We start from the raw sequence: 55216 nt of genomic DNA on the forward strand, positions 1-55216 counted from the left end.
AAAACGGGAGCCATAAGGCTCCCGTTGCTTTTACGTTTTTACTGATTAGCTTTGCCAATATGGCTGAGCTTCAATACAAATGACTCGAGTCTGCTCCATCGCATGAAGTATCGAGCTTTCTTGTCGTGCTAACCAACGCTCGAGTTGTTCGCGCTCTTCGCCTTCTAGCTTGTCCACTAATTGCTCTAACGTTTTTAGCTTTTGCAGGTCATCGGTACCATGCAATAAATCGCTCCAAGGCAAACGGAAACCGTTGCGCTCTTCAACATCAAACAAGCTAGCAAAGCTAACACCCGTATATAGATTACGCATCAAACGGTATTGCTGCTCAATATAGTCTTGGCTAGTTAGGTTGCGTTCTGGTGGGAAAGCTTCCATCAACTCAGCCCATGTGCGATCCAGTTGCTGTATTGAGAAATGCTCAATATTAAGTGCCATTTTTTCGCGAGACTTATCATCAAGGAAAGGCTGCCAACCGCGAGTCAGGATCCAGCGACTTAAATCTAACAACAAGCCGGTATAACGTGCTGAATTCAGTAACTCCAAAACTTGTTCACGATTCGGTAGCTGTTCCTGAAGCAGTTTCAATTCACTGACAAGGAATTTACGCGCATCGAGTTTACGTAGTGCATGACCTTTGTCATCAAGCAGATCTTCGAGGTAGTCGTAATCATGTAACCACTCAAGTTCTTGCTCAAGCCATTTAAGCTCTTGGCGCAAAATAGCACTTGCACGACGAGGAACCACACCACCGTAAACCGTTAAAATCTGGCGAATGAAGCTGATCGAATTTTTTATCTCATGCACAGCTTCTATCGAATCACGCTCTGAATAAATCTGTTCATGGTAATGCCAGTGAGAAAGAGCATGTTCCAAAGAGTTGATAAAGCACGACTCAACGGTGTCATTCTTATTCGTTGCAACTAAGGTTAACGGTTTTACTTCGTCACCCGTGTAGTCCATCGCTAAACGGTAGCCTTTGGCTGCTTTGCTCAAATTGCCTAAGCGCATACCACCATCTTCAGAGAAGCTACGAGCCAATGTAAATAACGCATCGGTCTGTCCGGACTTTAGCTCGAGCTCAACTTCGCAAATCGGATCTTGCTTACCGTTGGCTTCGACCATGCCTTGGTCAAACGCAACCTCAACTTGGCTACCATCAGGCATACCAATCAACCATTGCTCTCGAGTGAAGTTAGTAGAGAAAAGTGGCTGAAGCTCAGACTGTAGCGTGGCAATATCTTTGCCTGTCGGCCAAATATCGCTCGGATGAAGGGTTAATTGCGGGTCATTGCTGTCATGTTCAGCATTGTACTCGGGTCTCTGGTGCAATCCTGCAACCACACGACCTGATGTTTTCACCGTCTGAACATAGACGTCATCAAAACGGCGAATCCTTAGACCAATATCGTGCTGACGAAGCCAGTTATCCGGCGTATCAAAGTAAGTGTTACCTAACTCTCGACAGCTGTGCTGAAGTACTTTTGTTTCAGAAATCTTGTCTCGTAAAGTGTCTGAAAAATCGGGAGATACAAAAAACTTCAGTTCTATCTCGGTTTCCATAGTTATACCTTTCAAAGCAGATAGAGACAGGATATTGCCAATTTTCTTACTCGGCAAGAAAGAAATATCGACTTAATGATGATCTAAAACAGTTTTAATGATGGATTTAATGAGTTAACATGCGCGCCTTTATAGCCATCGTTCAACATTTCGCCATGAAATGGTGTATGTTAGTTTTTAGGTTATATTAATTGGGTTGAATGACCATGCCAGTAAATACAATTATGGGGCTATTTGCAAAGTCCCCTATTAAACCTTTGCAGCGCCACGTTGTGTGTGTAAATGAATGTTGCTCACACCTAATCAACTTTTTCGAAGTAAGTTCGAAAGGGGATTGGGAGAAAGCATCTGAAATTCGTGCACAGATTTCTCATCTTGAGAAGGAAGCCGACGTACTTAAGCGCGAAATTCGTCTAAAACTTCCTCGTGGTTTGTTTATGCCAGTGGATCGTAGCGATATGCTTGAACTACTGACACAACAGGACAAACTCGCAAACCTTGCAAAAGACATTGCTGGCCGAGTTTATGGCCGTCAATTGACTATCCCTGCACCTCTTCAAGAGAATTTTATTGCGTACGTAAGACGTTGCCTAGACGCAGCTGAACAAGCGCAAAAAGTTATCAATGAGCTTGATGAGTTATTGGAAACTGGATTTAAAGGCCGCGAAGTAACGCTTGTGGCTGAAATGATCCACCAACTGGATGTGATTGAGGACGACACAGACGCGATGCAGATCCAACTGCGCCAACAACTAATGGCGATTGAGTCGGATCTAAACCCTGTTGATGTGATGTTCCTTTACAAAATTCTAGAGTGGGTAGGCGGTATTGCTGATCAGGCGCAACGTGTTGGTGCGCGTCTGGAAGTAATGTTGTCTCGCTCATAAATATAAGTTAACCAAATAACGAAGAGCATCTAACTAGTTCACACCCCTTATAGGCGATAAATACTGACGCGCTGAAGGGGTTTCGTCGTTCTTAATTTTTGCTCCGCTTGTTATCAACAACTAGGTATTACGATGGATATCCTTGCGAACTACGGCACTGTCCTGATTATTATTGCAGCAGTCTTTGGCTTTATGATGGCTATCGGTATTGGCGCAAATGACGTAGCCAATGCGATGGGCACATCTGTGGGGTCAAAAGCACTAACCGTCAAACAAGCAATCATCATTGCGATGATCTTTGAGTTTGCTGGTGCATATTTAGCAGGTGGTGAAGTAACCGACACTATCCGTAAAGGCGTAATTGAAACGTCCCTATTTGCTCACCAACCTGACGTACTTGTCTTCGGTATGATGTCAGCACTTTTAGCTGCTGGTACATGGCTACTACTCGCTTCTTACATGGGTTGGCCAGTTTCAACGACTCACTCAATCATCGGTGCAATCATCGGTTTTGCGTGTGTTTCAGTAGGTACAGAAGCGGTTGACTGGAGCAGTGTTCAAGGCATTGTAGGTAGCTGGATTATTACTCCTGTTATCTCTGGTTTCTTTGCTTACGTAATCTTCGTCAGTGCACAACGACTGATATTCGATACTGAAAAACCTCTGTTTAACGCTAAGCGCTTCGTACCTGTTTACATGTTCATTACCACTATGGTAATTGCTCTGGTTACGATTAAGAAAGGCCTTAAGCACGTTGGTCTGCACCTATCAAACGGTGAAGCTTGGATGTGGGCAGCCGTTGTATCAGCAATCGTAATGGCTGGTGGTTACTTCTACATTCAGAAGAAATTTGCTAGCCGCGAAGATGATCATGGCTTTGCTGGTGTGGAAGGCATCTTCAGCGTTCTGATGGTTATCACAGCTTGTGCGATGGCATTTGCTCACGGCTCAAACGACGTAGCTAACGCCATTGGCCCTCTATCTGCGGTTGTATCGACAGTAGAGCATATGGGTGAGATTACAACTAAGAGTGCGATCGCATGGTGGATTCTACCACTAGGTGGCTTTGGTATTGTTGTTGGTCTTGCGACTCTTGGTCACAAAGTAATGGCAACAGTTGGTACTGGTATTACAGAACTAACGCCTAGCCGTGGCTTCGCCGCTCAGCTTGCGACCGCATGTACTGTAGTACTAGCGTCAGGTACAGGTCTGCCAATCTCTACCACTCAAACACTCGTTGGTGCTGTTCTAGGTGTTGGTTTTGCTCGCGGTATCGCAGCACTTAACCTTGGTGTTGTGCGTAACATCGTCGCATCTTGGATCGTTACACTGCCAGCGGGTGCGCTATTGGCAGTAGTATTCTTCTACGCGATTCAAGCGATGTTTGTTTAATCAATGACGTCAGTGATGTGTTAACTCACTGTCATTATTGACTCAAAACCGCATAAAGGGAGGCTAAGCCTCCCTTCTTTGTTGCAGTCATCTCAGAAACTACTTACTATTTGGCTCTAGAATTATATAGATAATGGGTTTGCAGACCCTCTTAGACTGTTAAAGGATTTACCGTGAAAAAACTGGTTTGCTTCGTTTTGGCCTCGATGCTTGCTGTGCCAGCGGCATTTGCTCAAGACCGTTATATTTCTGATAAGCTTTTTACCTATATGCACTCTGGTCCAAGCAACCAATTCCGCATTATCGGCAGCATTGACGCTGGCGAAAAAGTAAAACTACTGTCGACAAACAAAGACTCTGGATATACAGAAGTTCAAGACAGCAAAGGACGTAGAGGCTGGATCGAAAGCCGATTCGTTACCAATCAAGAAAGCATGGCTTTACGACTACCTAAGCTTGAAGATGAGCTAAAAGACGTTAAAGAGAAGCTGGCGAATGCTCGCTCCAATGCTGATCAAGAAAAAGCGGGATTAGTCGATTCTCTAGAAACTCGCAACCGCCAAATCAGTGAGTTAGAACTAGGCTACAGCGAAATGAGCCAACAGCTATCCGCTTCTCAGGAAGAAGTTCGCAAACTGCGTGCGAAACTGGATACACAAAAAGACGACTTACTACTGAAATACTTTATGTATGGCGGTGGCGTTGCAGGTATTGGTCTACTGCTTGGCTTGATTCTTCCACATATCATTCCACGCAGAAAACGTTCTCCATCAGGTTGGGCGTAAGTAGAATAGAAATTAAAAAGGTCACGATGTCGTGACCTTTTTTAATCAGTTAACCTTTCCAATCATATAAGGCAGGCACTTCTATCAGCTCTCCCTTGTAGCGAATCCGGCAGGCTTGCTGCTCGATCGCCACCAATTCAACATCCGCGCTAATCCAGTCACCTTCACTGTACTCTACCCCATTTACCTTAACCCAACGCTTATCGGCTCGGCTCGAGTAGACATGCGTCTGAAAGTTCATTGCTGGCAATTTTCCATACCAACTATCAGGCTGCTGTGAAAGGTTTGACACTTGGTCATCCGAGTTCACTGGCTCAACTTGAGGGATAGTATTAACGGCGCTTGCAAACCTTTGTGCCAGCTCTGGTGACAGACCTGACAGATCGAGACCTGTCAGCAGATCAGTTTCATCTGGAGATACACTTTGAACGGTGTTTCCAGCCTTCCCGAGTATCTCATCAGGCAGAGCGTCATCGTCCATTTCACCTTCGGTAACGTTAGAGACTCTATCATCACGCTGAGAATAGGTCGCAGCCAGTGGTCCAAAGTCTGGCGCTTTTTCAATCTGGTATTCGAACGGAACTTCAATTGATACCGTCTCACTAACATTGGATTCAAGCCAAGCGTGTTTTTGTGACTGATAGGTATAAATTACGACTAGACCCGCTATCACCATAGGCGGCACTAATGCGATAGAGAGGTATCGCACAATGCCTTTAGGTTGTGGCTGCGGCGTCATGACAGGAGCCAACATTGGCTCTGGCATGCCACTTGAGCGTCGGCTTCGCTCTGAGCTTTTGAGTTGTCGCATAACCTTAGACATCGGTATTTTCCTTACCCACTGTTAGTTTGGGTCTATCTGGCTGAGATAACATCTCCAGTAAACGCAAGGTCTTTTGCCCTGCAATACCATCCACTGTCAGTCCTTTCCAACGTTGAAATAGTTCGACTTTCTCTTTTAGCTGTTGATCAAATACAAACGTCGCCGATTGTGGCTGCCCGAGCGCTTGAGATATAAACTGGTCAAGTATCACGACTTTCTCACCTCGCATACCTGGCTTGAGCGTTTCGTCCCAATAACCGCGCCAGATATGCCGATATTCACCATTCCAGATGCTTTCTAGCCATTGAGTGTCAAACGCCACCAGCTCATTATTGACCAATAACTTCGCTTTACTGTTCGAAAGCGCATAGAGAACAGCAAAACGAGCCTGACCATCAATATCCAAAGTGAGGACGACTGGTGTATTCAGTTCAATAAGCTCACCTAATGTGCCTTTCGCCAGTTCACAGCGGAACTGGGAGTTGCCATTATCCAAACATAGCTGATCCAGTACTGAAGCCCGATAGCCCCATACTCGATAAAGATCCGAAATCGCCTGCTCTTGATCACTCGCTCGCAGCAACTGTGCTTTAAGCTGTTGAGGAAATACCGTCGTTATGTGTTCAACGTTTTCAACCTTTGGATACTGTTGTTGCAATAACTCAGAGATAGTCGAGTTCACTAGATTAGGTGTCATTAAAAAGACCACCACAGAGAGCAATGCACCTACGCTCATCGCTGTCATGTGCTTAGCGATGCGTGACGATGGATGGCTGCCAATCACTGCCGAGGGTTGAACTGACGCGGTTTGAAAACTCATTACTTCATCGCAAGCCTGTTGAACCGTCGTAACCGTCGGATGATTTTCTCCATTCGCATACGCACGCTTTAAACTCGCATCACAGACGAGGTTAATTAATCTCGGTATTCCTTGCGTGTTACGCGCGATGTACTTAATTGCATTGGCTGACAATAAGTCAGGGGAGCCACCTGCAAGAGTAAGCCGGAATCGAATGTAATCTCGAGTTTCATCGCTACTTAACGGTAGCAAATGGTATCGCCCCGTAATGCGTTGAGCTAGTTGCCTCAGCTGCGGCATCTGTAACTTAAGTTGTAACTCCGGTTGTCCGATTAAAAGGACTTTGAGAAGTTTCTGACTCTCGGTTTCAAGATTAGTCAGCAACCTTAGCTGCTCAAGAACATCTGCAGATAAATGTTGTGCCTCATCAATCACCAGTAAGGTCTGAATCCCCTTAGAGTGATTATCCAGTAAGAACTTATGAATACGTTGGTTAAGCTGCTTAAGTGACGCTTGCTGCGGATAATCCAGTTCAAACTCATCACATACCGCTTCAAGTAACTCAATATCAGAAAAGGTCGGATTGAGGATCAACCCTGCCTGTGTTGTCTCTGCTAGAGTATTTAGTATTGAGCGAGCAATGGTCGTTTTACCCGTACCCACTTCACCAGTAAGCATCGCGAAGCCACCACCTTCTCCAAGCCCGGCTTGAATTTGAAAAATGGCTTCTTTATGGCGACGACTTTGAAATACAAAACGAGAGTTAGGCACAATCGAAAATGGCAGCTCTGTTAGCGCAAAATATTGTTGATACATACTTCTCGTCTCTGGGAATTTGTCGCTAAGGAAAGTACCATTGCTGGCACAAATAGCCAATGGCATTATAGATAAAAGGGAGAGCTAGGTGCAAAGATACCTTGTTGGTGGTGCAGTCCGAGATCAGTTACTCGAGATCGATGTCTATGACAAAGATTGGGTCGTGGTCGGTGCAACACCCGAACAACTACTTGAAAAAGGCTATACCGCTGTCGGTAAAGATTTCCCTGTATTCCTTCATCCTAAAACGAAAGAGGAACATGCTCTTGCCCGCACCGAACGCAAGATTGGTTCGGGATATACTGGATTTGAGTGTTACTTTGCCGCCGATGTGACTTTAGAAGAAGATCTCCTACGTCGAGATCTGACTATCAACGCGATGGCACAAGATCCTGATGGCAGCATTATCGATCCATTCAATGGTCAAGCCGATCTAAGAGATCGTCTTTTACGCCATGTCTCTAGTGCCTTTACTGAAGATCCGTTGCGCGTGTTACGTGTCGCTCGCTTTGCCGCTAAGCTTGATCATTTGGGATTCAGAGTTGCTGATGAAACTTTAGCGCTAATGCGCCAAATCGTACATTCCGGAGAATTGAATAACCTTACTCCCGAGCGAGTTTGGCTTGAATGGCAAAAGTCTCTTTCAACCCCCAACCCACAAGTATTTTTATCTGTATTAAGGCAATGCGGTGCTCTTAGCGTATTGCTTCCTGAACTTGATGCCCTATTCGGTGTACCTCAGCCAGAAAAATGGCACCCAGAGATAGATACCGGTATTCACACCTTGATGGTCGCTAAGCAAGCGGCCCTGCTCAGCAACTCGTTACCAGTGCGCTTTGCAGCGCAAGTTCATGACTTAGGCAAAGGTGTCACCCCTCCTTCTGAATGGCCTAGCCATAAAATGCACTGCCACACAGGGCTAAAGCAAATTAAGCAGCTATGCGAACGAGTGAGAGTGCCCAACGAATATCGTGACCTGGCATTGATGGTTTGTGAACAGCACTCAAATATCCATCGTGCTGCTGAGCTTCGCCCTGAAACCAAACTCAAGGTACTCAACAAGTTTGATGTTTGGCGTAGACCCGAACGCTTAGAGGATATTTTACTGTGCTGTATGGCGGATAGCCGTGGCAGAACTGGTTATGACGATATCGACTACCCACAAAAAACAATTTTTGAGCAAGCCTACCAAGCGGCATTGTCTGTCGACGTCCAATCCATCATCCAGGATGGCTTCAAAGGTGCGGATATTCGACAAGAGATGGAAAAACGCAGAGTTACGGCGATTAAAGAACTCGGAGCTAACTAGAGTATGGGCTCTTTTAGGGAATAACTTTTACCCACCCTTTCGCAGCCACAGTGGCGGTCAGTGCAACCCCTCTAAAGAGCAAAGCCCGCTCCAATAATTTTATCTCACGAGCATAAAAAAACGCCCCACCTAAGTGGGGCGCTTCGAAAGCTTTAAAGCGAATAATTCAGCAAATTGCTATGAATTATTGACCTTTAACTTCTTTTAGACCGTTGAAAGGAGCGCGCTCACCTAGAGCTTCCTCGATACGGATTAGTTGGTTGTACTTAGCAACACGGTCAGAACGGCTCATAGAACCAGTTTTGATTTGACCTGCAGCAGTACCTACCGCTAGGTCAGCGATAGTTGCATCTTCAGTTTCGCCAGAACGGTGAGAGATTACAGCTGTGTAACCTGCGTCTTTAGCCATCTTGATTGCAGCTAGAGTCTCAGTTAGAGAACCGATTTGGTTGAACTTGATTAGGATAGAGTTAGCGATGCCTTTCTCGATACCTTCAGCTAGGATCTTAGTGTTAGTTACGAATAGATCGTCACCAACTAGTTGGATCTTGTCGCCTAGAAGTTGAGTTTGGTGTGCGAAACCAGCCCAGTCAGACTCGTCTAGACCATCTTCGATAGATACGATTGGGAATTGCTCAACTAGACCAGCTAGGTAGTGGTTGAACTCTTCAGAAGTGAACGTTTTACCTTCACCTTTCATGTTGTAGATGCCAGCGTCTTTGTCGAAGAACTCAGATGCAGCACAGTCCATAGCTAGAGTAACGTCTTTACCTAGTTCGTAACCAGCAGCAGCAACAGCTTCTGCGATAACTTCTAGAGCTTCAGCGTTAGATTTTAGGTTTGGAGCGAAACCACCTTCATCACCAACAGCTGTGTTGTAGCCTTTAGACTTAAGAACTTTAGCTAGGTTGTGGAATACTTCTGCGCCGATACGTAGAGCTTCTTTAAGAGTTTTAGCACCAACTGGTTGGATCATGAACTCTTGGATGTCAACGTTGTTGTCTGCGTGCTCACCACCGTTGATGATGTTCATCATTGGTAGAGGCATAGAGAACTGACCAGCAGTACCGTTTAGCTCAGCGATGTGCTCGTATAGAGGCATGCCTTTAGCCGCTGCAGCAGCTTTAGCGTTTGCTAGAGATACAGCTAGGATTGCGTTAGCACCGAACTTAGATTTGTTTTCAGTACCGTCTAGCTCGATCATGATAGCGTCGATTGCAGCTTGGTCTTTAGCATCTTTACCAACTAGAGCTTCAGCGATTGCACCGTTTACAGCTTCAACAGCTTTAAGAACACCTTTACCTAGGAAACGAGCTTTGTCGCCGTCACGTAGCTCAAGAGCTTCGCGTGAACCAGTTGATGCGCCAGATGGAGCAGCAGCCATACCTACGAAACCGCCTTCTAGGTGTACTTCAGCTTCTACAGTTGGGTTACCACGTGAATCGATGATTTCACGACCTAGAACTTTAACGATCTTAGACATTGAATGTTTCCTTCTCGTTGAATATATAATGTCAAAATTAAAGGCAGCAGCACTACTAACGCTACTGCCTGTATCCTTTACTTCTCTAATTCGCCACGCTGGAATTCACCAGCTGCTTTAACGAAACCTGCAAATAGTGGGTGACCATCGCGAGGTGTAGAAGTGAACTCTGGGTGGAACTGAGCCGCTACAAACCATGGGTGAGCTGGGTTCTCAATAACTTCTACCAGTTTCTTGTCCGCTGATAGACCCGACACTTTCAGGCCTGCCTTTTCAATTTTTGGACGAAGATTGTTGTTCACTTCGTAACGGTGACGGTGACGTTCATGGATCGTCGCGCTACCGTAAAGTTCGTAAGCTTTAGTCCCTTTCTCTAGGTGACACAGCTGTGAACCTAGACGCATAGTACCACCAAGGTCTGACTTCTCAGTACGCTCTTCTACGTTACCTTCGCCGTCAACCCACTCAGTGATTAGACCAACAACTGGGTACTTAGTCTCTTTGTTAAATTCTGTTGAGTGTGCACCTGCCATGCCCGCTACATTACGTGCGTATTCGATAAGTGCCACTTGCATACCCAAACAAATGCCTAGGTAAGGTACTTTGTTCTCACGAGCGTATTTTGCAGCAAGAATCTTACCTTCAATACCACGATCGCCGAAACCACCAGGAACAAGAATCGCATCAAGACCGTGCAGTGCTTCTTCACCTTTAGTTTCTACATCTTGAGAATCAATGTACTTAATTTTCACGCTTAGACGGTTCTTAAGACCTGCGTGCTTTAGTGCTTCGTTCACTGACTTGTATGCATCTGGAAGTTCGATGTACTTACCAACCATACCAATAGTCACTTCAGCAGTTGGGTTCGCCTCTTCATAGATAACCTGTTCCCATTCAGAAAGGTCAGCTTCAGGTGCAGAAATACCGAAACGAGCACAAACAAGATCGTCTAGACCTTGAGACTTGATTAGTTGAGGGATCTTGTAGATTGAATCTACGTCCTTCATAGAGATAACTGCTTTCTCTGGAACATTACAGAAAAGAGCAATCTTCTTACGTTCGTTCGCAGGGATCATACGATCTGAACGACAAACGAGAATATCTGGCTGGATACCGATAGACAGTAGCTCTTTTACAGAGTGCTGAGTCGGTTTAGTTTTCACTTCGCCCGCAGCTGCTAGGTAAGGAACAAGAGTTAGGTGCATGAACATTGCGCGCTCACGGCCTAGTTCTACCGCTAGCTGACGAATAGCTTCCATAAACGGTAGTGATTCGATATCACCAACCGTACCACCCACTTCAACGATAGCAACATCATGGCCTTCAGAACCAGCGATTACGCGGTCTTTGATAGCGTTAGTGATGTGAGGGATTACCTGAATCGTTGCGCCTAGGTAGTCACCACGACGCTCTTTACGTAGAACGTCAGCGTAAACACGACCTGCAGTGAAGTTGTTGCGCTTGGTCATTTTAGTGCGGATGAAACGCTCGTAGTGACCAAGGTCAAGGTCAGTTTCAGCGCCATCTTCAGTGACGAACACCTCACCGTGCTGAGTCGGGCTCATTGTGCCTGGATCAACGTTGATGTAAGGGTCAAGCTTCATCATAGTCACTTTAAGACCACGAGCTTCTAAAATAGCCGCAAGGGATGCTGCTGCAATACCTTTACCTAGAGAGGATACAACCCCGCCAGTAACAAAAATGTAATTTGTCGTCATGTTTAACCTGAAATTGGTTGAATGAGGGAAAATGGATTTCTTCTGGACGGGATATAAATATACCAGAAGCCCTTTTCCGCTACAACGTGAAATCTATCACACTGCAATTTTTTATTTTTTGCTTCAAATCAAATTCGAGTGACGGTTTAATCAACACCGACCTCTTGCCTTTTCACTTCATCCCAGAAAGCATCCAGCTGTTCTAAAGTAAAATCAGTCAGTTGCTTGCCTTGTTCTGCGACCAAACCTTCTACACCTTTAAAGCGACGCATGAACTTGAGGTTAGCTTTGCTCAAGGCCACTTCAGGATTGGCACCTAAATGACGAGCTAAATTTACCGTCGCAAACAACAAGTCGCCAAGCTCTAGCTCAATCTTTTCATCGCTAGGTGTCACCTGCAGTGCTTCGTCCATAACCTCTTCAATTTCTTCATGAACCTTATCAACAACAGGTCCGATTGAATCCCAGTCAAAACCGAATTTCGCGCACTTTTTCTGTATTTTTGTAGCACGCGAAAGAGCCGGTAGAGAGACTGGTATTGAGTCTAGAATACTTTGCTCAGTTTTGCCTACTTGCGCTTTCTCTTTGGCTTTTTCAGCCTCCCAATTAGCATTAATTTGCTCTTCATTCTCAAATTCGATATCCGAAAACACGTGGGGATGGCGACGTGTGAGCTTCTCATTGACCGTATCAACTACCTGCGAAAAGTCGAATAAGCCCTGTTCTTTAGCCAACTGGCTATAGAAAATCACCTGAAATAATAAGTCACCCAATTCTTCTTTGAGATTTGGCCAATCACGGTTTTGAATCGCATCAACCACTTCATATGTCTCTTCTATGGTGTGAGGGACTATGGTGTCGAAGCTCTGTTTCAGATCCCATGGGCAACCCTTTTCAGGATCACGCAATTTAGCCATGATCTGTTCTAACTGTTCGATTGGATGACTCATTATTCTCTTCCTTTAAACAAAAAGGCGAGCAGCTAAGACCACTCACCTTTCCTATTTGACTTCTCTATTGACTCGTTGACTGGTTCCACCAGGTCAGCAAACTCATGCGCCCCTGAACCTCACTTCAGTCAGTTTTAAAAACTAGCCTAGTCGTTTGACCGACATAACGTCTTTGATCTGTTCTACGCGCTTTGATACACGAGACAGTACTTCAACGTTCGTTACCTCTAGGTCAAAGTCCATAATCGACAACTGCTTGCGATAGTCGACACGGCTCTTCATGCTAGTGACTTTGATTTTTTCGTTGGCAAACAAGGTGGTAATGTCTTTCAGCAGACCGCCTCGCTCCATCGCTTCGACTCTTACCGTCAGGATGTATGAACCGACAAAACCACTGCCCCATACCGTATCAATAATGCGCTCTGGAGCGTGATGACGCAGTTCTTCTAACTGCTCACAATCATAACGATGCACAGAAATACCGCGCCCCTGAGTGATATAGCCTGCAATCTCATCACCAGGAATTGGCTGACAGCAGCGCGCCAGATGAGTCATCAGGTTATCAACCCCTTCAACGACAACGGCATCTTTCTTCGGTCGGCTATGAGCCGGAGCTCGGCTTTCTGCTTCTTGCAGTTTTTCGAGGGCTTGCTTATCTTCCTCTTCTGCCGTCGGCTTGTTCACCAAAGCGTTGATATGGTTAATGATTTGGTTTATTCGCAGATCACCACTACCGACACCAACATAGAGCTCGTCTGCACTGTTGACGTTAAAACGCTTAATGGCATAGTGCTCTGCATTTTTTAGCGTCGCGCCGATTTTCGCCAGTTCCGTTTCCAGAATTTCACGTCCAGCTTCTAGGTTCTTCTCACGGCTCTGTTTGCGGAACCAAGCATTAATCTTAGCGCGAGCACGACCTGAAGTGACGAAGCCCATTGAAGGGTTTAGCCAGTCGCGTGATGGATTCGGCTCTTTGGATGTGATGATTTCGACTTGGTCACCCATCGCCAGCTTGTGAGTGAACGGAACGATACGTCCCGCGACTTTCGCACCGATACAGCGATGGCCGACTTCTGAGTGAATATGGTAAGCGAAGTCCAAAGGCGTCGCACCCATAGGCAAATCGACGACATCACCACGTGGCGTAAAGGCATAAACGCGATCATCAAACACCTGGCTGCGCAGTTCATCAAGCATCTCGCCTGAATCTGACATTTCTTCTTGCCAATCCAGCAGCTTACGAAGCCAAGTAATCTTCTCGTCGTAACCGCTACGACCACCGCCGCCTTCTTTGTATTTCCAGTGCGCGGCCACGCCTAACTCAGAATCTTCGTGCATATCTTTAGTACGAATCTGAATTTCTATCGTCTTACCTTCAGGGCCAAGTATCACGGTATGGATAGATTGGTATCCATTCGGTTTCGGGTTCGCGACGTAGTCATCAAACTCACTAGGAAGATGCTTGTATTTGGTATGGACAGCACCTAACGCGGCATAACAATCTTGCAGTTTATCAGCAATGATACGTACCGCTCGCACGTCAAATAGCTCATCAAATGCCAGACCTTTTTTCTGCATTTTTCGCCAAATACTGTAGATATGCTTAGGACGACCACTGACCTCTGCATTGATCGACGAAGCCTTCATCTCTGCCATCAGGTCATCGACAAAGTCTTGGATATATTTTTCACGCACGATACGGCGTTCAGAAAGTTGCTTAGCTATCTGTTTGTAGGTTTCTGGTTGCTGATAACGGAACGCGTAGTCTTCCATTTCCCATTTCAACTGACCAATGCCAAGGCGGTTAGCCAAAGGCGCGTAGATATTGGCACACTCTTTTGCTGCCGCTTGACGAACTTCTTCTGGCGCCTTTTTAACTTCGACTAGGTTAGCAATTCGCTCTGCAAGCTTGATCACCACACAACGGAAATCATCGACCATCGCGAGTAACATGCGACGAACATTGTCCACTTGCGTTGAGGCAGCACCGCCTTCCATTGTGACGTTCAATTGACCAAGTGCGGCCATTTCTTCAACGCCATCAATCAGCTTTATGGTCTCTTTACCAAAGTCTTCTTCAAACTGCTGTCTATCGTAAGCCCCACTGGTCACCAACGGAAATAGCAAAGCAGCGACCAAGGTCGCTTTGTCCATCGACAAAGTAATCAAGATTTCGATCATTTCCCGACCACGCCACAAAAGCAGCGGACCTTGATCGTTGCCCTCTAAGATTTCTTCGCCACGACGGTAAACTTCTTTTAAGCGCTTAGCAATTTTAGGGTCTTGCCCTAAGCTAGCAATCCACTTATCTAGCTCAAACTGTTCGTCTTGATTTAAATGTGCGCTTCTTACCGCAACCATTATCTTCGTCCTGTTATATTTTTTATCTTCGATCTCTTCAGCATTGAGACTACCAACCGCTGAGGAAGTTCGTTTAATCCTTTACAAAGAGTGCCATCGACTCTAAATGGCTGGTATGCGGAAACATGTCAAGCATACCCAATTTTTGTAATTTGTAGCCCTGACTTAGCAAGCTTTGCGAATCTCTGGCTAGGGTAGCAGGATTGCAAGAAACATAAACTACTCGGCTTGCGCCTAACGCAGAGATTTGCTCAATAATACCACTAGCCCCCGCTCTGGCTGGATCGAGCAGTATTTTATCAAATTTTTCAGCGGCCCAGAGCTGACCAGAAACGTCTTGTTCCAAATTCGCCTGATAAAATGACGCATTGTCTATTTGGTTAAACTGGGCATTGGACGCGGCTTTTTCAACCATAACGTCAACACCTTCAACCCCAACGACACTCATCACCTGCTTAGCGATAGGTAAACTGAAATTGCCCAGACCGCAGAATAGATCCAACACTCTATCTTGAGCCGTCAATTCTAACCAAGTGATAGCTTGCTGCACCATAGCTTGGTTCACCTTCTGATTTACCTGAATAAAGTTATTCGGCTCAAATGGAATCGTCACTCCCGCTTCTCGATAATGTGCCGACTCACCAACAACTCGATTTAACTGATCACTCTCTGGCATGAGGTAAAGAGCCGCGCCCTGCTGCTGCGCAAAATCTTCAAGCGCCTGCTGGTCTTGTGCTTTGAGCGGCTTTAAGTGGCGCAACACAATCACGTTGGTGTTGTCGCCTTTTACCAATTCTAAATGACCGATGTTCTCTTGATTGGAGAAACCTTGTAGCAGTGAATGTAACGGGGCAAGCAAAGCATTCAGTTCTGTATCTAGAACAGGACAGTGGGTCACGTTGACAATGTCCTGGCTGTTCTTTTTTCTGAAACCAAATTCAAGCTGACGTGTTTTTTTGTTTAGCTTGATACTCACTCGGGCACGACGGCGATAACTCTGAGAGTCCCCTAAAATTGGCGCCTCCAATTCAATACTTTGCCCAGCAAACTTACTCATCAACTGGCTCAACGTCTGTTGTTTATACTCTTGCTGCGCTTCACTCGATAGGTGCTGCATATTACAGCCCCCACACTCATGATAATAAGCACAGAAAGGTTCAATTCGTTGCTGGCTGGATTGCTGAATTTTGATGAGTTTGGCTCGTGCAAACTTACTCTTACTTTCTGTTAGCTGCGCCAACACTTGCTCACCGGGCAGAGCACCTTCAATAAAGATAGGTTTGTTATTTTGATAAGCCATGCCTGCGCCGTGATGATCGAGTTTTTCAATGGTTAGCGATTGATGCTTAGTATTGAGTTGAGTTTTCTTCTTCGGTTGGAAAAAACGCGCCATGCTGTGTGCCTATTTCTATGGTCTAACGACCTTGTGCTCGAATTGCTTAAAATACCCGTAAGACAAACCTCATCTTGAGGTTATTTAGGTATACGTCCCAAGCTTTTACGCCTGAATCATTGTCTGAGCCGACTGAGTTGATTATGCTTAAGGACTCGACGACTTCGATTAATTTTGGAAGTTATTTTCCCATATCCACACCACGATGTTTAGATAATAATGACAAGATATGGCTTGCGCGCCCGCGTTATTACACTCACGTTAGCACCTACGCTGATTATCGGCCTGCTTTTGAGCGCATTTTTCTCTTTCAATCGCTATCACGACTTAGAAAAGCAAGTGATCAATTCAGGTTTAAGTATTATCGAACCATTGGCGATCGCGAGTGAAGAGGGGTTAAAAAATAATAGCCGCGAGTCAGTTCGCCGAATCATTAGTTATGCACATCGTAAAAATTCTAAGTTTGTTCGAAGCATTGCAGTGTTCGATTACAATCATGAACTCTTTGTTACCTCAAACTTTCACCCCAATTTCGAGCTGCTTACTTTCCCTCGCACGGAACCGATTCCACTGTTAGTCAGTTCTGATTTAACAGACAACACCTTGGTGCTAAGAGCGCCAGTGATCGCTGAATCTGGCCTCGTAGCGACAATGAAAGATCAGGGAAATAACCCCGCTCTAGGTTATGTAGCGATTGAACTCGATTTATCCTCACTTCGTTTGCAGCAGTATCAGGAAATATTTTCGGCTTGCTTAGTACTATTGATCGGGTTAGGTCTGTCCGCAGTCTTCGCTTACCGATTGATGTATGACGTGACACGCCCTATCTCCCATATGAAAAACATGGTCGACCGAATTCGTCGCGGTCACCTTGATGTCCGTATCGAAGGTAAGATGCATGGCGAGTTAGACTCACTGAAAAACGGTATCAACTCGATGGCGGTGTCACTGTCGGAATATCACGTAGAAATGCAACACAGCATTGACCAAGCAACCTCCGATTTACGAGAAACTCTTGAACAGTTAGAAATTCAAAACGTCGAGCTCGACATCGCCAAAAAACGCGCTCAAGAAGCGGCTCGGGTCAAATCAGAGTTTTTGGCCAACATGTCCCACGAACTGCGTACCCCTCTCAATGGTGTCATCGGCTTTACTCGACAAATGCTCAAGACAACGCTAACCAATAGCCAAACCGACTACTTACAAACGATAGAAAAGTCGGCAAACAACTTACTCAATATCATCAATGACATTTTAGATTTTTCTAAATTGGAAGCGGGTAAACTGGCACTGGAAAACATCCCGTTTGATTTCCAAGGCTCGCTGGAAGAAGTGGTCAACCTACAGGCCACCAGCGCCCATGAGAAAGGGCTCGAATTGACACTAAAAATTGATCCTAAAATTCCAGCCGGGTTGGTGGGGGATCCTCTGCGTATTCAACAGGTTCTGACTAACTTAGTCGGTAACTCGATCAAGTTTACAGAACGTGGCAACATCGATATCAGTGTTGAGATGCGCTCTCAAAAAGATGACTTTGTTGAATTGCAATTTATGGTTCGAGATACCGGTATCGGTATTTCAGAGCGTCAGCAATCGCAACTATTCCAAGCGTTCAGCCAAGCGGATGCCAGTATCTCAAGACGTTATGGCGGTACAGGTCTAGGCTTGGTTATTACGCAAAAACTGGTTAGCCAGATGGGCGGCGAAATCAGTCTTACAAGTCGACTCCACCAAGGCTCTACTTTCTGGTTTACCTTACGCCTATCGTCAACCGATATGCCAGTCAGTGAGTTGCTAGAAACTCAAGTACTACGTCAACGCTCATTGCTACTGGTTGAGCCAAACATGCAAGCAGCATCCGTCATTCAGCAGACACTGGTTCAAGAAGGTTTAGTCGTGACTTATCGCTCCTCATTACCAGAGGAAGTTGAGAAATATGACTACGTTCTACTCAACCTATCGCCGAGCGGCGATAACGAAGTGGCGACAGTACAGAGCTGGGTGGAACAAGCGATGCGCTGTGCTCCACACGTCGTCGTTGGTACGCCAAGTACCAGCCTCGCGCTGTCAGATCACCTGATCCAGAAGTATCATATTCACTGTATCACCAAGCCACTCTCTAGACGCAAATTGCTACAGACTCTAGCGGCGAATCAAGAAAGCGAGCCGTTGCTGGAAAGTGTTACAGAGAATAGAGAAACTCTGCCTCTGACCGTCATGGCTGTCGACGACAACCCTGCCAACTTGAAACTCATCAGTGCCCTTCTGCAAGAGCGTGTTGACCAAGTCATTACCTGTACCAATGGTATCGATGCCGTCAAACAGGCAGAAGCTCAGCATTTCGATATTATCCTGATGGACATTCAAATGCCGCATATGGATGGGGTGACTGCGTGTAAGAAGATTAAACAAACAGAGTTGAATGCCAATACTCCAGTGATCGCAGTTACCGCTCACGCTATGAGTGGTGAACGTGATCGACTATTGAAAGCAGGCATGGACGACTACCTAACCAAACCAATCGAAGAACATGTGCTTCAACAGGTTCTGATGCACTGGAATCCGCATACCAACCAAGAAGAGCTCGAAAAACTCGATATCAGCACTTCAGCAGTGATTGAGGAAGCGGTGGAACAAGCTACTCATTCAGAGCACAGCAATATGATCATCGATTGGCAAGCGGCACTTAAACAGTCAGCGAATAAAGAAGATCTCGCACGAGACATGCTACAGATGCTTGTCGACTATGTGCCTGAAGTGAGTGCGATTGTTGAGGGTGCCCTTGAAGATGATCACTTTGACACTAAACAGTTGATTCATCATGTGCACAAACTGCATGGCAGTAGCTCTTATTGTGGCGTACCACGACTCAAAAATATCTGTGCAACGATTGAGAAAGAGCTTCGTTCAGGCTCAAGTATCGAGGACATTGAGCCTGAGTTATTTGAATTGCAGGATGAAATGGAAAAGGTAGTGGCGAGTGCTCAGCCCTACTTAGGCAGCTAGCTTTCTAATATCACTGTCGCCACGGCATAGTGGCGCTCATCTGAGATGGACAGGTGGATATGTTCCACCTGTTTTTTTTGTGCGATTTCTAACGCTTTGCCACTTAATGTCAGCACTGGTTTACCTAACGCATCGTTGGTAATTTCAAAGTCTTGAAAGCTAACCCCCAACGCGATGCCAGTTCCTAACGCCTTTGAAGCGGCTTCTTTAGCCGCAAAACGCTTAGCTAAAAAACGTCCTTGCTGCTTCAGTCCAGTAAACTTTGCAAGTTCATTGGCGGTGAGAATGCGTTTAGCAAATGGCTCACCGCTACGGGTGAGCGCATTCTCTACTCGTTCTATTTCCGCAATGTCCGTCCCTAAACCAACAATTGCCATAACTTAACGACGCGCTTCAACCATTAGCGCTTTCATATCAGCAACGGCTTTATGAAGACCATCAAACACCGCACGACCAATGATTGAATGGCCAATGTTAAGCTCATAAATTTCAGGGATAGCAGCAATCGGTGCGACGTTGTGGTAAGTCAGGCCATGCCCAGCATTCACTGTGATACCAAGATCGTTCGCGTAGCTTGCGCCAGCAGCGATTTTTTTCAGCTCATCTTGCTGATCTTCTTCACTCTCTGCATCAGCATAGTGACCAGTATGAAGCTCAATGAATGGCGCTCCACATGCTTTTGCTGCATCAATCTGTTCACGGTCTGCATCGATAAATAGCGATACCTTAATACCCGCTTCAGTCAGCTTTTGTGTCGCGTTTTTAACTTTCTCTAGCTGACCAACAACATCTAGACCGCCTTCAGTGGTCAATTCTTCACGTTTTTCAGGTACCAGACACACGTATTCAGGCTTAGTCTTTAGCGCGATCTCTACCATTTCGTCAGTCACAGCCATCTCTAGGTTCATACGCGTTTGAAGCGTTTCACGTAGGATACGCACATCACGATCGTTGATATGACGACGGTCTTCACGTAGGTGGATGGTAATACCATCAGCGCCAGCTCGCTCCGCGACTTCTGCAGCATGTACAGGATCTGGATACTTTGTACCTCGCGCGTTACGCAAAGTCGCAATATGATCGATATTAACACCTAGATAGATTGAGCTCATTTTCCAATACTCCGTGCTTAATACCCAGCCCATCAATCGTCTATCAATTAATGTTCTTGGTATAGGGAACCTTTGCTCTGGATAAAAACAGTTCCCGGCTTTTTAATGGTTTGCCGCCAAGATACGGCTTTAAGGCTATGCGTGTAAAGCGTTTTGCCGCTTTAAGTTGTTCTTTTGTGGTGAATCTACGCTCACTAATCGCGATAAGCTCACTGCCGTAAAACGTCAGGTTATCTTTGCGTACTGAAGCGATGAAACCTTTCTGCTCTCGGTAACGGTAAGTCATTGTCGGGTCTACGGGTTCACCCGTACCCGCGCAGTGCATAAAATCGACGCCATAGCCCATTGCTGACAACATAGCGAGTTCAAATCGTCTCAGGGCCGGTTCTGGATTTTCACACTGCGCCAATTCTGTCAGAGCATGTAAATAATCATGAAACAGCGCAGGCATTGGAACTTCCGCCATCAAAATTCGACCGACAAGCTCGTTGACATACATAGCCGAATAAAGAGTGATCCCCGACAGTGGTAATCCGAGACTAATTGGCTCAGCCTGACGTAACGTTTTCATTGAACCATTGCCTGACCACTTGAGCAATAAAGGCGTAAATGGCTGCAAAGCCCCTTTCAGGTTAGAACGTTTACTGCGTGCACCTTTAGACATCAAGGTAATACGGCCATACTCCTCACTAAAGACATCAAGAATTAAACTTGATTCGCTGTAAGGGCGACGGTGTAAAACAAAGCAACGCTGTAAGCCATCAGAAGACATAGAATCTGCCAGATTAGTGTTACATAAAAAATAAGGAGCCACTGGCTCCTTATTTCGTATTCTACGGAGCGAAGCTCAAGCCTCGCACTCGTTAAAGGTCATCGATATAGCCAAGTGAACGAAGAGCTCGCTCATCATCCGCCCAACCCGATTTCACCTTAACCCAAGTTTCAAGGTAAACCTTGCGACCAAATAACTCTTCCATATCCAGACGCGCTTCACGGCCGATCGTTTTGATCTTTTCGCCGCCTTTACCAATTACCATTTTCTTCTGGCCGCTGCGTTCAACCAAAATCAAAGCGTTAATGTGGAACCCGTCTGTTTCTGGGTTGTAGTCAAAGCGTTCAATTTCAACGGTAACAGAGTAAGGAAGCTCTTCGCCCGTAAAACGCATCAACTTTTCGCGAACAATCTCTGACGCCATAAAGCGTTGAGAACGGTCAGTGACATACTCTTCAGGAAAGTGGTGTGTCGCCTTCGGCAAGTGCTCACGAACATGTTTACGCAACACATCAATGTTTTTGCCATGCTTCGCCGAGATAGGCACCACATCAACAAAGTCCATGCGCTTAGACATTTCCATCATATGCAGCATCACGTCATTGCGGTCTTGTACATTGTCAACTTTGTTGACACACAGTACCACTGGGAAGTTAGACTTTTGCAGTTTGGTCAACACCATTTCATCGTCATTAGTCCAGTGCGTGCCATCAACCAAGAAAAAGACTAGGTTAACATCACTGAGTGAAGAGTTGGCTGCACGGTTCATCAAACGGTTAATCGCACGCTTCTCTTCAATATGCAGACCCGGAGTATCGACATAAATAGCTTGGTAGTCGCCTTCAGTATCAACACCCATAATACGGTGACGAGTCGTCTGAGGTTTACGTGAAGTAATCGAAATCTTCTGACCTAGGATACGGTTAAGAAGTGTTGATTTACCTACGTTTGGACGACCTACAATCGCCACAAAGCCACAGTGTTGATTGTCTGGCGAACTTGTCTGTTCATTGCTCGATGAGAAAAACGCATCGATATCAAATTCGTTGTTGTCTGTTGAATCAGTCATTGGTCAGTTGCTCTAGTGCTAATTCAGCAGCCGCTTGTTCTGCCTTGCGGCGGCTGGTGCCTTTACCAATAACAGGTTGTCCAATACCTGCTACATCACACGAAACCGTAAACTCTTGGTTATGTGCTTCACCTTTAATATTAGTCACTGTGTAAGCAGGTAGAGGTTTTCTTCGACCCTGAAGAAACTCTTGTAGACGAGTTTTAGGATCTTTTTGTGAAACCCCTGGCTTAATCGCATCAAGGCGAGTTTTGTACCAACTCAATATGATGCCACGCACAACTTCGATATCACTATCTAAGTAGATACCACCAATGATCGCTTCCACAGCGTCAGCAAGGATTGAATCACGACGAAAACCGCCGCTCTTTAATTCACCTGGACCTAATTTTAAGTGATCTCCTAGTTCGAATTCACGACCTAGCTCCGCGAGTGTATTTCCACGCACTAAGGTGGCACGCATGCGGCTCATGTCCCCTTCATTCACTTTAGGGAAACGATGGTAAAGATCATCAGCAATGACAAAACTTAAAATTGAATCGCCCAGAAACTCAAGACGCTCATTGTGTTTTCCATTAGCACTGCGATGTGTCAGTGCTAAGCTGATTAGCTCTGCATCATTAAATTGATAGCCGAGCTTTTTCTCTAGTTTTGCAATAGGAGAATTCATGCTCTCTCATTCATAATTTCGAATTTTCTAAATAGTTGATTTCACAGCTAGGCGACAAATAAATCCAGCCCTATGAGCATAGGGGCTCTATGAAATTAGGGTGGATTTATGCAGTCAACAACGCTGTAGTACCAACGATGACGAAAATTTAGTTAATACCACCGATGCGGTTAAACCTAACACCGGTTGGAACCCAAGAAGGCAAGAGACTATCTGCATCGCGTTCGAATTCGAAGCTAATCCAAATAGCAACTGCTTTACCCACTAGGTTAGCTTCTGGGACAAAACCCCAGTAGCGGCTATCAGCACTGTTGTCACGGTTATCACCCATCACAAAGTACTGACCTTCTGGAACCACCCACTCATTCACACCGTTGCGAGGTTGATACAATTCAACTCGGTCACGACGTAGTGGGTTAACCAAAATCTGATGACCCACTTCACCCAATTTTTCATCCAATTGAATCAATGGGATGCCATTTTGAATGAACTGGCTCTCTTCTACATTAGACAGTTTGACAGGCTGACAACTGGCCTCACCTGAAGACTGAATGCAGATTTCTTTCTTGCTGTTGTAACGAACCGTATCTCCCGGAAGACCTACAACACGCTTTATGTAATCGATATTTGGCTGAGGTGGGTACTTAAATACCACAATGTCACCACGCTCAGGCTTACCGGTTTCGACTAACTGAGTGCGCCATACTGGATCTTTCAGACCATAGGCGTATTTTTCAACCAAGATAAAATCGCCCACCAGCAGGGTTGGCATCATCGAGCCTGATGGAATTTGAAAAGGTTCATAGATAAATGAGCGCAATACAAGGACAGCAGCAATGACTGGAAAAATAGAGACGCTATTCTCTACCCACCAAGGCTGAGTCTTCACTTTTGCTAGAACGGCTGCATCCAAACCATTGGTTTGAGCTTCAACTTCAGCCAGTTTTTCTTGACGCTTTTTAGCAAAAACGAGCTTTTCCAGAACCCAGACAACGCCCGTTACTAAAGTAACGATTACTAGGATGAGTGAAAATGTATTCGCCATTGACTTCCCTTCTCTCAAAAATACGAAAGTGAAAGAGCATAACTCTTCCACTCAATTGAATGCTTTACTCGGTATCTATGACACTGGATAAATCACTGAGTTCTCTACACATTACGCGATAAGGAAATCAGCGATTATCCGATGACATGCAGTGGGTCAGAAAGTATCAGGATACTTAGTCTTTACCTACGTGTAAGATCGCTAGGAAAGCTTCTTGAGGCAACTCTACGTTACCAATCTGCTTCATACGCTTCTTACCTTCTTTCTGCTTCTTCAGTAGCTTCTTCTTACGACTCACGTCACCACCGTAACATTTTGCGATAACGTTCTTACGTAGCTGCTTCACTGTTGAACGGGCGATGATGTGGTTGCCGATCGCTGCTTGAATCGCAATATCGAACATCTGACGAGGGATAAACTCTTTCATCTTTTCAACAAGCTGACGACCGCGAGTTTGCGCCTGTTCTTTGTGTGTGATCAATGCTAAAGCATCAACCTTATCACCGTTAAGAAGTACGTCTACACGAACCATGTTAGACAATTCAAAACGCTGGAAGTTGTAATCAAGTGACGCATAGCCACGTGATGTAGACTTCAGACGGTCAAAGAAATCAAGAACAACTTCCGCCATTGGGATATCGTAAGTCACAGCAACTTGGTTACCGTGGTAAACCATATCAACCTGAATACCACGTTTTTCAACACATAGTGTGATCACGTTACCTAGGTAGTCTGCTGGAACAAGAATATTACAACGTGCGATTGGCTCACGAATTTCCTCGATATCATTTACCGCAGGCAACTTCGCAGGGCTATCTACGTATATAATCGTCCCATCAGTCTTCTCTACTTCATAAACTACGGTTGGCGCTGTAGTAATAAGGTCTAGATCGTACTCACGCTCTAGACGCTCTTGGATGATTTCCATGTGCAGCATGCCTAGGAAACCACAACGGAAACCAAAGCCAAGAGCTGCCGAGTTCTCTGGTTCATAGAACAGAGAAGCGTCGTTTAGACTTAACTTGCCTAGTGCATCACGGAAGTTTTCATAATCATCAGATGATACAGGGAATAGACCGGCATAAACCTGAGGTTTTACTTTCTTAAAGCCCGGTAGCGGTGCATCACAACCATGTTTAGCCAGTGTGAGCGTATCACCTACTGGAGCACCTAGAATATCCTTGATACCACAAACAACCCAGCCCACTTCACCCGTACTTAGTGAATTCGTATCAACCTGTTTCGGTGTGAAGATGCCTAGACGATCAACCCCCCACACTTGGCCTGTACTCATTACCTTAATTTTTTCGTTTTTCTTCAACTGGCCATTCTTAATACGAACCAGAGAAACAACACCAAGGTAGTTATCAAACCAAGAGTCAATGATTAGAGCTTGAAGTGGCCCATCTGGGTCACCTTCTGGTGCAGGAATCGCAGAGACAATGTTTTCAAGCACATCATCCACACCAAGGCCTGTTTTTGCACTACAACGCGTCGCTTCCATCGCATCAATGCCTACGATTTCTTCGATCTCTTCAGCAACACGCTCAGGATCGGCAGCAGGAAGGTCGATCTTGTTTAAGATTGGCACAACCTCAAGATCCATCTCGATCGCGGTATAACAGTTAGCAAGAGTTTGAGCTTCTACACCCTGACCCGCATCAACAACCAGTAGCGCACCTTCACAAGCGGCTAAAGAACGGGATACTTCGTAAGCGAAGTCAACGTGTCCCGGAGTATCGATGAAGTTCAACTGATACGTTTCACCATCTTTAGCGGTGTAGTTTAGCGTCACACTCTGTGATTTGATGGTGATACCACGCTCACGCTCTAGATCCATGGAGTCCAGAACCTGTGCGGCCATTTCACGGTCGCTTAAACCACCACATACTTGGATTAAACGGTCTGATAGGGTCGACTTACCATGGTCGATGTGGGCGATAATCGAAAAGTTACGAATGTGCTTCATGATTTGGGGTGACTAAACTCTTATAAATGGGGACAAGAAAGCCGTCTTGTGACGGCATTTCAATCAAGTTGGCAGATTCTACCCAATTTCTAGCCGCTTCGCACTAGCTAATTGGCTCACCTAATACCCTTAATAATATGACTTGCTGCGAAGATTGCTGCTCTAATCTGAAAGATAATCTTTTTGCTAGATAAATCCCTCCAACCGTTGCAAGAGCCGAAGTGAGGATGACGACCCCCTCTCCGAGAGAAAACGCAGGGGCAATCCACCATTGGGCTACCAAGGCACCAATGATCATCGCAAACAGTGGTAAGAGATAAACCAGCGCAGCAGACTGCAATACGCTTTTTTCAGGCAAGCCGATTTCCACGACTTGCCCTTTCTGAACTCGCTTATCTGTCACTAGATGCCAGTGAAGCGATTTTTTTCCCACGGCTTTAGATATAATGCCCGTCCCACAGCTCTTCTGAGATGAACAGCTACTGCAGCTCGTCTGTTGTTCGCAACTCAGCTCGACATCAAATCCCGATGCCAACTCTGTCACCTCAGAAACTGTTGCCAATGCGGTCATCATTGGGTCGTACTCTCACTCTTTACAAACGTCACTGACTGAGCAATACGTTTGGCAGTAGCAGGGGGAATATCACCGATAACAGAGATTTCGTGCTCACCGCGAACAAAGCTATGCAGCGTTCTGCGACCTTGTCTCACTAGCTGTCCTTTAAGTGACAAGTCATCACTATCCGAGACATAGATAGAAAAATTAAATAAGCCATCACTGTACATCTGGCTTTCGACCATGCGGTCGGTATTGTTCATTCGATAACGATTGAGCTCTTTCGGCTCGAAACCATTAGGGATCCAACCAACCGTCCAATATGAACTGCTCACCTGACCTTTAGGCAAAGAGAGAACTTCTGGCAATTTGACCTGATTCAGTCCACTCATCGCCTGTCCAATCTGATCGTTAACACTAAATGAGATGGTTCGGTACTGCTCTAACACTTCGCCGTCTCGATCAACCAGATCAGCTCGTAAAGGCAATTTGCTTTTTTCATCTACCCACAGCACATACGAGTAACGCTGCCCATCTTTAGGCACAACACGTAAAACCTGACATGCGGTACCCGCTTCGCGCGCGCGTCCAACAGGAATAAAGTCGTAAAACCCTTTCAACTTATCAACATTGGCATTGAGTAGAGGGATGGTTGGTGCAACCAAGTTACCGGATTCAATCGTAAAAGGTTCGACGCCAGGTTCGATGTAACTCACTTCATCACCACGTCGAATAACCTCTCTTACCGGGCCACTCAAGTAAAGTAGATGAGCAAGTTGCTTACCTTCTGCGCGAGCGTGTCGGTACAGCAGAGGTTCAATGCTATTTTTCTTAATTAAGATATAAGACAGTTCGTAATTTAAATGCTGACTTGCCTCGTTCATTTGATGCAACAAAGCCTCTGCAGAATCATCATCTGCAAAGGCCAATGTTGTATTCAAACTGAGCAGTGTCAGCACACTGATCAGAATTTTTTTCATTCAACTACCGTTTCAGGATTATCACTGTGCTCAAGGCCGTTGTCACTATTCAAGCGTAGCTGTAATTCGTAGTCTTGTAGCATCGCATTAATGCGACGACGTTGTTCCTGAACATTTAACTCATTGGTATTCGATTGTTCAAGCGAAGAGCGGGTTAAGCTCACTGGTTCAGCACTTCCAGAGAAAGGAATGGTTTGCAGAACAGGTAAAGTTTCCGCCTCTGGAACGCTAGCATCCGAGCCGCCATATTGTTGGACGCCAAGAATAACAACCAACGAGATACAGGCAGCCATAGCGACCTGACCAAATTGGCTTAACCAAGCAGGCATTTGACGACGAGCTTGTGACGGCGTCGGTTGAGACTCAACACGACGGTGCTGCTCTAACTGAGTTACTGTTGAGTGCGCAGGTTCATTTTCAAGTGCTAGCGCTACGCTTTCAGCAATGTTCCACTCCGGTTTTTCCGGAGCCTCACCACGCATCACGTCACCAATTAAATGATAATTGTGCCATGATTGCAGGCTTTCTTGGTCTTGCTCTAATTCACTTATCAGAGCTTTATCAACCAACTCTCCATCCATGAGTGCTGAAAGTTTCTCTTTGTCAGCCATTATTTTCACCATTAATGTTACTGGTCTAGCGTTGCAAAAGGGGTTGAATTTTCTTTTCAACCGCTTCACGAGCACGGAAGATACGTGAACGTACCGTTCCTACAGGGCAATCCATAACCGCTGCTATTTCTTCGTAGCTTAAGCCATCGAGCTCGCGCAACGTCATTGCGGTTTTTAAATCTTCAGGCAGTGCATCAATCGCACTGAAAACAACACGTTTCAATTCATTGGACAACGTTAAGTTCTCAGGGTTCGAAATTTCTTTTAATGCATTACCCGTTTCGTAATATTCAGCATCTTCAGTATCCACATCTTGTGCAGGGGGTCTTCTGCCCTGTGCGACAAGGTGGTTTTTTGCAGTATTAACGGCAATCCGATATAACCAAGTATAGAAGGCACTTTCACCACGAAAGCTTGGTATCGCTCGGTACGCCTTAATAAATGCTTCTTGTGCTACATCGGGAACATCACCAGGATTATTCACATAGCGAGAAATAAGATTGCAAACTTTGTTCTGGTACTTAGTCACCAACAAGTTGAATGCTTGCTTATCCCCATTCTGAACTCGCTCAATTAATACTTGATCGGTCAGCTGCTCGTTCATTCGAGCGGGTACTCCTATTGTTATTCGCCCCTATCTTCTCAGACATGGACATTAATTATGCAAAATGTAGTCTTGACACCACTGCTTACTTGAGCACTATTGTGACCTAGCTAATAAAGATAAGTTCAAAAATTCTTCAAACTATTTTTACGCAATGATGCACCAAGCTACCTATGTTCCAAATTGTGAGGATGTAGGTAAAGAAAAGCAATGCTATTTACGAACAATTGCATTTATGCAAAGCCATTCTTGGAGTGGTACTATAGCGCATTGACTCTTTTGTTTTGTGAGTCAAAGATGCAATTCAATGACAGATTTAAGAGCGGGATCGCTCTGTTGTCTATGCGTTTTTTCGGGAAGGAAGGCGCACAGATACAACTTAACTCGGGAATGATAAAGTTTTATGAACGCAAACTGTGAACATCAGTGTGATGTGTTGGTGGTGGGTAGTGGCGCGGCAGGTCTATCGTTAGCGTTGCGTGTCGCTGAATACGGCAAAGTCATCGTGCTGAGTAAAGGAGCTCGTAGCGAAGGAGCGACCTATTACGCGCAAGGTGGTATCGCCGCAGTTTTCGATGAGTCAGACAGTATTGAATCGCACGTTCAAGACACCCTAATCGCAGGTGCTGGCATTTGCGAAAAAGAGACGGTTGAGTTTATTGCCCGAAATGCCAAAGAGTGTGTGCAATGGCTAATCGATGGTGGCGTTCCATTTGATCGTGAAGAAAACGATAGTGATGAGGCCCCTCGTTACCACTTAACCAGAGAGGGTGGCCACAGCCATCGTCGTATTTTACATGCCGCCGACGCTACAGGCATGGCAATGCAAACATCTCTGCAAGACAATGTTCATAATCACCCAAACATTACGGTTCTAGAGCGTCATAACGCTCTAGACTTAATTACCGAAGACAAGGTCGGTGGAGACAGCAAAAAAGTTGTCGGTGCATACATCTGGAACCGTAATCAGGAACACGTTGAAACCGTACGTTCAAAGTTCGTCGTACTTGCGACAGGTGGCGCATCAAAAGTATACCAATACACGTCTAACCCTGACGTTTCATCCGGTGATGGTATCGCGATGGCTTGGCGTGCAGGCTGTCGAGTGGCAAACCTAGAGTTCAATCAATTCCATCCAACCTGTTTATATCATCCAGAAGCTCGAAACTTCCTGCTAACAGAAGCTTTGCGTGGTGAAGGCGCCTATTTGCGTCGTCCTGACGGCTCTCGCTTTATGCCTGATTTCGATCCGCGTGAAGAGCTTGCACCACGTGATGTGGTCGCTCGTGCTATCGACTTTGAAATGAAACGACTGGGTGCAGACTGTATGTACCTAGACATTAGTCATAAGCCAGCGGATTTTATTGAGAAACACTTTCCAACCATCAATACCCGCCTGCTCGAACTTGGCATAGATATGACCAAAGAACCAATCCCAGTGGTTCCTGCCGCACACTACACCTGTGGTGGCGTTATGGTTGAGCAGACAGGTCAAACGGATCTCTCTCAACTCTATGCAATCGGTGAAGTCAGCTATACCGGTCTACACGGTGCAAACCGCATGGCATCAAATTCTTTGCTTGAGTGTGTGGTCTACGCGTGGGCTGCTGCCAATGACATCATCGCAAATCTCGATCAAGCAACGTTGCCACCAAGTCTTCCAGCTTGGGATGAAAGTCAGGTTAACTGCTCAGATGAAGAGGTCGTCATTCAGCATAACTGGCATGAGTTACGTCTCTTTATGTGGGACTACATGGGAATCGTTAGAACCGATAAGCGTTTGGAGCGTGCATTACGCCGAATCCAGCTACTTCAGCAGGAAACTCACGAGTACTACAGCAACTTCAGAGTATCTAACAACTTACTTGAACTGCGTAATCTACTACAGGTCGCTGAGCTTATGGTACGTTGTGCTATGGAACGCAAAGAGAGCCGCGGCCTGCACTACACCCTAGACTACCCTGAGCTTGCCGAAGACAGTGGTCCAACAATTTTAGTACCAGAGAAGCTAAAATAATCCAATCCGAGGGAGCCTATGGCTCCCTTTTTAACATAACCACTAGTTCACGATATTTTGCTTCTGTGACGCTATCTCGCCACAGCATCACTCTTTCCTCATTGCGATGAATGATCACCAAGCCGATCGGTAAAAGCGTGAACATCACTTTTTTGATCTTATGCCGACCACGAGTTGATTGATATTGCGTTGCAGAAACAAAGCTCACTTCATCTCGCAATGATTTAATAAGTAACGGTTCTGCGTTGACGTGTTTGAAAAGCACAAACAAAAGCAAAAAGGTTGGGGCTAACGGTAATGTAGAGAGGGTAATTATTGAAAAGGCCAAAACCAGTAGCAAGGTATTGGCCTTTAGAGCAGTAGCTGATGGGGTTAAAGTGAGATTAACGCACTTTGCTGAGGTTATGCGCGACAATCTTATCTACCATTGCAGCATGGCCTAAGTTCTCGCTTCGACCATGTCCCATAATCCAGGTAAACAAATCTGGATCATCACACTCTAGCAGTGAGACAAAGTCACGTTGTTCATTTTCTTGTAGGCCATCAAAGCATTCTTCAAAAAATGGCATGATCACAACGTCGAGTTCTAACATTCCACGGCGACACGCCCATTTAATACGCGCTTTTTGTTCTGCGGTATACATTCTACTTCCTCACCTTATCGGTTGTTTGCGCCGAGTGTAACAAGCAAATAAGCTTACAACTAGTACGTCAGTCACACTCCCGACTAAGGTCACTATTTTCGTTCACTATCTAGATAATGAATGGCACACAATTCAAAAGGTTGTTTATCACTAGGAATAGGCGATAACATACGGCCATCAACTACTTATTAGGTAACTATCATGGATTGGCACAACGACTTTGCACCCTTACAACTCGCGTCAAATGATGTTCTTCCCCAACTGGCGATTGCTCCTCTCAACTCATGGGCTGCGATCACCATGGTTGGTGAAGATAAGAAGTCTTACTTACAAGGCCAAGTTACCTGCGATGTGGTTAAGCTAGAACCACATTCATCCACATTTGGCGCACACTGCGATGCCAAAGGTAAAGTCTGGAGTGTATTCCGACTCTTCCATCACAATGATGGCTATGCCATGTTTCAACCATCAGCCGTGATCGAAAAAGAGCTGGCAGAAATTAAAAAGTATGCCGTTTTTTCGAAGGTAGAAATCAAGCAAACCGACGAGATCGCTCTGGGTGTGATGGGTGAAAAGGCAACCGAACTGGTTAACACGCTTTCCAGTCTATCTGGAGATGTCCGCCCAATAGATGGCGGAACAGCCGTTAAAATAGACCACCAGCGCTGGTTGTTGCTGGTAACACAAGAGGCGGCACAGCACATTGTGGCTTCAAGCCAAGCTGACAAGGTTGATGAGACACTTTGGACACTCCTCGATATCCAAGCGGGTTTGCCGATTTTAACAGCTGAACAGCAAAATGAGCACATACCACAAGCACTCAATGTTCAAGCTTTAGCGGGTATTAGCTTCACTAAAGGCTGTTACACCGGACAAGAAACGGTAGCACGAGCCAAATATCGTGGGATTAACAAACGTGCGCTATTCATTATTAAAGGGGAAGCGCAGCAGGAGATTACTGCTAACGCAGAACTAGAGCGTGCTGTTGGAGAAAACTGGCGCAGCGCGGGTCAACTGCTCGCACACTATCGCTATAGTGATAACCATGCCTTGGCTCTTGTTGTATTACCAAACAACTTGGAAGAAGACACTCAGCTACGCCTTAAAGATCAGACTCAAAGTCAGTGGACTTTCGCGTCCCTTCCTTATTCACTTGAAGATAATGACTAGCCCGTTTTCTACTCATATAACCCAATACCTTGAATCGCAGCAGGTTCATTTTCGCCTGCTGCCTCATCAACGTCCAGCCGTCACAATTGAAGATGCGGCGATGCAAAGAGGTATTCGCCCAAGTCAGATGGTGAAGTCGATTGTACTGAGAGATATGAGCGATCGTTACGCCATCGCTTGTGCACCCGGAGATCAATCTATCGATCCCAAGAAAGTCCGAGCTTTACTGGAGTGGCGACGTATGACCTGCGTATCTATGGAACAGGTAGCGAGTTTAACGGGCTACCAAATTGGTACCGTCGTTCCCCTCCTTTTAAAAACGCCAATGGTCGTGGTCTTCGATCAACAACTTCTGCGTGAACCTGAAGTCACCATCAGCAGTGGCTCTAATATGGCGGGCATTGCCCTCCAATGTGATGACTTGATCCGTCTTTGCCAACCTAGAGTCGCCAATATCTGCCGCGACTAAAACGAACCCTATCCAAGTTGGATAACATTCAGATATTTTTTTGCAATCGATTTCATTAATTGGTGATTAGCGTCTCACACCCAAGCATTAGTGGTTAAATTTTTATTCAATTTAAAAGCATAAGTAGTCACAGGGTATTTTTTGAAGTATTCTGCTTTTGTTGGTTAAAGTTCGAACAAAGGTCATGTGCCCCGTTCGACACTCGCTGAAGAGCCTGTATGTAACTTGGAATGCGAGTGCACTCCTTCTCCAACAAAAAAAAGTGAATCCACTGATTGTTTCAGGACATCCACTTTTTGTGTAATGCATCTGTGACTATTCGCCCGCCTTGAAGCGGGCTTTTTTTTGCAAATTTAACACCAAATTAACACCTAATTAAAAAGTTAAACTATTCTTAAAACTGTCACATAGTTCAGGCTTAATACTTCACGATTAAGACCTTCTATAAGTTCCTAACTCAGAACATAAATGAGGTAATTATCACAATAATTTGGATATTTATCCGCGAATTTGCCTACAGCAACACAAATATCCAAATAACACAGTTTTGACTGCATATTCCCCCATGACAATCACACAATTAACGGAGGGAAGTCAGTATAATTGCGGTGCTTGCTAAACATAAGGACAAATGTATGAGACTGTTTAAGCGCTATACACCAGGTATGATTGCTAAACACATTAGTCGACTATTTAAAGGAAGGATTTATATCTACGGGGTAGGTAAATTTGAGTTCGATAACGGTAAGCTTATTCTGCCAGAAAAGGCAGAGCGCAGGCATTTTCAAGCGGTAAAAGAGATCAATCAAGAAATCATGAAACTCCGCTGTGCATACGCATAACAGAATTTAAAAAGGGTTGGCAATGCCAACCCTTTCCACTTTAGTGGGTTTGAGATTTTATTCCTCTGTTCTGTGCCAGTTTCGGCAAATCACCTTTCAAACCCAATGCGCGCTTCATAATCTCATCTTTTGCACCAGGAAGTTGGCCTGCTAGCTTCATACCTATACCGCGGAGCAGTTTTTTCGCTGGATTATTGCCTTCGAAGAGATCTTTAAATCCTTGCATTGCCGCAATCATCTTAGCAGCCTCAGCTTTACGCCAACGTTCATAACCCCGTAGATTTCGTTTAGTCCCGAAGTCTTCACCTTGCTGCCACATCTCTAGTACTTGTTGGGCAAGACTCGCCGCATCAAGTAAACCTAAGTTCACCCCCTGCCCTGCGAGTGGGTGAATGGTATGTGCCGCATCTCCTACCAATGCCACTCGCTCTGTCACAAAGTCTCGTGCATAGCGCATTTTTAATGGGAAGGCGAATCGCTCCCCAAGCACTTCACACAAGCCAAGTCGATTATCAAACTCAGCAGTGAGCACTTTACTAAACTCATTGGCTGACATACCAAGTAAACGTTCAGCCCGATTCGGTTCCGTCGACCACACAATAGAGCTCAAATTATCTTCGCCTAAAGGTAGAAAAGCTAATGGACCTTGAGGAGTAAAGGTTTGACGTGCAACACTTTGGTGAGATTCTTGAGTACGGACGTTAGCAACAATTGCGCTATGGCCGTAATCCCAATGTGTCAAAGGAATATCTTGCTGCTTGCGCACCCAAGAGTTGGCGCCATCAGCACCAACAACTAGCTTGGCAGTCAATGATTGCCCGCTATCTAAGTTAATCCATGCTTCACTCTCTCCAATCGCCATCGAAGCACATTTCGCTGGCATAAATAGAGTGACATTACTTTGCTGCTTAACTTGATCAAGTAACGCAAGCTGAATAACTCGATTCTCAACAATATGACCGAGGTCCGGTTGCGCTAGCTGCTGTGCTTCGAACTCAATTCGAGCAAAACTGTCTTGTTCCCAGACTTCCATAGCACGATAAGGGGCCGCTCGACGTTGAACGATTCCTTGCCATGCCCCTAGGTTTCGCAAAATTGTCTCACTAGAACGACTTAATGCTGAAACACGCACATCAGGAAGCTCACCAAGCTCGCTTTCTGGTTCACGACTTTCGATTACCGCGATACGCAGTTCTGTATCTTTGAACGCAGCAGCGAGCGCTAAGCCAACCATTCCACCACCAACAATGGCGATATCTACACTTTGCATCATATCTTTGTGTCCTTGCTGATATCTCTAACGAGACACCAAACCTAATGTTCTTCTCAATAGTGGTGTTTTGAGTATCGGCAAATTATCCATCGCAAACAGACCCACATTTCGCCCGATCCGCGTCGCTAAGTAATCATTTGAAAACAGATGTACTAACGCAGAGGTCATCTCAATTGTCGCATCGCGATCATCACTTCGAGACTGTTTAAAGCGTTTTAAAACCTGATAACAACCCACATCATGTGTCGAATGTGCAATACTTTCCGCCAAGGTAGCGACGTCTCTGATACCTAAGTTAAATCCCTGTCCTGCGATAGGGTGAAGCGTTTGTGCCGCATTCCCGACAACAGCAAAGCGGTGCGAAACATTTTCTTTTCGGTATCTAAGCAGTAACGGGTAACTCGCTCGCTGTCCGACTTTTTTTAACTTACCTAACCGCCAACCAAATGCCGTTTGAAGCTCTGACAAAAACTGTTTGTCATCATAGTCCATGACTTCTGTCGCATGTTCTGGACGCAAACACCAAACTAAGGACATACGCCCTTCAGACATAGGTAACAGGGCGACAGGCCCGGACTCAGTAAAACGCTCAAATGCTTGCCCCTTATGAGCAAGCTCTGTGGTGACATTCGCTATCACAGCAACTTGATCGAAGTTATGTTCAGTCAGTTCATGACCCAACTGCTGGCAACAGGTAGAAATCGCGCCATCTGCCGCAACCAACAATTTACCTTCAACCACCGTTTCATTGGTGAGCCTTATTTGCACTTTCTTCTCATGACGAGTGACTTGACTGACAGAGGCTTGGATCAGCTCAATGTTGTCGTCTAACTGAGCCTGACGATAGTAAATACGACCAACATCAGCCAACTCGACGACATACCCCAAGGCTTCTAAACCCACTTCCTGAGTTGCAATGTCGGTCATACCTGCGTGGGTTCGGTCGGAGACATGAATGTGTTCAATTGGCGTGGCAATTTTTGCGATTTCTTCCCATAAACCAAACTTCCTCAAGATCGCCGCGCTACCATAGGAAAGAGCAATCGAACGTGAATCAAAACCAGGATGAGCCTGATCGTCAACCGGAAAAGGTTCTATCACCGCAATAGACAAAGGTTGTTTGGAAAGCTTATTTATCGCTAATGCTAGGGTCATTCCTGCCATAGCACCACCAGCAATCACCACATCAAACTGCTTCATCGCGTTACCTATTAATGAATCGTTGGAGCCTGTTTCTCGACCGGTTTTTGGCCAAATTCTGCATGAATGGTCAATACACATGCCTTAACATGTTCGATCACGTGCTCTAATAACTGAGCTTGTTCTTCGAGATCATCCTCTTCATCAATACCCAGTTTGGCAATTTCTTCTAAATCCGCCAATGCCTCTTTAACGTCACTTGATGCCTTGTTGAGCGCAGCATTGATTAAACCAAGACCAGAAATAAAGTGATTAACCCATTCGGCCAAGCCATCTGCGACGTCAAACAGTGTTGCACTCGCTTCGTCATCAGGAAGGAGTAGCTCAAGATCCATTCCAGAACCCGTTAGTTCCTGAATAGTTGCATCTAAAGTGCCTTCGGCTAACTGCAAAGATTTTGTAGGCCAGCCCATACCTTCACTCACATAGTCATAAACAAGTGGCTGCCAACTTTTATCTATTAGGCTTAAACCGCCACAAAGCATTCCAGTGAGCAAGCCGTGAAGTTCTGCTGGGTTAACAGCTAAGCCTGCCGACTGTAACTCACTGGCAAATGTCAGATAATCAGGTAATTTGGTGTCGCTCATTGCTATGACCTAAAATAAAGTAAATATCCTCAATCGTATCACTTACCAAAGCAGGCGAAAACGCGTGATTGCGCAATTGTGGGGAGCTTTTACACAAATTGCCCAATTACTGTGTTGTTACACACTGATTTTGGTTAGGTCTAACTGAAAAGCTTGAATCTTAATAAGGCTTTTTCTATAGTTTCTCCCTCGGTGATTATCTGCTTTATCACCTTAGACAACAGATATAGAGTCGGTATGAGTAATCAAGCGGTAGAAGTCGAAATCTTAGGCAAACTAACTCGTGTTAACTGTCCAGCAGGACAAGAAGAGTCTTTGATCAATGCAGCAGCACGTTTAGATGATCGCCTTAAAGAGTTAGCGGCTAAAACCAAGATGACCAACGAAGTACAGCTGTTGACCTTTGTTGCCTTAAACTTTTGTCACGAACTCGAAGTCCGCGACAACGATTCAAAGCAGGAACAAGATGCAATGATTGAGCGTATGGAACTGCTCTCTGCGTCTTTAGATGATGCAATTAGTAAAGTTAAGCCAGGACAGCAGTAACCTTTACACAATCAAGAATTTACCCTGGAGTGTTCGTGAGGGGATTAAGTCCCTGAGCCGATAAGCAATACCCAAGGGTTAGTACTTGATAGCTATTGAGCAAGCTCGGCTTGTACCGAGAAGCCTACGGTTATCTCTGCTGATCCGCCTTGAACCAGCTGGTTCAAGGGTCCATATCTCCAACGGCACTCTGGGGTATCCCTATCTCGATACCCTGCAACCATGGGTAATGTCATGACTCTTTCACGCCAAGACTTACGTAAAGTCATTCGTCAGAAACGCAATGCGCTCAGTAGCGACACGCAATATCTGGCAGGATTAGACTTAGTGACACAATTCAAGCAATTGCCTGAGATCGCCTCAGCACAACATATCGCTTTGTACATCACGGCAGATGGCGAGATCGATACTAAACCACTCATTGAATGGCTATGGCAGCAGGGAAAGGATGTCTACTTACCTGTGATTCACCCCTTTTCCCACGGTCATCTACTTTTCCTTCGATACTCAAGCACGACACCTATGGTGCTAAACCGCTATGCAATTGCAGAACCCAAATTAGATCAGACTCAGATTATTCCTGTCGCTCAGCTTGATCTCATCTGCACCCCTTTAGTCGCTTTTGACTCCACTGGACATCGCCTAGGGATGGGGGGGGGCTACTACGATCGTACGCTAGAGCCTTGGTTCAACACTCGCCTCGGGCCTAAACCAATTGGATTAGCCCACGACTGTCAGCAAGTCGACTCACTGCCTATCGAGTCGTGGGATGTACCTCTACCTAAAATAGTGACACCAAGCCAGATCTGGGATTGGGAATAAAACCAATTTGCAGCTATAATCGCCGCCGCAAACGATTTTACTACCGCCTCTAGGAGATGAGCATGACTCAAGATGAAATGAAGAAAGAAGCTGGTTGGGCAGCACTTAAGTATGTTGAAAAAGGCAGCATTGTTGGTGTTGGTACAGGCTCTACTGTGAATCACTTCATCGATGCACTTGCAACAATGAAAGATGACATCAAAGGTGCTGTTTCAAGCTCTGAAGCATCAACTGAAAAGCTAAAAGGTCTCGGCATCGAAGTCTTCGACTGCAACGATGTTGCGATGCTAGACATCTACGTTGATGGTGCTGATGAGATCAACGCATCTCGTGACATGATCAAAGGCGGTGGCGCAGCACTGACTCGTGAGAAAATTGTTGCTGCTATTTCTGAGAAGTTCGTCTGTATCGTTGACAATACTAAAGCTGTCGACGTACTTGGCCAGTTCCCACTGCCAGTAGAAGTGATCCCAATGGCACGCTCTTACGTTGCTCGCCAGTTGGTTAAATTAGGTGGTGATCCTGCTTACCGTGAAGGTGTAGTCACTGACAATGGTAACGTTATTCTTGATGTGCATGGCATGAAGATTACTGATCCAAAAGATCTAGAAGATAAAATCAACGCTATTGCTGGTGTCGTCACTGTTGGTCTATTCGCACATCGTGGTGCTGATGTTGTCATCACTGGCACGCCAGAAGGGGCGAAAATCGAAGAGTAACCCATCGATTTTGGTTATTTCATTACATGCGGCGCCATTTGGCGCCGTTTTTTTCATTTTAATCAATAAATATTCTGCCTTATTCCGTAATTTTCTTACCCAAACTGTATTTTTTTTGTTAAGTTAATGGTCAGAAGACGCACAAGGAAAACGTTTGCGTGCTACATGACGCTGATAAAAACGTTTGCTTTATCTGCTTTAGTCTAATGTGCGCCACTTAAGCCCAATTTCCCCACTTTAAGGAAGAAGACAATGGCCAAAGTTTCACTGGAAAAAGACAAAATAAAAATTCTCTTGCTTGAAGGTCTACACCCATCAACAGTAGAAGTTCTTCAGGCTGCCGGCTACACCAACATCGAGTATCACAAAGGTTCACTTCCAGAAGATGAGCTTCTAGAAGCCGTTAAGGATGTACATTTTATTGGTATCCGTTCGCGCACTAACTTGACAGAAGAAGTGATCAACGCTGCCGAAAAATTGGTCGCCATTGGCTGTTTCTGTATTGGTACCAACCAAGTTGATCTTAAAGCAGCCGCATCTCGCGGTATTCCAGTATTTAACGCACCTTTCTCAAATACACGTAGTGTTGCTGAACTGGTACTAGGTCAGATCTTATTGCTACTACGCGGTATTCCAGAAAAGAACGCGCTAGCTCACCGTGGTATTTGGAAGAAGAGTGCTGACAATTCATACGAAGCACGCGGTAAACGTTTAGGCATTATCGGTTATGGTCACATTGGTACACAGTTAGGCATTATTGCTGAAAACCTGGGTATGCGTGTCTACTACTACGATATTGAAAACAAGCTTTCACTAGGTAATGCGACTCAAGTCCACACCATGAGTGAGCTTCTCAATAAATGTGATGTCATCTCACTTCACGTTCCTGAAACCGCTGATACTAAGAACATGATGGGTGCCGAAGAGTTCGCTCGCATGAAACCAGGTTCAATCTTTATCAACGCTGCTCGTGGTACTGTGGTTGATATCGAAGCACTCTGCCATAGCTTGGAAGCAGGTCACCTTGCTGGTGCGGCAATTGACGTGTTCCCAACCGAGCCTAAAACCAACGCAGATCCATTTGAGTCTCCACTGCAAAAATTCGATAACGTTATCCTAACTCCTCACGTAGGTGGCTCAACTCAAGAAGCTCAAGAAAACATTGGTGTAGAAGTAGCTGGAAAATTGGCTAAGTACTCAGACAATGGTTCAACGCTATCAAGCGTTAACTTCCCTGAAGTTTCTCTACCAGAACATCGCGATTGTTCACGACTCCTGCACATTCACGAAAACCGTCCAGGTATTCTGACTCAAATTAACACCATCTTCGCTGAAGAAGGGATTAACATCGCAGGTCAGTACCTTCAGACAGCAGCAGACTTCGGTTATGTGGTTATTGATGTAGAGACGGAACGCTCTGAAGAAGCACTGAAGAAGCTAAAAAGCATCGAAGGTACTATTCGCGCTCGTATCCTTCACTAATGAATTCATAAATGCAAAAAACCACCGTTATACGGTGGTTTTTTTATAAGCTAAAAGGCGACTTTTAAGGTTTTAAAGCGCGTTCACCACGAGCAATTCCAACCACACCACTGCGCGCAACTTCGATCACTTCTGTTACTTCAGAAATGGCCTGAATAAAGGCATCAAGTTTCTCGCTGGTTCCTGCCATCTGTACCGTGTACTGGGAAGCCGTGACATCAACAATCTGACCGCGGAAGATATCAGCAGTACGTTTAACTTCCGCACGTGAAAAACCGCTGGCTTTCACTTTCACCATCATCAATTCACGTTCGATATGGTCAAGCTCTGTCACTTCCTGCACTTTTAGGACATCGATCAGTTTGTTAAGTTGCTTCTGGATCTGCTCCAGTTCCATGTCATCAGAGATGGTTGTAATGTTTAAACGCGATAATGTTTCATCATCTGTCGGTGAAACCGTTAGAGATTCGATGTTGTAAGCACGTTGAGAAAACAGACCAACAACACGCGATAAGGCACCCGGTTGGTTTTCCATTAGTAGTGAAATAATGTGTCTCATAATTACGTTCTCTCCGTCTTGCTTAACCACATTTTGTCCATACCCTCACCTTTGATCTGCATTGGGTATACATGCTCAGTCTCGTCCACATTGATATCAACAAACACTAAGCGATCTTTCATATCAAGTGCTTGTTTTAGACCAGATTCCAACTGATCTGGAGATTCAATTCGGATACCAACATGGCCATAAGCTTCAGCAATGGCGGCAAAATCAGGAACAGAACTCATATATGAGTTTGAATGGCGGCCTTGGTAAATAATGTCTTGCCATTGTTTTACCATGCCTAAGAATCGGTTATTCAAGTTAATGATTTTAACAGGAATATCGTATTGCATTGCTGTCGATAGTTCCTGAATATTCATTTGAATACTGCCGTCACCGGTCACTACCACCACTTCTTCTTCAGGCTTGGCGAACTTAACACCCATACCTGCTGGTAGACCGAAGCCCATCGTGCCAAGACCACCAGAGTTGATCCAGCGGCGAGGTTTATTGAATGGGTAGTAAAGGGCTGCAAACATTTGGTGCTGACCTACGTCAGAAGCAACGTAAGCGTCGCCATTTGTCAGCTTGTGCAAGGTTTCAATAACTTGCTGAGGCTTAATACGCTCAGGTGATGTCTCATAAGACAAACACTCACGATCACGCCACACTTGGATCTCATCCCACCAGCGATTTAAAGCATCTTGATCGTTCGTGCTACCCTGCTCTTCAAGCAATTTAACCATGCTTTCGAGAACTTTTTCTGCAGAGCCGACAATAGGCAGATCCGCTTTGACGTTTTTCGAGATTGATGACGGATCAATATCGATATGCATTACTTTAGCGTCTGGGCAGTACTTCTCTAGATTGTTTGTGGTTCGGTCATCAAAACGAACGCCGACACCAAAAATGAGATCCGCTCTGTGCATCGCCATATTGGCTTCATACACACCATGCATACCCAACATTCCTAAGGAATTTTTATGAGTGCCAGGGAATGCACCAAGCCCCATCAAAGTACTGACGACAGGTAGATTTAGCGCTTCAGCTAATTTAGTTAGGTGCTCTTCTGCACCAGAAATGACGGCGCCACCACCGACATACAGCACAGGTCGTTTTGCTTCTAGCAGGGTCTTCAGACCTTTCTTGATTTGACCTTTATGACCCGTCGTTGTCGGTTTGTAAGAGCGCATTGAAATAGCTTGAGGGTACTCATACGGCAGCTTAACCTGAGGATTCATTACATCTTTAGGCAAATCAATAAGTACAGGGCCAGGGCGACCGGTGGTTGCAATATAGAAGGCTTTCTTAACCGTTTCAGGAATGTCTTCTGCTTTCTTTACTAAGAAACTGTGTTTAACAACTGGGCGAGATACACCCACGATATCACACTCTTGGAATGCGTCATTACCGATCATGTTATTCGGTACGTTACCCGAAATCACGATCATTGGAATAGAGTCCATATACGCCGTCGCAATACCGGTGATGGTGTTGGTAGCACCTGGACCAGAACAGACAAGCACTACACCAGGTTTGCCAGTGGCTCGTGCATAGCCATCAGCCATATGAGTTGCGGCTTGTTCATGACGAACGAGTACATGCTTAATTTGATCAGTTTTTGCGTGAAGCGCATCGTAGATATCTAAAACAGAACCGCCTGGGTAGCCAAAGATCTGTTCTACGCCTTCTTCGATCAGAGATTGAACAACCATCTCTGCTCCGGACAACATTGCTGCCATATTTTTCTCCTTAAACCAGTTTGTCATCGGATAAGGTCAATCTGATGAGCTGGTTTTCCATAGTCTAGGTCTTATTCGTAGCCTAATTCGAAATATTTCCACTTTTTCGGCTATGTCTTGCTCATAGGTAACATAAAGCAAGGTAACGCAACAAATGTAACGTTTTATTATCAACGGGTCTAATGCGATTTATCTCCCACTTTAAAGATTGCACTGGAAAGCAATCATTTATAGCAACATGAGTCTAAAGCAATCCACTTAAATAGACATAATTACCATCAACGCTCATAAATTCAGTAACAAATTCTGGTCTATTTTTCGAACCAAGTGATTAAACAACATCAAAACAATCATATAAGCACAATAAAAAAATCCCCCAGCAAGCGAATTTGCTTGTTGGGGGATTTTTAATCACTCTGAAAATTAACTATCGGAAATATTAGTTTTTATCCGACTTGTCCTTGTACATTTCTTCGATTTCATCTTGATACTTGTCGTTAATCACTTTACGACGCAGTTTTTGTGTCGGAGTCAGCTCACCATCATCCATAGAGAAGGCTTTCGGCAATAGCTTGAACTTCTTCACTTGTTCAAACTTCGCCAACTCTTTTTGTAAGTCATTAACGCGCTTTTCTAGCATCTCAACAATCTGATGGTGCTTAATCAACTCGACTCGATCATGATATTTGATGTTGAGCTCTTTAGCGTATTCTTCTAACGAGTCATAACAAGGCACTATCAGAGCAGAGACAAATTTGCGCGTATCTGCAATAACAGCAATCTGTTCAATAAAGTGATCTTTGCCGATTGCGCCTTCAATCATTTGCGGAGCGATATACTTACCATTCGACGTCTTCATTAGCTCTTTGATTCGGTCTGTAATGAACAAGTTGCCATTCTCATCGATATGACCAGCATCACCTGTTTTCAGAAAGCCATGTTCGTCAAAGGTTTTCGCTGTCTCTTCCGGCATTTTGTAGTAACCACGCATGACCATTGGACCACGAACAAGAATCTCGTTGTTCTCACCAATCTTGACCTGAGCGCCCGGCATCGACATACCTATCGAGTCAGGATTGAAACATTTATCATCCCAGCACGATACGGTTGCTGTCGTCTCTGTCATGCCATAACCCAACTTTACGTTGATACCAATCGCATGGAAGAAGCGACCGATGGTTTCATCGAGCTTAGCGCCACCACACGGCATGAAATTGATTTGACCGCCAAGCAAAGCACGTAGCTTTGACAAGACCAGCTTGTCTGCCAATGCGTGCGCTTTCTTCAGAGCAATGGAAGGTTTGCGCCCTTCTTGATGGCACAATGCCATCTTGGCACCCATATTTACTGCCCAAGTAAATAGAACTTTGCGAATAAATGGTGCTTTAGCCACTTTTTCATGAATCGCTGAGAAAATCTTTTCGTAGAAGCGAGGCACCGCACACATCACTGTCGGGCGTACTTCACTCAAGGCTTCACGGACTTGCATAGTGTCTTGTAGGTAACAGTTCGTCGCCCCTTTGTACAGCACGTAGAACGTCCAAGCGCGCTCAAATACATGCGAAAGAGGTAAGAAACAGAGCGACACATCAGATTCACTCAAACTTAATCTCTGGTCATGGCCTTCCAACTGTGCAGCAATATTCGCGTAATCCAACATTACGCCCTTAGGCTGCCCAGTTGTACCCGATGTGTAGATTAGTGTTAGTAGGTCATCGAAGCATACCTGCTCTAATCGGGCATCCAATTCTGGTTGATGCACTTCGTTCGACTGAGCAATGAATTTTTGCCAACCAATAGCAAAACTATGTTCGCCAACCTGTACGTCATCGGACATAGCCACAATCAGTTCTAATTGTTCGCATTGGTCAAAGATGGATACAGCTGCGTCAAATTGAGCTTGCTCACCAACAAATAATACTCGCACATCCGCATTCTGTAGGATGTAAGCTGACTGAGCGGCAGTGTTGGTTGGATAAATCGGTACTGTGACGGCACGCAGTTGTAATGCTGCGAAATCTGCCACTGTCCACTGTGGCATGTTGTTGGAGAAGATACCAATCTTGTCTTGGACTCGTATTCCCTGAGCCAATAGAGCAAGTGAAAGAGAATCAACTTGCTGACCAAACTGCTTCCAGCTAATACCATTCCACATATTGCCCACTTTATGTTTGAGCGCAATGCGGTCGCTGCCTTTCGCAATCTGTTCTCGAATTCGTTTTACAATGTGAAAATCTAGGTTGGCCATCTTTACTACCTTTAGCTTACACCTGTAAGCTTTATTAAGCGCACAAGTGTACATTTCGGGTTAGAAAAGGCAACTGATGAGCATCAAAGTTATCAATTAAAATAGTAAAAAACCTTGAATGGCGCGAACCATCCAAGGCTTTTCCTATCAGTGAATACTGACAATTACTTTAGAGCAACCACTTCGCCGCAGATCATCATTAGCTGATCGCGCAGCCAGATATGACCCTTGTCTTTTTCGCTTGATTCATGCCAGCTTAAGAAGCCACTGATTTGACCGTTTTCATACGGGAACTCGATGACTTGCAACTGCTCTTTGTTTGCTGCATTTTCGACCATCCAACGTGGTGCGATTGTCACTAGCTCAGATTGACCTACAACGTAGAGAACGTTGCTTAGGCTCGTACCCTCATAGTATGCCTGAACATCAAGATCTCGGTACGCTTGCTCAGAGAAGCTACGCTGACCGTGAACTTTAGATAACTTAGCATGACGTTCACCAAGCAATTGTGCTGGGTTTACTGACCCTTGAATACGTGGGTGTGCTTTAGATGCCACTACAACCAACTCATCTTGGAAGATTTCTGTGCTTGAGAAGCCTTGCTCATCAAAACGAGCATAATCGATAACAAAGTCGATCTCTTGGTAACGCATTCTCTCTGCAAGTTGGCGATCGAATTCAGCATCTAGGTGAAGCTGTACATTAGGCGCAAGCTCGTGAATCGTTGACATAATCTTTGGCGCAAAACGCATGTCACATGGGCTGCAAATTGCCAGTTTAAATAGACGAGTAGATGTCTCTGGAGAGAAAACTGAACTTGGTAATTCATTACGAATAAGTTGCAGAGCCTGACGAACAGGACCAAATAGCTGACGAGCTCGTTGAGTCGGTTGAATACCGCGTCCCTGACGCATAAATAGCTCATCATTAAACATCACTTTAAGACGCGCTACAGCGTTACTTACTGCTGGCTGAGACATACCCAGATTATGCGCAGCGCGAGTGATGTTTTGTTCTTGCATGACCGCATCGAACACAGTTAAAAGGTTTAAATCTACTCCACGTAAAGTACTTTCCATACGGTAGCTAGCGATAGCACTCATAGACTCTTTTTTGTCAATCATTGGGCAAGCCTCTTTAATTCATCAACGTAAATGGTTACTAACTTCAAAATGAGTTGGGAATAGAAAACCAAAGGTTCGCCGCATCCATTATATTTAGTTGTTAGATGTTTTATGGCGAATCACTACTATCAACGAATCATTCAGCAATTAGCAATAAGATTGACAATTAATCAGTATTTTTTACTTAACCCGACAGTGTTCCTTTAATAAACAATAACTTAAAAAGCTCATAAAAAAATATCAAGGCCGTTTTTATAGTGTTTATTAGATCTATTTGATATTAATTTCTAACTTATTCTTAGAAAGAGAGTTATGGATAGGACTTATGAATAACAATATCAACGTAAAAATGGCATCAATAGTTTGAAGCCATTTTACGCTAAGAAAGAAGATCTATACGTTAATCGCATAACTCGGGAAATCGACTTTTTCCCACAGGCTCTCGGTCAATTGAGATTGGTCGTCCCAATTGCCTTGTTTAATCCAGCTCACGATCGCTGCGGCCACATCAGGATATTGGACACTTTCTGCCGTGTCTTCATCAAGCCATCGCCTCACTGCGGATGCATCTAAATCATCCATACACGATGCCAAGCCAAGTCCTTCCAATGTCGCGACATTACTTATCTGCTCAAATTGGCCACTTAAAGGTTTAAGCAACAATTTCTTTCCTAGAGTCAACGCCTCTGACGGCAGCTCAAATCCCCCATTTGCTATAACCCCTTCACAACGCTGTAAATGAGATTGAAATGAGTCGAGGCTAAGTGGCAAACAGTGAATATTGGCAAGCACTTGAGGCTCAGTGATCTCTGGGTGATAACATACAAACTTCTGATTTGAGAAGCGTAGCAACAAATCCGTGATGTCAGTTAAGCTTTCAAATGGCAAGTAAACAAGCACATAGTCTTCTTCCCTACAGTGCCCTTTCTCAGTGTGAATAATCGGAGGGAGGATAGGCTGGTCAAAGTGATACCAGTGCAAGCCAAGATGGTGTGTGGCTGGGGCAAAATGCCTAATAACCAGCTTGTCCAGCCAACTGGCTCCTTTGATCGGCACCGAGTAGCGAAAAGCATTTTGATGACTAATACTGATCGAGGGAATCTTTTGCCTTTTGGCGGCCCAAGCAGATACCGGCTCAAAATCATTCAGTACTAAGTCGTAATCGGACAAATCAAACTGACTGACATCACGCCAAAACTTCCAAAGATTATTCGCCACCAGTGTCTTACCCATATCTACCCTACCTTTGCGGGTAGCAAATGAAAGGCCAGCGCGAGTTTGAAAATGACCAAATGCTTCCATCGAGAAATAGTGCTGCTCATTTCTTCCCGTAAAAAGGTAATCAACATCCAAACCTTCATTAGCAAGACATTTTGCCATCGCACGAGCACGCGCAATATGTCCATTGCCTGTCCCTTGAACTCCGTACAATATTTTCATCCATTCATCCCCAATGCGATCAGAGCGAACTGTGCGCTGCCGACGCCAAGCAATACGCCGATAAGAACGTCCGTTAAGAAATGAACGCCTAACAAAATCCTTGAGCTTGCAATCAACGCCGCCCAAACAAACGCAAACAGCTGCCATTCCACGTAAAAATGACCGATTACAGTCGCCATCAGGAAAGCGGCGGCAGTATGCCCAGAAGGCAGACTATAGCGGTCTGAAGGCGTAATAAAAGAAGTGACTAAATCGGAAAGCTCTTGTGGGCGACGGCGTTTAAATAGGTTTTTAGCCAACCAATAGATCGGCAGTTCTATAACAAAAGCGCACAAACCAGCAGCAAGAAATGTTCGCCCTTCGACACCACCATAAACAAAAGCGAGCAGTCCGAGCAAAGCGTATAGATGGCCATCTCCCGTGTGAGAAATCACCTTACTCAAACGCGACACTGGATAACAAAATTTATGTTGTAAACAGAATAGGGAAAACGCTAAATCAAACTTAGCAATGGGCTCCATTGAACGCATTTCCAGCTCCTTTCATTACCGATCTTGCTTAAACTTAATTCGAGTTGGTGACAGGCAGGTGAAACTTTGACTGAGATTCGATGACAAGCTCACCAGTATCGACGAGTGGTAATGGGTTCAACCTACTAGAACACACTATTGACATGACCAATACCAACAGACGATTCATCTCTTAAACTGGCCGTTTCCCGCTGGAACTGATCTAAGATGAATAAAAAACACACTTTAGGGTTGACGTTGTCCGTTGAGTGCGGTACTAATTTGTTAACTTAAATATGTGGATTATTTAACGCCCCTAAAGGAATCGTTAACAATGATGAACCGTTTTTCTATCCTGCTGAGCCTCCTCCTTATCGTGACATAATCGCGCGGGTAGGCTGTGGAAGAAAAACAACCACACAGAATTACAACAAACCCGCACTCAGATGCGGGTTTTTTTATATCTAATTACCGGAAGTAAACGATTAACTCGTGCAAATGCACATAATCACTAAGGAAGTAAACATGAATGATCAAGTCATTATTTTCGACACCACCTTGCGTGATGGCGAACAAGCGTTGTCAGCAAGCTTGACGGTTAAAGAAAAACTGCAGATTGCCTATGCGCTTGAAAGGCTCGGCGTTGATGTTATTGAAGCGGGTTTTCCTGTTTCTTCTCCAGGTGATTTTGAGTCGGTACAAACCATCGCTCGCAACATTAAGAACAGTCGAATTTGTGCCCTTTCGCGAGCCGTTGCGAAAGATATCGATGCCGCAGCAGAAGCGTTAAAAGTTGCAGACCAGTTCCGAATTCATACCTTTATTTCTACTTCCACCGTTCACGTTCAAGACAAACTTCGTCGCAGTTACGATGACGTCGTCGAAATGGGTGTAAAAGCAGTCAAACATGCGCGTAATTACACCGATGATGTCGAGTTTTCTTGCGAAGATGCAGGGCGTACACCTATCGATAACTTATGTCGTATGGTTGAAGCCGCTATCAACGCAGGTGCAAGCACGATCAATATCCCAGACACCGTTGGCTACACAGTGCCAAATGAATTTGGTGGCATTATTCAAACCCTGTTCAATCGAGTGCCAAATATCGACAAAGCGATCATTTCGGTACACTGCCATGACGACTTAGGCATGTCAGTAGCAAACTCCATTGCCGCTGTGCAAGCAGGTGCTCGTCAGATTGAAGGCACCATTAATGGTATTGGCGAACGCGCCGGCAACTGCTCACTTGAAGAAATCGCGATGATCATCAAGACCAGACAGGAGCTACTTGGTGTTCACACAGGTTTAAAACATGATGAAATCCATCGCACCAGTAAACTGGTTAGCCAATTGTGCAACATGCCGATTCAAAGCAACAAAGCAATTGTAGGTGCGAATGCATTTAGCCACTCATCAGGCATTCACCAAGATGGCATGTTAAAGAACAAGAATACCTACGAGATCATGACACCAGAATCGATAGGTCTTAAGAATCAAGCGTTGAACCTAACTAGCCGAAGTGGACGTGCGGCAGTGAAAAGCCATATGGATGCAATGGGCTACAAAGAAGATGAGTACAACCTGGATGCACTTTATGAAGACTTCTTAAAGTTGGCTGACCGTAAAGGCCAAGTGTTTGATTATGATTTAGAAGCCTTGATGCATTTCTCTAATCTACGTGAAGAAGATGATTTTTATAAATTGAACTATCTAAGCGTTCAGTCAGGAAGCGTAATGGCCACCACAAGCATCAAGATACAGTGTGGTGATGAGGAAACTTGTGAAGCCGCTGTCGGTAACGGTCCTGTTGATGCTCTTTACCAGTGTATCTATCGTGTAACTGGTTATGATATTGTTCTAGATAAGTTTGATTTAACCGCGAAAGGCGAAGGTGAGGATGGCTTAGGTCAAGCTGACATCATCGCTAACTACAAAGGTCGCAAATATCACGGCACAGGTGTTTCAACTGATATCGTAGAAGCTTCTGGTCAAGCGCTATTGCATGTGATTAACAGCATCCATCGCGCAAACAAAATCGAAGAAATCAAACAGAAAAAAATCGCAACAGTATAAGTGAGACTCCAAGGACGCGAGTCGCCTTGGAGGAAAATAAAAATTAAAGGATTACCATGACAGACAAATCATACAAAATTGCTGTACTACCCGGTGACGGCATTGGCCCAGAAGTAATGTCACAAGCACATAAAGTGCTAGACGCTATCGAAAAAAAATACGCGATCGAATTTGTGCGTGAAGAACATGATGTCGGTGGCATTGCGATCGATAACCACGGTTGCCCACTACCAGACAGCACAGTGAAAGCTTGTGAAGAATCTGATGCCGTTCTTTTTGGTTCTGTCGGTGGTCCTAAGTGGGAACATCTTCCGCCTAACGATCAACCAGAGCGTGGTGCCCTACTTCCACTACGTAAACACTTCCAGCTATTTTGTAACCTTCGCCCAGCTCAGATCCATAAAGGTCTAGAAGCGTTCTCTCCTCTTCGTGCAGATATCTCAGAGCGCGGATTCGACATTGTTGTTGTGCGTGAGCTAACTGGCGGTATCTACTTTGGCCAGCCAAAAGGACGCGAAGGTGAAGGCGCAAATGAGAAAGCATTTGATACCGAGGTGTATCACCGTTACGAGATCGAACGTATTGCTAAGATTGCGTTCGAGTCAGCCCGCCTTCGTAACAACAAAGTATGCTCGATTGATAAAGCGAACGTGCTGCAAAGCTCTATCCTTTGGCGTGAAGTGGTTGAAGAGATCGCTAAAGACTATCCCGATGTTGAGTTGTCGCATATGTACATCGACAACGCCACAATGCAGCTCATCAAAGACCCATCGCAATTTGACGTCATGCTATGTTCGAACATCTTCGGTGACATCATCTCTGATGAGTGTGCAATGATCACAGGTTCAATGGGAATGCTGCCTTCAGCCTCTCTTAATGAAAGCAAATTTGGCCTATACGAACCAGCGGGCGGAAGCGCACCAGACATCGCGGGCAAAAATATCGCTAATCCAGTGGCACAAATCCTGTCAGCCGCTCTGATGTTACGTTACAGCCTAGGTGAAGAGGCGGCGGCTCAGGACATTGAAACCGCGGTATCAAAAGCACTATCAGCAGGGGAATTAACCGCGGATCTGTCAGGTGACAAGCCTGCGCTATCCACCTCTGAGATGGGCGATAAGATTGCAGAGTACATTCTTAATTCGTAGTAAACCAATTTAATAATAATGACTTAGCAGTAGGTAAGCCGTTACCTGCTGCTATACACAGGAAAGTAATAATGGGCAAAACACTATATGAAAAAGTCTACGACGCTCACGTCGCCGTAGCCGCAGAGGGTGAGAACCCAATTCTGTACATCGACCGCCATTTAGTTCATGAAGTAACATCACCTCAAGCCTTCGATGGCCTACGAGAAAAAGGGCGTAAAGTCCGTCAGGTGAGTAAAACCTTCGCTACGATGGATCACAACGTATCGACGACGACCAAAGACATCAATGCGTCAGGTGAAATGGCACGTATCCAGATGGAGACGCTATCGAAGAACTGTGAAGAGTTTGGTGTCACCCTTTACGATATCAACCACAAATACCAAGGTATCGTACATGTCATGGGGCCAGAACTTGGTATCACTCTGCCTGGTATGACTATCGTTTGTGGTGACTCACATACGGCAACACATGGAGCTTTTGGTTCTCTAGCGTTTGGTATCGGCACTTCAGAAGTTGAGCATGTTTTAGCAACTCAGACTCTAAAACAAGCTCGCGCTAAAACCATGAAGATCGAAGTTAAAGGCAAAGTAGCACCGGGTATCACAGCCAAAGATATCGTATTGGCAATCATCGGTAAAACGACCGCCGCTGGCGGTACAGGCTACGTTGTCGAGTTCTGCGGTGAAGCCATCACTGACCTTACAATGGAAGGTCGAATGACAGTCTGCAACATGGCGATTGAACTCGGTGCTAAAGCTGGCTTGATTGCGCCAGATGAAACCACATTTAACTACGTTAAAGGTCGTAAGTTCTCTCCTCAAGGTGCTGATTTCGATGCAGCCGTAGAGTACTGGAAGACCTTAAAAACGGATGATGATGCCGAGTTCGATGCTGTCGTTACACTAGAAGCCGCAGATATTAAACCTCAGGTAACTTGGGGAACTAACCCAGGTCAAGTTATCGCTGTTGACCAACCTATCCCTGCGCCAGAAAGTTTTACAGACCCAGTAGAAAAAGCTTCTGCGGAAAAAGCACTTGCCTACATGGGCTTAGAGGCGGGCAAATCACTTTCAGAATACTCAGTAGACAAAGTATTTGTCGGCTCTTGTACTAACTCTCGTATCGAAGATATGCGCGCTGCTGCGGAAGTTGCTAAAGGTCGTAAAGTGGCCGCTCATGTTCAGGCTTTGATCGTTCCAGGTTCAGAGCAAGTGAAAGCGCAAGCAGAAGCGGAAGGTCTGGATGTTATCTTCAAAGAAGCAGGGTTTGAGTGGCGCTTACCAGGTTGTTCGATGTGCTTAGCAATGAACAATGACCGATTGGGTCCTCAAGAGCGTTGTGCATCTACATCAAACCGTAACTTTGAAGGGCGTCAAGGCCGTGATGGACGTACCCACTTAGTCAGCCCTGCAATGGCAGCAGCAGCAGCAATTGCTGGCCATTTTGTCGACATTCGTAACTTGGATTAAGGAGAAACAACATGTCAGGTTTTAAACAGCATAAAGGCTTAGTTGTTCCTCTAGACGCAGCAAACGTTGACACAGATGCAATTATTCCTAAACAGTTCCTACAGAAGGTATCTCGTCTAGGTTTTGGTAAGCATCTTTTCCATGATTGGCGTTTTCTTGATGACGCTGGCAAACAGCCAAATCCAGAGTTTGTAATGAATGCACCGCGTTACAAAGGGGCGTCTATCCTACTTGCTCGTGAAAACTTTGGCTGCGGTTCATCACGTGAACATGCTCCATGGGCGCTTGCCGATTACGGCATTCGAGCAATGATAGCTCCAAGCTTCGCAGATATTTTCTACGGTAACTCTATCAATAACCAAATGGTTCCTGTCCGCTTAACTGAGCAAGAAGTTGATGAAATCTTCAAGTTTGTTGAAGCCAATGAAGGTGCTGAAGTCGAAGTTGATCTAGAAGCAAACAAAGTAAGAGCAAATGGCAAAGAGTACTCATTTGAAATCGATGAATTCCGCCGTCACTGTCTACTAAACGGTTTAGATAATATCGGTCTTACTTTACAACACGAAGATAAGATCGCGAGTTACGAAGCTAACATCCCTAGCTTCTTGTAGTAATTCAATCTACCAATAAATAACAAAAGGTTAGCTTAAGCTAGCCTTTTTTGTTTGTAGCTGAAACAAACACCCAATAAGCTTGGTCTAGTAATAAAAGCCTATCACCACTGGAATTTAGCCAATGACACGTATTATTGCTCTGCTAGTCACACTGATCTCTCTTAATGTTTTTGCCGCCCCCAAGTCAGAGCCTTGGCCCTATTGGCAACAAGCCAATCAGAGTAACCAAGCCAGCATTTCACACCAAGCATGGCAAACTTTCCTCAATAGCTACCTAGTAACAGACAGTGACTACACGCTAGTCAAATATGGCGACGTTTCCGAACAAGACAAACAACAACTGGATCTGTACATCTCTACTCTTGCCAAGATCGATCCTCGAACATACTCGCTAGATGAACAGTATGCCTATTGGGTTAACCTATACAATGCAATCACAGTTCAACTAATTATCGATGCCTACCCGATCAAATCGATTACCAAATTAGGTGGCCTTTTTAGCTTTGGGCCGTGGGGAGATGAAGTGATTACTGTGGCTGGACAACCACTTTCTCTAAATGACATTGAGCATCGTATCTTACGCCCTATCTGGAACGATCCTAGAACACACTACGCCGTTAACTGTGCCAGCTTAGGTTGCCCTAACTTACAAAGCCAAGCCTTCACCGCCGCTAACACAGAGCAGTTGTTGGAACTCGCTGCAAAGCAGTTTATCAATAGCGATAAGGGTGTGTTAGTGAATGGTGACAGTATCCGACTCTCATCTATCTATGATTGGTTTATCGCTGATTTTGGCACTCAACAGCAGCTAGTTACTCATATCAATCGGTATCGCGAACAACCGATCATGTCGGTTAAAGGAGCGAGTTATGAGTATGATTGGGATTTAAACGTGAAGAGATAAAAGTCAATGTATTGGATCTTTTCTGGGAACAAGCGTTGCCAACATCAGCCCCTAGAAAGATTCTCGCCGATCAAGTTTACCATCAGCGAAGCGTTCCATCTCTCTCATACACAAAAAGCCCGCAGCGTAAGCTGCGGGCTTTTAATTCTGTGCTAGACAGCCAGCGTCGTAGGCAACTTGTAGTCGAAGTGCACAATAAAACGAGTAAAAACAAAAAGACCCCAGCATTTCTGCTGAGGTCTGGAATAAGTGGCGGAGCGGACGGGACTCGAACCCGCGACCCCCGGCGTGACAGGCCGGTATTCTAACCAACTGAACTACCGCTCCGCACTGGTTAGACTCTTGAGTCTAAGTTTTTGCCTTTGGATTATTCTGAAATCCAAAAACAGAAAGGGAACCTGGCGATGTCCTACTCTCACATGGGGAAACCCCACACTACCATCGGCGCTAATTCGTTTCACTTCTGAGTTCGGAATGGAATCAGGTGGGTCCAAATCGCTATGGTCGCCAAGTAAAATTCTTTACGTTTTGCTTTAAACTCTATGCATAAAGCTTAAAACAAACAGTAACTGGTGCTGATACCCAGACTCGAACTGGGGACCTCATCCTTACCAAGGATGCGCTCTACCACCTGAGCTATATCAGCATCAAGATATCCCTGTGGGACTAAAAAAGCCCGTTCTTACAAACGGGCTCTTAGCAATTTAAAGCCTGGCGATGTCCTACTCTCACATGGGGAAACCCCACACTACCATCGGCGCTAATTCGTTTCACTTCTGAGTTCGGAATGGAATCAGGTGGGTCCAAATCGCTATGGTCGCCAAGCAAATTCTTTAATTCGGAAAGCTGTCAGTTCTTACACATTCAATGTTCTTACTTTGAGTCCATCAAAACCCTTTGGGTGTTGTATGGTTAAGCCTCACGGGCAATTAGTACAGGTTAGCTCAACGCCTC

At 45.1% G+C, this 55216-nt stretch carries 49 protein-coding genes, 2 tRNA genes, 2 rRNA genes and 1 other RNA gene (1 of these 54 only partly in view); 20 read left to right on the forward strand and 34 right to left on the reverse strand.

The features are described from left to right. Window positions 1-16, forward strand: partial view of a potassium channel family protein gene (locus ACQEXP_RS09895; RefSeq protein ID WP_269376541.1) — the final stretch only. The gene continues 749 nt to the left of window position 1, outside the view; only the last 16 of its 765 coding nucleotides appear in the window; its start codon lies beyond the left edge, outside the window; its stop codon occupies window positions 14-16. Between the two features lie 29 nt (window positions 17-45). Here the strand turns inward: ACQEXP_RS09895 and ACQEXP_RS09900 are convergent, their stop codons facing one another. Further along, entirely contained in the window at window positions 46-1563 is a 1518-nt protein-coding gene (locus ACQEXP_RS09900; RefSeq protein WP_426969651.1) for a CYTH domain-containing protein, read from the reverse strand. 206 nt (window positions 1564-1769) lie between these two features. Here ACQEXP_RS09900 and ACQEXP_RS09905 point away from each other — a divergent pair, with 206 nt between their 5' ends. The 3 genes from ACQEXP_RS09905 to ACQEXP_RS09915 all read left to right on the forward strand — a co-directional run bounded on the left by ACQEXP_RS09905 (window position 1770) and on the right by ACQEXP_RS09915 (window position 4627). Next, a complete protein-coding gene (locus tag ACQEXP_RS09905) occupies window positions 1770-2450 on the forward strand; it encodes a TIGR00153 family protein (RefSeq protein WP_171052190.1) in 681 nt (226 codons plus the stop codon). A 132-nt stretch (window positions 2451-2582) separates the two neighbouring features. Further along, window positions 2583-3842, forward strand: coding sequence for an inorganic phosphate transporter (locus tag ACQEXP_RS09910; RefSeq protein ID WP_269376539.1), 1260 nt, complete (start codon window positions 2583-2585; stop codon window positions 3840-3842). Between the two features lie 173 nt (window positions 3843-4015). Beyond that, on the forward strand, window positions 4016-4627 hold the full coding sequence (locus tag ACQEXP_RS09915) for a TIGR04211 family SH3 domain-containing protein (RefSeq protein ID WP_269376537.1): 612 nt from the start codon (window positions 4016-4018) through the stop codon (window positions 4625-4627). A gap of 49 nt (window positions 4628-4676) precedes the next feature. Here the strand turns inward: ACQEXP_RS09915 and ACQEXP_RS09920 are convergent, their stop codons facing one another. Continuing rightward, window positions 4677-5450, reverse strand: a complete 774-nt coding sequence (locus ACQEXP_RS09920; protein ID WP_269376535.1) for a general secretion pathway protein GspB — start codon at window positions 5448-5450, stop codon at window positions 4677-4679. Continuing rightward, complete coding sequence (locus tag ACQEXP_RS09925; RefSeq protein ID WP_426969653.1) at window positions 5443-7065, reverse strand: AAA family ATPase; 1623 nt, start codon at window positions 7063-7065, stop codon at window positions 5443-5445. The genes ACQEXP_RS09920 and ACQEXP_RS09925 overlap by 8 nt, the downstream gene beginning before the upstream one ends. An 88-nt stretch (window positions 7066-7153) precedes the next feature. On the opposite strand from ACQEXP_RS09925, the gene ACQEXP_RS09930 reads away from it, so the two are divergent. After that, on the forward strand, window positions 7154-8374 hold the full coding sequence (locus ACQEXP_RS09930) for a multifunctional CCA addition/repair protein (protein WP_426969654.1): 1221 nt from the start codon (window positions 7154-7156) through the stop codon (window positions 8372-8374). 184 nt (window positions 8375-8558) lie between these two features. On the opposite strand, the gene eno is transcribed toward ACQEXP_RS09930, so the two are convergent. The 5 genes from eno to rlmD all read right to left on the reverse strand — a co-directional run bounded on the left by eno (window position 8559) and on the right by rlmD (window position 16279). Continuing rightward, window positions 8559-9857: a phosphopyruvate hydratase gene (gene eno / locus ACQEXP_RS09935; RefSeq protein WP_269376531.1), complete on the reverse strand. Its 1299-nt coding sequence runs from the start codon at window positions 9855-9857 to the stop codon at window positions 8559-8561. Between the two features lie 77 nt (window positions 9858-9934). Next, a complete protein-coding gene (locus ACQEXP_RS09940; protein ID WP_426969656.1) occupies window positions 9935-11575 on the reverse strand; it encodes a CTP synthase in 1641 nt (546 codons plus the stop codon). A 146-nt stretch (window positions 11576-11721) separates the two neighbouring features. After that, a complete protein-coding gene (mazG, locus tag ACQEXP_RS09945) occupies window positions 11722-12525 on the reverse strand; it encodes a nucleoside triphosphate pyrophosphohydrolase (RefSeq protein ID WP_269376529.1) in 804 nt (267 codons plus the stop codon). A 141-nt stretch (window positions 12526-12666) separates the two neighbouring features. Continuing rightward, window positions 12667-14886, reverse strand: a complete 2220-nt coding sequence (gene relA, locus ACQEXP_RS09950) for a GTP diphosphokinase (protein ID WP_426969658.1) — start codon at window positions 14884-14886, stop codon at window positions 12667-12669. A gap of 73 nt (window positions 14887-14959) precedes the next feature. Continuing rightward, the gene (gene rlmD, locus ACQEXP_RS09955) at window positions 14960-16279 is read right to left on the reverse strand and encodes a 23S rRNA (uracil(1939)-C(5))-methyltransferase RlmD (protein WP_426969660.1); all 1320 of its coding nucleotides are present in this window, start codon (window positions 16277-16279) and stop codon (window positions 14960-14962) included. Between the two features lie 219 nt (window positions 16280-16498). Here rlmD and barA point away from each other — a divergent pair, with 219 nt between their 5' ends. Then, window positions 16499-19285 carry a two-component sensor histidine kinase BarA gene (gene barA, locus ACQEXP_RS09960; RefSeq protein WP_269376526.1) on the forward strand — a complete coding sequence of 929 codons (2787 nt, stop codon included), beginning with the start codon at window positions 16499-16501 and terminating at the stop codon, window positions 19283-19285. On the opposite strand, the gene acpS is transcribed toward barA, so the two are convergent. The 11 genes from acpS to rpoE form a co-directional block, all read right to left on the reverse strand. After that, complete coding sequence (acpS, locus tag ACQEXP_RS09965) at window positions 19282-19662, reverse strand: holo-ACP synthase (RefSeq protein ID WP_426969662.1); 381 nt, start codon at window positions 19660-19662, stop codon at window positions 19282-19284. The genes barA and acpS overlap by 4 nt on opposite strands. Window positions 19663-19665: 3 nt before the next feature. After that, window positions 19666-20397: a pyridoxine 5'-phosphate synthase gene (gene pdxJ, locus ACQEXP_RS09970; protein ID WP_269376523.1), complete on the reverse strand. Its 732-nt coding sequence runs from the start codon at window positions 20395-20397 to the stop codon at window positions 19666-19668. Between the two features lie 43 nt (window positions 20398-20440). Beyond that, window positions 20441-21169 (reverse strand): DNA repair protein RecO, encoded by a 729-nt coding sequence (gene recO / locus ACQEXP_RS09975; RefSeq protein ID WP_269376522.1) that lies wholly within the window; start codon window positions 21167-21169, stop codon window positions 20441-20443. A gap of 91 nt (window positions 21170-21260) precedes the next feature. Then, the gene (gene era, locus ACQEXP_RS09980) at window positions 21261-22238 is read right to left on the reverse strand and encodes a GTPase Era (RefSeq protein ID WP_426969665.1); all 978 of its coding nucleotides are present in this window, start codon (window positions 22236-22238) and stop codon (window positions 21261-21263) included. Continuing rightward, window positions 22231-22908, reverse strand: coding sequence for a ribonuclease III (gene rnc / locus ACQEXP_RS09985; RefSeq protein ID WP_138971847.1), 678 nt, complete (start codon window positions 22906-22908; stop codon window positions 22231-22233). Before rnc ends, era begins: the two co-directional genes overlap by 8 nt. A 148-nt stretch (window positions 22909-23056) precedes the next feature. Then, window positions 23057-23953, reverse strand: coding sequence for a signal peptidase I (gene lepB, locus ACQEXP_RS09990; protein WP_426969666.1), 897 nt, complete (start codon window positions 23951-23953; stop codon window positions 23057-23059). 175 nt (window positions 23954-24128) lie between these two features. Further along, window positions 24129-25922 (reverse strand): translation elongation factor 4, encoded by a 1794-nt coding sequence (gene lepA, locus ACQEXP_RS09995; RefSeq protein WP_331416166.1) that lies wholly within the window; start codon window positions 25920-25922, stop codon window positions 24129-24131. 103 nt (window positions 25923-26025) lie between these two features. After that, window positions 26026-26496 (reverse strand): SoxR reducing system RseC family protein, encoded by a 471-nt coding sequence (locus ACQEXP_RS10000; protein WP_426969668.1) that lies wholly within the window; start codon window positions 26494-26496, stop codon window positions 26026-26028. After that, the gene (gene rseB, locus ACQEXP_RS10005) at window positions 26493-27458 is read right to left on the reverse strand and encodes a sigma-E factor regulatory protein RseB (RefSeq protein ID WP_269376518.1); all 966 of its coding nucleotides are present in this window, start codon (window positions 27456-27458) and stop codon (window positions 26493-26495) included. Before rseB ends, ACQEXP_RS10000 begins: the two co-directional genes overlap by 4 nt. After that, window positions 27455-28069 carry an RseA family anti-sigma factor gene (locus ACQEXP_RS10010; protein ID WP_426969669.1) on the reverse strand — a complete coding sequence of 205 codons (615 nt, stop codon included), beginning with the start codon at window positions 28067-28069 and terminating at the stop codon, window positions 27455-27457. Before ACQEXP_RS10010 ends, rseB begins: the two co-directional genes overlap by 4 nt. A gap of 25 nt (window positions 28070-28094) precedes the next feature. Next, complete coding sequence (gene rpoE / locus ACQEXP_RS10015; protein ID WP_269376516.1) at window positions 28095-28673, reverse strand: RNA polymerase sigma factor RpoE; 579 nt, start codon at window positions 28671-28673, stop codon at window positions 28095-28097. Window positions 28674-29076: 403 nt separating this feature from the next. Between rpoE and nadB the strand changes: the two genes are divergently transcribed. Next, the gene (nadB, locus tag ACQEXP_RS10020) at window positions 29077-30690 is read left to right on the forward strand and encodes an L-aspartate oxidase (protein ID WP_269376514.1); all 1614 of its coding nucleotides are present in this window, start codon (window positions 29077-29079) and stop codon (window positions 30688-30690) included. Window positions 30691-30706: 16 nt separating this feature from the next. Here the strand turns inward: nadB and ACQEXP_RS10025 are convergent, their stop codons facing one another. Beyond that, entirely contained in the window at window positions 30707-31105 is a 399-nt protein-coding gene (locus tag ACQEXP_RS10025; protein ID WP_426969670.1) for a protein YgfX, read from the reverse strand. After that, a complete protein-coding gene (locus tag ACQEXP_RS10030) occupies window positions 31074-31334 on the reverse strand; it encodes a succinate dehydrogenase assembly factor 2 (protein WP_269376511.1) in 261 nt (86 codons plus the stop codon). Before ACQEXP_RS10030 ends, ACQEXP_RS10025 begins: the two co-directional genes overlap by 32 nt. A gap of 201 nt (window positions 31335-31535) precedes the next feature. On the opposite strand from ACQEXP_RS10030, the gene ygfZ reads away from it, so the two are divergent. The 3 genes from ygfZ (at window position 31536) to ACQEXP_RS10045 (ending at window position 33815) form a co-directional block, all read left to right on the forward strand. Next, window positions 31536-32504, forward strand: a complete 969-nt coding sequence (gene ygfZ, locus ACQEXP_RS10035; protein WP_426969671.1) for a tRNA-modifying protein YgfZ — start codon at window positions 31536-31538, stop codon at window positions 32502-32504. Further along, a complete protein-coding gene (locus tag ACQEXP_RS10040) occupies window positions 32497-32973 on the forward strand; it encodes an aminoacyl-tRNA deacylase (protein ID WP_426969673.1) in 477 nt (158 codons plus the stop codon). The genes ygfZ and ACQEXP_RS10040 overlap by 8 nt, the downstream gene beginning before the upstream one ends. Before the next feature lie 635 nt (window positions 32974-33608). Continuing rightward, complete coding sequence (locus ACQEXP_RS10045; protein WP_269376508.1) at window positions 33609-33815, forward strand: DUF1107 domain-containing protein; 207 nt, start codon at window positions 33609-33611, stop codon at window positions 33813-33815. Between the two features lie 40 nt (window positions 33816-33855). On the opposite strand, the gene ACQEXP_RS10050 is transcribed toward ACQEXP_RS10045, so the two are convergent. Genes ACQEXP_RS10050 through ACQEXP_RS10060 form a run of 3 tightly spaced genes read right to left on the reverse strand, consistent with a single transcriptional unit; the run spans window position 33856 to window position 36875 of the window. Continuing rightward, complete coding sequence (locus ACQEXP_RS10050; protein WP_269376507.1) at window positions 33856-35088, reverse strand: FAD-dependent 2-octaprenylphenol hydroxylase; 1233 nt, start codon at window positions 35086-35088, stop codon at window positions 33856-33858. Window positions 35089-35112: 24 nt separating this feature from the next. Continuing rightward, window positions 35113-36288: a 2-octaprenyl-6-methoxyphenyl hydroxylase gene (gene ubiH, locus ACQEXP_RS10055; RefSeq protein WP_426969675.1), complete on the reverse strand. Its 1176-nt coding sequence runs from the start codon at window positions 36286-36288 to the stop codon at window positions 35113-35115. Window positions 36289-36299: 11 nt separating this feature from the next. Then, window positions 36300-36875, reverse strand: a complete 576-nt coding sequence (locus ACQEXP_RS10060; RefSeq protein WP_138971862.1) for a YecA family protein — start codon at window positions 36873-36875, stop codon at window positions 36300-36302. 237 nt (window positions 36876-37112) lie between these two features. Between ACQEXP_RS10060 and ACQEXP_RS10065 the strand changes: the two genes are divergently transcribed. The 5 genes from ACQEXP_RS10065 to serA all read left to right on the forward strand — a co-directional run bounded on the left by ACQEXP_RS10065 (window position 37113) and on the right by serA (window position 40444). Next, window positions 37113-37421, forward strand: a complete 309-nt coding sequence (locus ACQEXP_RS10065) for a cell division protein ZapA (protein WP_426969677.1) — start codon at window positions 37113-37115, stop codon at window positions 37419-37421. Window positions 37422-37439: 18 nt separating this feature from the next. Next, a non-coding RNA gene (gene ssrS / locus ACQEXP_RS10070) (6S RNA) lies at window positions 37440-37622 on the forward strand. A gap of 33 nt (window positions 37623-37655) precedes the next feature. Next, on the forward strand, window positions 37656-38243 hold the full coding sequence (locus ACQEXP_RS10075; protein ID WP_138971864.1) for a 5-formyltetrahydrofolate cyclo-ligase: 588 nt from the start codon (window positions 37656-37658) through the stop codon (window positions 38241-38243). A gap of 62 nt (window positions 38244-38305) precedes the next feature. Next, window positions 38306-38962, forward strand: a complete 657-nt coding sequence (gene rpiA, locus ACQEXP_RS10080) for a ribose-5-phosphate isomerase RpiA (protein WP_269376503.1) — start codon at window positions 38306-38308, stop codon at window positions 38960-38962. Window positions 38963-39214: 252 nt separating this feature from the next. After that, on the forward strand, window positions 39215-40444 hold the full coding sequence (serA, locus tag ACQEXP_RS10085; RefSeq protein WP_269376502.1) for a phosphoglycerate dehydrogenase: 1230 nt from the start codon (window positions 39215-39217) through the stop codon (window positions 40442-40444). A gap of 64 nt (window positions 40445-40508) precedes the next feature. Here the strand turns inward: serA and ilvN are convergent, their stop codons facing one another. The 6 genes from ilvN to ACQEXP_RS10115 form a co-directional block, all read right to left on the reverse strand. Next, on the reverse strand, window positions 40509-41003 hold the full coding sequence (ilvN, locus tag ACQEXP_RS10090; protein WP_138971867.1) for an acetolactate synthase small subunit: 495 nt from the start codon (window positions 41001-41003) through the stop codon (window positions 40509-40511). A gap of 2 nt (window positions 41004-41005) precedes the next feature. Then, window positions 41006-42730 carry an acetolactate synthase 3 large subunit gene (locus ACQEXP_RS10095; RefSeq protein ID WP_426969679.1) on the reverse strand — a complete coding sequence of 575 codons (1725 nt, stop codon included), beginning with the start codon at window positions 42728-42730 and terminating at the stop codon, window positions 41006-41008. A gap of 439 nt (window positions 42731-43169) precedes the next feature. Continuing rightward, complete coding sequence (locus ACQEXP_RS10100; protein WP_426969680.1) at window positions 43170-44978, reverse strand: AMP-dependent synthetase/ligase; 1809 nt, start codon at window positions 44976-44978, stop codon at window positions 43170-43172. A 164-nt stretch (window positions 44979-45142) separates the two neighbouring features. Next, a complete protein-coding gene (leuO, locus tag ACQEXP_RS10105; RefSeq protein ID WP_269376499.1) occupies window positions 45143-46102 on the reverse strand; it encodes a transcriptional regulator LeuO in 960 nt (319 codons plus the stop codon). Window positions 46103-46495: 393 nt separating this feature from the next. Next, on the reverse strand, window positions 46496-47542 hold the full coding sequence (locus ACQEXP_RS10110) for an MJ1255/VC2487 family glycosyltransferase (RefSeq protein WP_426969683.1): 1047 nt from the start codon (window positions 47540-47542) through the stop codon (window positions 46496-46498). Then, the gene (locus ACQEXP_RS10115) at window positions 47539-48072 is read right to left on the reverse strand and encodes a phosphatase PAP2 family protein (RefSeq protein ID WP_426969685.1); all 534 of its coding nucleotides are present in this window, start codon (window positions 48070-48072) and stop codon (window positions 47539-47541) included. The genes ACQEXP_RS10110 and ACQEXP_RS10115 overlap by 4 nt, the downstream gene beginning before the upstream one ends. Window positions 48073-48576: 504 nt before the next feature. On the opposite strand from ACQEXP_RS10115, the gene leuA reads away from it, so the two are divergent. From leuA to ACQEXP_RS10140, 5 genes are all read left to right on the forward strand, one after another. Next, window positions 48577-50124: a 2-isopropylmalate synthase gene (gene leuA / locus ACQEXP_RS10120; RefSeq protein ID WP_138971873.1), complete on the forward strand. Its 1548-nt coding sequence runs from the start codon at window positions 48577-48579 to the stop codon at window positions 50122-50124. Between the two features lie 56 nt (window positions 50125-50180). Continuing rightward, window positions 50181-51272 carry a 3-isopropylmalate dehydrogenase gene (leuB, locus tag ACQEXP_RS10125; RefSeq protein WP_269376496.1) on the forward strand — a complete coding sequence of 364 codons (1092 nt, stop codon included), beginning with the start codon at window positions 50181-50183 and terminating at the stop codon, window positions 51270-51272. A 71-nt stretch (window positions 51273-51343) separates the two neighbouring features. Further along, complete coding sequence (gene leuC, locus ACQEXP_RS10130; protein WP_269376495.1) at window positions 51344-52744, forward strand: 3-isopropylmalate dehydratase large subunit; 1401 nt, start codon at window positions 51344-51346, stop codon at window positions 52742-52744. A gap of 11 nt (window positions 52745-52755) precedes the next feature. Further along, on the forward strand, window positions 52756-53355 hold the full coding sequence (gene leuD, locus ACQEXP_RS10135; protein WP_426969687.1) for a 3-isopropylmalate dehydratase small subunit: 600 nt from the start codon (window positions 52756-52758) through the stop codon (window positions 53353-53355). A gap of 124 nt (window positions 53356-53479) precedes the next feature. Next, window positions 53480-54262 (forward strand): DUF547 domain-containing protein, encoded by a 783-nt coding sequence (locus ACQEXP_RS10140; RefSeq protein ID WP_426969689.1) that lies wholly within the window; start codon window positions 53480-53482, stop codon window positions 54260-54262. 250 nt (window positions 54263-54512) lie between these two features. Here the strand turns inward: ACQEXP_RS10140 and ACQEXP_RS10145 are convergent. From ACQEXP_RS10145 to rrf (ACQEXP_RS10160), 4 genes are all read right to left on the reverse strand, one after another. Further along, window positions 54513-54589 (reverse strand) — tRNA-Asp (locus tag ACQEXP_RS10145). 69 nt (window positions 54590-54658) lie between these two features. Continuing rightward, window positions 54659-54774 (reverse strand): 5S ribosomal RNA (rrf, locus tag ACQEXP_RS10150). 58 nt (window positions 54775-54832) lie between these two features. Further along, a tRNA-Thr gene (locus tag ACQEXP_RS10155) sits at window positions 54833-54908 on the reverse strand. A 63-nt stretch (window positions 54909-54971) separates the two neighbouring features. After that, window positions 54972-55087 (reverse strand): 5S ribosomal RNA (rrf, locus tag ACQEXP_RS10160). Window positions 55088-55216: the final 129 nt, after the last annotated feature.

The sequence above is a fragment of the Vibrio sp. TRT 1302 genome, from assembly GCF_050113875.1.
Taxonomy (GTDB): Bacteria; Pseudomonadota; Gammaproteobacteria; order Enterobacterales; family Vibrionaceae; genus Vibrio.

Excerpts from the sequence above, each read along its gene's own strand:
- ACQEXP_RS10030 (WP_269376511.1), bottom strand. The coding sequence starts at position 31,334 with ATGTATACCGCAGAACAAAAAGCGCGTATTAAATGGGCGTGTCGCCGT.
- era (WP_426969665.1), bottom strand. The coding sequence starts at position 22,238 with ATGACTGATTCAACAGACAACAACGAATTTGATATCGATGCGTTTTTC.
- ACQEXP_RS09905 (WP_171052190.1), top strand. The coding sequence starts at position 1,770 with ATGCCAGTAAATACAATTATGGGGCTATTTGCAAAGTCCCCTATTAAA.
- mazG (WP_269376529.1), bottom strand. The coding sequence starts at position 12,525 with ATGAGTCATCCAATCGAACAGTTAGAACAGATCATGGCTAAATTGCGT.
- ACQEXP_RS10075 (WP_138971864.1), top strand. The coding sequence starts at position 37,656 with ATGACTCTTTCACGCCAAGACTTACGTAAAGTCATTCGTCAGAAACGC.
- rpiA (WP_269376503.1), top strand. The coding sequence starts at position 38,306 with ATGACTCAAGATGAAATGAAGAAAGAAGCTGGTTGGGCAGCACTTAAG.
- ACQEXP_RS10040 (WP_426969673.1), top strand. The coding sequence starts at position 32,497 with ATGACTAGCCCGTTTTCTACTCATATAACCCAATACCTTGAATCGCAG.
- serA (WP_269376502.1), top strand. The coding sequence starts at position 39,215 with ATGGCCAAAGTTTCACTGGAAAAAGACAAAATAAAAATTCTCTTGCTT.
- eno (WP_269376531.1), bottom strand. The coding sequence starts at position 9,857 with ATGTCTAAGATCGTTAAAGTTCTAGGTCGTGAAATCATCGATTCACGT.
- ACQEXP_RS10110 (WP_426969683.1), bottom strand. The coding sequence starts at position 47,542 with ATGAAAATATTGTACGGAGTTCAAGGGACAGGCAATGGACATATTGCG.
- ACQEXP_RS10010 (WP_426969669.1), bottom strand. The coding sequence starts at position 28,069 with ATGGCTGACAAAGAGAAACTTTCAGCACTCATGGATGGAGAGTTGGTT.
- ACQEXP_RS10065 (WP_426969677.1), top strand. The coding sequence starts at position 37,113 with ATGAGTAATCAAGCGGTAGAAGTCGAAATCTTAGGCAAACTAACTCGT.
- acpS (WP_426969662.1), bottom strand. The coding sequence starts at position 19,662 with ATGGCAATTGTTGGTTTAGGGACGGACATTGCGGAAATAGAACGAGTA.
- ygfZ (WP_426969671.1), top strand. The coding sequence starts at position 31,536 with ATGGATTGGCACAACGACTTTGCACCCTTACAACTCGCGTCAAATGAT.
- ACQEXP_RS09940 (WP_426969656.1), bottom strand. The coding sequence starts at position 11,575 with ATGACGACAAATTACATTTTTGTTACTGGCGGGGTTGTATCCTCTCTA.
- ACQEXP_RS09910 (WP_269376539.1), top strand. The coding sequence starts at position 2,583 with ATGGATATCCTTGCGAACTACGGCACTGTCCTGATTATTATTGCAGCA.
- ACQEXP_RS10140 (WP_426969689.1), top strand. The coding sequence starts at position 53,480 with ATGACACGTATTATTGCTCTGCTAGTCACACTGATCTCTCTTAATGTT.
- nadB (WP_269376514.1), top strand. The coding sequence starts at position 29,077 with ATGAACGCAAACTGTGAACATCAGTGTGATGTGTTGGTGGTGGGTAGT.
- lepB (WP_426969666.1), bottom strand. The coding sequence starts at position 23,953 with ATGGCGAATACATTTTCACTCATCCTAGTAATCGTTACTTTAGTAACG.
- rlmD (WP_426969660.1), bottom strand. The coding sequence starts at position 16,279 with ATGGCGCGTTTTTTCCAACCGAAGAAGAAAACTCAACTCAATACTAAG.
- ACQEXP_RS09920 (WP_269376535.1), bottom strand. The coding sequence starts at position 5,450 with ATGTCTAAGGTTATGCGACAACTCAAAAGCTCAGAGCGAAGCCGACGC.
- ACQEXP_RS10100 (WP_426969680.1), bottom strand. The coding sequence starts at position 44,978 with ATGGCCAACCTAGATTTTCACATTGTAAAACGAATTCGAGAACAGATT.
- ACQEXP_RS10050 (WP_269376507.1), bottom strand. The coding sequence starts at position 35,088 with ATGATGCAAAGTGTAGATATCGCCATTGTTGGTGGTGGAATGGTTGGC.
- rseB (WP_269376518.1), bottom strand. The coding sequence starts at position 27,458 with ATGAAAAAAATTCTGATCAGTGTGCTGACACTGCTCAGTTTGAATACA.
- ACQEXP_RS09925 (WP_426969653.1), bottom strand. The coding sequence starts at position 7,065 with ATGTATCAACAATATTTTGCGCTAACAGAGCTGCCATTTTCGATTGTG.
- ubiH (WP_426969675.1), bottom strand. The coding sequence starts at position 36,288 with ATGAAGCAGTTTGATGTGGTGATTGCTGGTGGTGCTATGGCAGGAATG.
- recO (WP_269376522.1), bottom strand. The coding sequence starts at position 21,169 with ATGTCTTCTGATGGCTTACAGCGTTGCTTTGTTTTACACCGTCGCCCT.
- rnc (WP_138971847.1), bottom strand. The coding sequence starts at position 22,908 with ATGAATTCTCCTATTGCAAAACTAGAGAAAAAGCTCGGCTATCAATTT.
- ACQEXP_RS10115 (WP_426969685.1), bottom strand. The coding sequence starts at position 48,072 with ATGCGTTCAATGGAGCCCATTGCTAAGTTTGATTTAGCGTTTTCCCTA.
- leuD (WP_426969687.1), top strand. The coding sequence starts at position 52,756 with ATGTCAGGTTTTAAACAGCATAAAGGCTTAGTTGTTCCTCTAGACGCA.
- ilvN (WP_138971867.1), bottom strand. The coding sequence starts at position 41,003 with ATGAGACACATTATTTCACTACTAATGGAAAACCAACCGGGTGCCTTA.
- lepA (WP_331416166.1), bottom strand. The coding sequence starts at position 25,922 with ATGAAGCACATTCGTAACTTTTCGATTATCGCCCACATCGACCATGGT.
- leuO (WP_269376499.1), bottom strand. The coding sequence starts at position 46,102 with ATGATTGACAAAAAAGAGTCTATGAGTGCTATCGCTAGCTACCGTATG.
- ACQEXP_RS10060 (WP_138971862.1), bottom strand. The coding sequence starts at position 36,875 with ATGAGCGACACCAAATTACCTGATTATCTGACATTTGCCAGTGAGTTA.
- pdxJ (WP_269376523.1), bottom strand. The coding sequence starts at position 20,397 with ATGAGCTCAATCTATCTAGGTGTTAATATCGATCATATTGCGACTTTG.
- relA (WP_426969658.1), bottom strand. The coding sequence starts at position 14,886 with ATGGTTGCGGTAAGAAGCGCACATTTAAATCAAGACGAACAGTTTGAG.
- ACQEXP_RS09900 (WP_426969651.1), bottom strand. The coding sequence starts at position 1,563 with ATGGAAACCGAGATAGAACTGAAGTTTTTTGTATCTCCCGATTTTTCA.
- barA (WP_269376526.1), top strand. The coding sequence starts at position 16,499 with ATGACAAGATATGGCTTGCGCGCCCGCGTTATTACACTCACGTTAGCA.
- ACQEXP_RS10095 (WP_426969679.1), bottom strand. The coding sequence starts at position 42,730 with ATGGCAGCAATGTTGTCCGGAGCAGAGATGGTTGTTCAATCTCTGATC.
- ACQEXP_RS10000 (WP_426969668.1), bottom strand. The coding sequence starts at position 26,496 with ATGATGACCGCATTGGCAACAGTTTCTGAGGTGACAGAGTTGGCATCG.
- leuA (WP_138971873.1), top strand. The coding sequence starts at position 48,577 with ATGAATGATCAAGTCATTATTTTCGACACCACCTTGCGTGATGGCGAA.
- ACQEXP_RS10045 (WP_269376508.1), top strand. The coding sequence starts at position 33,609 with ATGAGACTGTTTAAGCGCTATACACCAGGTATGATTGCTAAACACATT.
- leuC (WP_269376495.1), top strand. The coding sequence starts at position 51,344 with ATGGGCAAAACACTATATGAAAAAGTCTACGACGCTCACGTCGCCGTA.
- leuB (WP_269376496.1), top strand. The coding sequence starts at position 50,181 with ATGACAGACAAATCATACAAAATTGCTGTACTACCCGGTGACGGCATT.
- rpoE (WP_269376516.1), bottom strand. The coding sequence starts at position 28,673 with ATGAACGAGCAGCTGACCGATCAAGTATTAATTGAGCGAGTTCAGAAT.